The organism is Streptomyces sp. NPDC006335 (genome assembly GCF_040612795.1).
GTDB lineage: Bacteria > Actinomycetota > Actinomycetes > Streptomycetales > Streptomycetaceae > Streptomyces.
Window position 1 is genome coordinate 283074 of the sequence record NZ_JBEXQX010000010.1, and the last position, 57671, is coordinate 340744.

Annotated in this window: 47 protein-coding genes, 1 tRNA gene and 1 pseudogene (2 of these 49 cut by a window edge); 18 read left to right on the forward strand and 31 right to left on the reverse strand. The window is 70.7% G+C overall.

The window, feature by feature from the left end; all coding sequences use genetic code 11:
• The 4 genes from ABZ098_RS27465 to ABZ098_RS27480 all read right to left on the reverse strand — a co-directional run.
• Positions 1-162, reverse strand: partial view of an aldose 1-epimerase gene (locus tag ABZ098_RS27465; protein WP_356595485.1) — the beginning only. It extends 630 nt beyond the left edge of the window; 162 of the gene's 792 nt are visible here — the first part of the coding sequence; its start codon is at positions 160-162; its stop codon lies off the left edge, out of view.
• 24 nt (positions 163-186) lie between these two features.
• Positions 187-957, reverse strand: coding sequence for an SRPBCC domain-containing protein (locus ABZ098_RS27470; RefSeq protein ID WP_356595488.1), 771 nt, complete (start codon positions 955-957; stop codon positions 187-189).
• Positions 958-1040: 83 nt separating this feature from the next.
• Positions 1041-2663, reverse strand: a complete 1623-nt coding sequence (locus ABZ098_RS27475; RefSeq protein WP_356595490.1) for a polyamine aminopropyltransferase — start codon at positions 2661-2663, stop codon at positions 1041-1043.
• Between the two features lie 89 nt (positions 2664-2752).
• Positions 2753-3277: a DUF2617 family protein gene (locus tag ABZ098_RS27480; RefSeq protein ID WP_356595492.1), complete on the reverse strand. Its 525-nt coding sequence runs from the start codon at positions 3275-3277 to the stop codon at positions 2753-2755.
• Between the two features lie 838 nt (positions 3278-4115).
• On the opposite strand from ABZ098_RS27480, the gene ABZ098_RS27485 reads away from it, so the two are divergent.
• On the forward strand, positions 4116-5306 hold the full coding sequence (locus ABZ098_RS27485; RefSeq protein ID WP_356595494.1) for a pyridoxal phosphate-dependent aminotransferase: 1191 nt from the start codon (positions 4116-4118) through the stop codon (positions 5304-5306).
• A gap of 79 nt (positions 5307-5385) precedes the next feature.
• On the opposite strand, the gene ABZ098_RS27490 is transcribed toward ABZ098_RS27485, so the two are convergent.
• From ABZ098_RS27490 to ABZ098_RS27500, 3 genes are all read right to left on the reverse strand, one after another.
• Complete coding sequence (locus ABZ098_RS27490; RefSeq protein WP_356595496.1) at positions 5386-5649, reverse strand: type II toxin-antitoxin system RelE/ParE family toxin; 264 nt, start codon at positions 5647-5649, stop codon at positions 5386-5388.
• Entirely contained in the window at positions 5642-5911 is a 270-nt protein-coding gene (locus ABZ098_RS27495; RefSeq protein WP_005483715.1) for a type II toxin-antitoxin system Phd/YefM family antitoxin, read from the reverse strand. The genes ABZ098_RS27490 and ABZ098_RS27495 overlap by 8 nt, the downstream gene beginning before the upstream one ends.
• Before the next feature lie 234 nt (positions 5912-6145).
• A complete protein-coding gene (locus ABZ098_RS27500; protein WP_356595499.1) occupies positions 6146-6670 on the reverse strand; it encodes a YbjN domain-containing protein in 525 nt (174 codons plus the stop codon).
• 141 nt (positions 6671-6811) lie between these two features.
• On the opposite strand from ABZ098_RS27500, the gene ABZ098_RS27505 reads away from it, so the two are divergent.
• Positions 6812-7300 (forward strand): hypothetical protein, encoded by a 489-nt coding sequence (locus tag ABZ098_RS27505; protein WP_356595501.1) that lies wholly within the window; start codon positions 6812-6814, stop codon positions 7298-7300.
• Positions 7301-7348: 48 nt separating this feature from the next.
• Here the strand turns inward: ABZ098_RS27505 and clpB are convergent, their stop codons facing one another.
• Positions 7349-9946 (reverse strand): ATP-dependent chaperone ClpB, encoded by a 2598-nt coding sequence (gene clpB, locus ABZ098_RS27510; protein WP_356595503.1) that lies wholly within the window; start codon positions 9944-9946, stop codon positions 7349-7351.
• 127 nt (positions 9947-10073) lie between these two features.
• Between clpB and ABZ098_RS27515 the strand changes: the two genes are divergently transcribed.
• Positions 10074-10487, forward strand: coding sequence for a TIGR03618 family F420-dependent PPOX class oxidoreductase (locus ABZ098_RS27515; RefSeq protein ID WP_356595505.1), 414 nt, complete (start codon positions 10074-10076; stop codon positions 10485-10487).
• A 129-nt stretch (positions 10488-10616) separates the two neighbouring features.
• Here the strand turns inward: ABZ098_RS27515 and ABZ098_RS27520 are convergent, their stop codons facing one another.
• Together ABZ098_RS27520 and ABZ098_RS27525 are read right to left on the reverse strand one after the other, a co-directional pair.
• Positions 10617-10952, reverse strand: a complete 336-nt coding sequence (locus tag ABZ098_RS27520) for a hypothetical protein (RefSeq protein ID WP_028809089.1) — start codon at positions 10950-10952, stop codon at positions 10617-10619.
• A 1-nt stretch (position 10953) separates the two neighbouring features.
• A complete protein-coding gene (locus ABZ098_RS27525; RefSeq protein WP_356595507.1) occupies positions 10954-11115 on the reverse strand; it encodes a hypothetical protein in 162 nt (53 codons plus the stop codon).
• A 128-nt stretch (positions 11116-11243) separates the two neighbouring features.
• Between ABZ098_RS27525 and ABZ098_RS27530 the strand changes: the two genes are divergently transcribed.
• From ABZ098_RS27530 to ABZ098_RS27540, 3 genes are all read left to right on the forward strand, one after another.
• Positions 11244-12284 (forward strand): helix-turn-helix transcriptional regulator, encoded by a 1041-nt coding sequence (locus tag ABZ098_RS27530; protein WP_356595509.1) that lies wholly within the window; start codon positions 11244-11246, stop codon positions 12282-12284.
• 172 nt (positions 12285-12456) lie between these two features.
• A complete protein-coding gene (locus tag ABZ098_RS27535; RefSeq protein WP_356595511.1) occupies positions 12457-13455 on the forward strand; it encodes a helix-turn-helix transcriptional regulator in 999 nt (332 codons plus the stop codon).
• Complete coding sequence (locus ABZ098_RS27540; protein WP_356595513.1) at positions 13452-14444, forward strand: helix-turn-helix transcriptional regulator; 993 nt, start codon at positions 13452-13454, stop codon at positions 14442-14444. The genes ABZ098_RS27535 and ABZ098_RS27540 overlap by 4 nt, the downstream gene beginning before the upstream one ends.
• On the opposite strand, the gene ABZ098_RS27545 is transcribed toward ABZ098_RS27540, so the two are convergent.
• Positions 14407-15435 (reverse strand): LuxR C-terminal-related transcriptional regulator, encoded by a 1029-nt coding sequence (locus ABZ098_RS27545; protein WP_356595515.1) that lies wholly within the window; start codon positions 15433-15435, stop codon positions 14407-14409. The genes ABZ098_RS27540 and ABZ098_RS27545 overlap by 38 nt on opposite strands.
• A gap of 322 nt (positions 15436-15757) precedes the next feature.
• On the reverse strand, positions 15758-16861 hold the full coding sequence (locus tag ABZ098_RS27550) for a substrate-binding domain-containing protein (RefSeq protein ID WP_356595517.1): 1104 nt from the start codon (positions 16859-16861) through the stop codon (positions 15758-15760).
• 240 nt (positions 16862-17101) lie between these two features.
• On the opposite strand from ABZ098_RS27550, the gene ABZ098_RS27555 reads away from it, so the two are divergent.
• Positions 17102-19504, forward strand: coding sequence for a PA14 domain-containing protein (locus ABZ098_RS27555; RefSeq protein ID WP_356595519.1), 2403 nt, complete (start codon positions 17102-17104; stop codon positions 19502-19504).
• 58 nt (positions 19505-19562) lie between these two features.
• On the opposite strand, the gene ABZ098_RS27560 is transcribed toward ABZ098_RS27555, so the two are convergent.
• The 5 genes from ABZ098_RS27560 to ABZ098_RS27580 form a co-directional block, all read right to left on the reverse strand.
• The gene (locus tag ABZ098_RS27560) at positions 19563-20009 is read right to left on the reverse strand and encodes a helix-turn-helix domain-containing protein (protein ID WP_037706704.1); all 447 of its coding nucleotides are present in this window, start codon (positions 20007-20009) and stop codon (positions 19563-19565) included.
• 5 nt (positions 20010-20014) lie between these two features.
• Positions 20015-21196, reverse strand: a complete 1182-nt coding sequence (gene dnaJ, locus ABZ098_RS27565) for a molecular chaperone DnaJ (protein WP_356595521.1) — start codon at positions 21194-21196, stop codon at positions 20015-20017.
• 36 nt (positions 21197-21232) lie between these two features.
• Positions 21233-21874 (reverse strand): nucleotide exchange factor GrpE, encoded by a 642-nt coding sequence (gene grpE / locus ABZ098_RS27570; RefSeq protein ID WP_356595523.1) that lies wholly within the window; start codon positions 21872-21874, stop codon positions 21233-21235.
• Positions 21871-23715, reverse strand: coding sequence for a molecular chaperone DnaK (dnaK, locus tag ABZ098_RS27575; protein ID WP_356595525.1), 1845 nt, complete (start codon positions 23713-23715; stop codon positions 21871-21873). Before dnaK ends, grpE begins: the two co-directional genes overlap by 4 nt.
• Before the next feature lie 94 nt (positions 23716-23809).
• Positions 23810-24829, reverse strand: coding sequence for an MraY family glycosyltransferase (locus tag ABZ098_RS27580; protein ID WP_356595527.1), 1020 nt, complete (start codon positions 24827-24829; stop codon positions 23810-23812).
• A 215-nt stretch (positions 24830-25044) separates the two neighbouring features.
• Here ABZ098_RS27580 and ABZ098_RS27585 point away from each other — a divergent pair, with 215 nt between their 5' ends.
• Positions 25045-27327: a (Fe-S)-binding protein gene (locus ABZ098_RS27585; RefSeq protein WP_356595529.1), complete on the forward strand. Its 2283-nt coding sequence runs from the start codon at positions 25045-25047 to the stop codon at positions 27325-27327.
• A 91-nt stretch (positions 27328-27418) separates the two neighbouring features.
• On the opposite strand, the gene ABZ098_RS27590 is transcribed toward ABZ098_RS27585, so the two are convergent.
• Entirely contained in the window at positions 27419-27910 is a 492-nt protein-coding gene (locus ABZ098_RS27590; RefSeq protein ID WP_356595531.1) for an amino acid transporter, read from the reverse strand.
• A gap of 444 nt (positions 27911-28354) precedes the next feature.
• Between ABZ098_RS27590 and ABZ098_RS27595 the strand changes: the two genes are divergently transcribed.
• The 3 genes from ABZ098_RS27595 (at position 28355) to ABZ098_RS27605 (ending at position 32251) form a co-directional block, all read left to right on the forward strand.
• On the forward strand, positions 28355-29689 hold the full coding sequence (locus tag ABZ098_RS27595) for a VCBS repeat-containing protein (RefSeq protein WP_356595533.1): 1335 nt from the start codon (positions 28355-28357) through the stop codon (positions 29687-29689).
• 109 nt (positions 29690-29798) lie between these two features.
• Positions 29799-31214 (forward strand): FG-GAP and VCBS repeat-containing protein, encoded by a 1416-nt coding sequence (locus ABZ098_RS27600; protein WP_356595535.1) that lies wholly within the window; start codon positions 29799-29801, stop codon positions 31212-31214.
• A gap of 161 nt (positions 31215-31375) precedes the next feature.
• On the forward strand, positions 31376-32251 hold the full coding sequence (locus ABZ098_RS27605) for a YIP1 family protein (protein ID WP_356595537.1): 876 nt from the start codon (positions 31376-31378) through the stop codon (positions 32249-32251).
• A gap of 62 nt (positions 32252-32313) precedes the next feature.
• Here the strand turns inward: ABZ098_RS27605 and ABZ098_RS27610 are convergent, their stop codons facing one another.
• Complete coding sequence (locus ABZ098_RS27610) at positions 32314-32790, reverse strand: hypothetical protein (protein ID WP_356595538.1); 477 nt, start codon at positions 32788-32790, stop codon at positions 32314-32316.
• The gene (locus ABZ098_RS27615) at positions 32787-36734 is read right to left on the reverse strand and encodes a polymorphic toxin-type HINT domain-containing protein (RefSeq protein ID WP_356595540.1); all 3948 of its coding nucleotides are present in this window, start codon (positions 36732-36734) and stop codon (positions 32787-32789) included. Before ABZ098_RS27615 ends, ABZ098_RS27610 begins: the two co-directional genes overlap by 4 nt.
• 484 nt (positions 36735-37218) lie before the next feature.
• Between ABZ098_RS27615 and ABZ098_RS27620 the strand changes: the two genes are divergently transcribed.
• Together ABZ098_RS27620 and ABZ098_RS27625 are read left to right on the forward strand one after the other, a co-directional pair.
• Positions 37219-37725 (forward strand): hypothetical protein, encoded by a 507-nt coding sequence (locus ABZ098_RS27620; protein ID WP_356595542.1) that lies wholly within the window; start codon positions 37219-37221, stop codon positions 37723-37725.
• A gap of 57 nt (positions 37726-37782) precedes the next feature.
• Positions 37783-39996: a trypsin-like serine protease gene (locus ABZ098_RS27625; protein ID WP_356595544.1), complete on the forward strand. Its 2214-nt coding sequence runs from the start codon at positions 37783-37785 to the stop codon at positions 39994-39996.
• 73 nt (positions 39997-40069) lie between these two features.
• Here ABZ098_RS27625 and ABZ098_RS27630 read toward each other — a convergent pair whose 3' ends face one another.
• Positions 40070-40573, reverse strand: coding sequence for a phosphoribosyltransferase (locus tag ABZ098_RS27630; RefSeq protein WP_356595546.1), 504 nt, complete (start codon positions 40571-40573; stop codon positions 40070-40072).
• Entirely contained in the window at positions 40570-41145 is a 576-nt protein-coding gene (gene dcd, locus ABZ098_RS27635) for a dCTP deaminase (protein ID WP_053847548.1), read from the reverse strand. The genes ABZ098_RS27630 and dcd overlap by 4 nt, the downstream gene beginning before the upstream one ends.
• A gap of 523 nt (positions 41146-41668) precedes the next feature.
• On the opposite strand from dcd, the gene ABZ098_RS27640 reads away from it, so the two are divergent.
• A tRNA-Gly gene (locus ABZ098_RS27640) sits at positions 41669-41739 on the forward strand.
• Positions 41740-41939: 200 nt separating this feature from the next.
• Here the strand turns inward: ABZ098_RS27640 and ABZ098_RS27645 are convergent.
• From ABZ098_RS27645 to ABZ098_RS27670, 6 genes and pseudogenes are all read right to left on the reverse strand, one after another.
• Positions 41940-42383, reverse strand: coding sequence for a PIN domain-containing protein (locus tag ABZ098_RS27645; RefSeq protein ID WP_356595548.1), 444 nt, complete (start codon positions 42381-42383; stop codon positions 41940-41942).
• Positions 42380-42646 carry a CopG family transcriptional regulator gene (locus ABZ098_RS27650; protein ID WP_356595550.1) on the reverse strand — a complete coding sequence of 89 codons (267 nt, stop codon included), beginning with the start codon at positions 42644-42646 and terminating at the stop codon, positions 42380-42382. Before ABZ098_RS27650 ends, ABZ098_RS27645 begins: the two co-directional genes overlap by 4 nt.
• Before the next feature lie 475 nt (positions 42647-43121).
• A complete protein-coding gene (locus ABZ098_RS27655; protein ID WP_356595552.1) occupies positions 43122-45989 on the reverse strand; it encodes an ABC transporter permease in 2868 nt (955 codons plus the stop codon).
• Positions 45986-46723 (reverse strand): ABC transporter ATP-binding protein, encoded by a 738-nt coding sequence (locus tag ABZ098_RS27660; protein WP_356595554.1) that lies wholly within the window; start codon positions 46721-46723, stop codon positions 45986-45988. Before ABZ098_RS27660 ends, ABZ098_RS27655 begins: the two co-directional genes overlap by 4 nt.
• A 258-nt stretch (positions 46724-46981) precedes the next feature.
• A complete protein-coding gene (locus ABZ098_RS27665) occupies positions 46982-47632 on the reverse strand; it encodes a PadR family transcriptional regulator (RefSeq protein ID WP_356595556.1) in 651 nt (216 codons plus the stop codon).
• Positions 47633-48783: 1151 nt separating this feature from the next.
• Positions 48784-49378: pseudogene (locus ABZ098_RS27670) on the reverse strand (tyrosine-type recombinase/integrase); the annotation flags it as partial.
• Between the two features lie 374 nt (positions 49379-49752).
• Between ABZ098_RS27670 and ABZ098_RS27675 the strand changes: the two are divergent.
• From ABZ098_RS27675 to ABZ098_RS27685, 3 genes are all read left to right on the forward strand, one after another.
• Entirely contained in the window at positions 49753-50913 is a 1161-nt protein-coding gene (locus ABZ098_RS27675; RefSeq protein WP_356595558.1) for an ATP-binding protein, read from the forward strand.
• 322 nt (positions 50914-51235) lie between these two features.
• Complete coding sequence (locus ABZ098_RS27680) at positions 51236-51745, forward strand: hypothetical protein (RefSeq protein ID WP_356595560.1); 510 nt, start codon at positions 51236-51238, stop codon at positions 51743-51745.
• Between the two features lie 104 nt (positions 51746-51849).
• Complete coding sequence (locus ABZ098_RS27685) at positions 51850-52092, forward strand: hypothetical protein (protein ID WP_356595562.1); 243 nt, start codon at positions 51850-51852, stop codon at positions 52090-52092.
• 196 nt (positions 52093-52288) lie between these two features.
• On the opposite strand, the gene ABZ098_RS27690 is transcribed toward ABZ098_RS27685, so the two are convergent.
• The gene (locus tag ABZ098_RS27690; protein ID WP_356595564.1) at positions 52289-52591 is read right to left on the reverse strand and encodes a hypothetical protein; all 303 of its coding nucleotides are present in this window, start codon (positions 52589-52591) and stop codon (positions 52289-52291) included.
• Positions 52592-53261: 670 nt separating this feature from the next.
• On the opposite strand from ABZ098_RS27690, the gene ABZ098_RS27695 reads away from it, so the two are divergent.
• The gene (locus ABZ098_RS27695) at positions 53262-56369 is read left to right on the forward strand and encodes an FG-GAP-like repeat-containing protein (protein ID WP_356595566.1); all 3108 of its coding nucleotides are present in this window, start codon (positions 53262-53264) and stop codon (positions 56367-56369) included.
• A gap of 72 nt (positions 56370-56441) precedes the next feature.
• Here the strand turns inward: ABZ098_RS27695 and ABZ098_RS27700 are convergent, their stop codons facing one another.
• Complete coding sequence (locus ABZ098_RS27700) at positions 56442-57584, reverse strand: histidine kinase (RefSeq protein ID WP_356595567.1); 1143 nt, start codon at positions 57582-57584, stop codon at positions 56442-56444.
• A protein-coding gene (locus ABZ098_RS27705; protein WP_356595569.1) for a response regulator transcription factor crosses the window boundary here: on the reverse strand, positions 57581-57671 show its 3' end. 590 nt of this gene lie beyond the right edge of the window; only the last 91 of its 681 coding nucleotides appear in the window; its start codon lies beyond the right edge, outside the window — the gene reads right to left on this strand; it ends in the stop codon at positions 57581-57583. Before ABZ098_RS27705 ends, ABZ098_RS27700 begins: the two co-directional genes overlap by 4 nt.

Below are 57671 nucleotides of genomic sequence, written 5' to 3' on the forward strand. Positions count from 1 at the left end.
GATGCGGCCGCACCAGGGGACCATCGGGAAGCAGCCGAAGCGCTCGCCCTGGCGCAGCAGTTGGACGCCTCCGACTCGAAGTCCCCCGACCCGTCCGCCGTTTCCCGGCTGCAAGGTCACTTCCGCGTCGCCCGCGGTCAGTGTGATGTCTTCATGGCTCACGGGACGACACTACTGGGCTGCCGCTCAACGGCGTTTCCTCAGTGCCCTTCCCACCACGATCGCCGACGCCAGGACCACGGCCGCGGCCGGCGCCGCCCAGCGCAGGGGCACGCTCGACGCCACCGTCTGGGGAGCCGGGACGGGGGCGTAACGGCCCCTCGGGGGAGCGTGGTCGACCTCCTCCGCGCTGCGGCCGATCATCGTGCGGCGGGCGTGGGCCGCCTCGGCCGGGGGGCCGGTGGGTTCCGTGAAGTCCTCGACGAGGGGGGCGGGGGGCTCCGCCGTGGGCTCGACGCGTAGCTCCGCCGAGGGCTCGCCCGGGGGTTCCGCGGAGGTCTCCGCGTCCTCCGATGCCTCGTCGGCCCCCGGCTCCTCCTTCGCCTCGCCCAGCGCCTCCGCGAAACGGTTCAGCAGGCGTACGATCGCGGCGCCCACCGCGTCCTGGGGGAGTTCCGTGACCCGGCCGTCCGCCGTGGCCGTGCCGTCGAAGGCCAGGGTCGTGCCGCCGTCCGTGTCGCGCAGGCGGACGGTGAGGGCGAGCTTGACCGAGCCGGTGCCGCGGGTCTCGCCCGCCTCGCCCTCGACGGTGTAGGACCCGTCGTCCCCGGCGACGACCCGTGCCGCGCCCCGGTAGGTGATGGAGTGGCTGCCGACCCGCACCTTCAGGCGTCCGGCGACGGGCTCCGCGCCGGCGTCCTGCTGGAGCCCGGGAACCGCCCGGGCCACCCTGACGGGGTCCCCCAGGGTCTCCCGCAGCCGCTCGACCGGAACCGGAACGAACACCTCATGCTCCATGGTTGCCGAGCCTACCCAGGGGCGACGGCCATGCACCCCCGTTGGTGGAAAGTGACAGCGCCCTTACGCCCCGGTGGAGCGGATCAGTAGCGCGGATGCACCAACGTGGACGCCGCGAGGCCTTGGACCCGGGTCGCCTGTGCGGCTCTCCGCGCCGCCCGCAGGGACTCCTCCGTCAGGGTCGCCGGCCGGGGCCCCCGGGGGGCAAGGGCCAGTGCCGGGCGCGGTCCCCGCGAGGCCAGCAGGAAGCCCCAGTCGCGAGGGCCGGAGTGGGGATCGCAGTGGGAACCGGGCCGGAGGCCGCCGACGCGGTAGGGGGTGGTGCGCAGGCCCGCCGCGCGCAGGGTCGCGTCCACCGTCCAGAAGGCCCGGGGATGCGAGGAGACCGGCCCCGCGTGCACGACGAGCCGGCCGTCGGGGGCCAGGGCGCGGCGGACGAGGCCGTAGAACTCCTGCGAGTACAGCTTGGTGCTCGCGGTGATGCCGGGGTCGGGCAGGTCGGCGATCACCACGTCGTACGACGGCTCGGGCGCCGACGTCCGCAGTCGGCGGAACGCGTCCGCGGTGGTGACGTGGAGGCGCGCGTCGCCGTAGACGTGGCCGTTGAGCCGGGAGAGCGCCGGGTCGCGGCGGGCGAGGTCGACCACGGCGGGGTCGAGTGCCACGATGTCGACCCGCCGCACCCCGGGGTACCTGAGCACCTCGCGGGCGGCGAGGCCGTCGCCACCGCCGAGGACGAGCACGCGCGCGTGGGGGCCGTCCATCGCGGGGTGGACGAGGGCCTCGTGGTAACGGTCCTCGTCGCGGCCGCTGACCCTGAGGCGGCCGTCGACGTAGAGGTCGAGGGGGCGGCCGTCGGTGCCGCCGGTGAGGGCGACCTCCCGGACGCCGGTCTGCAGGGTGACCCGTACGTCCTTGCCGTAGACCGCCTCGCGCGCGGCCCGCTCGAAGTCGTCGACGAGGACGGTGGCGGTGGCGAGGACGCCGAGCACGGCGAGGTTGGCGACCAGCAGCAGCCAGCGGGCCCGGCGGGTCAGGTCGCGGCGGAACAGGCCGAGGACCAGCGCGCCGCCCACGACCGCGTTGACCGCGCCGGTGAGCATGGTGCCGGTCAACTGGCCCAGCAGGGGCAGCAGGAGGAACGGGAAGGCCAGGCCGCCGACCAGGGCGCCGACGTAGTCCGCCGCGAACAGGTCGGCCACCGCGCCGCCCGCGTCCTGGCGGCGGATGCGCTGGATCAGCTCCATCAGCAAGGGGACTTCGGCGCCGATGAGCAGGCCGATGGCGAGGGAGAAGGCGACCAGGAGCCAGCGCGGGCCGCTCGCCCACAGACCGCCCCAGTCACCGGTCCACGCGAACACGGCGTACAGCGTCATCGCGCTGCACCCGCCGACCAGCGCGAGCAGTGCCTCCAGGGCGCCGAAGGCCGCGGCCGCGAGCCGGCGGAGCCGCTTGGCGGCCAGCGAGCCGATGCCCATCGCGAAGACCATGACGGACAGCACCACGGAGGCCTGGGTGACCGAGTCGCCGGTCAAGTACGAGGCGAGGGCGACCAGTTCGAGCTCGTACACCAGTCCGCAGGCCGCGCAGACGAAAACGCAGGCCAGCACGAGGAACCGGCCCGTGGCGGGGCGGACCGGCAGCCGCGCGGGCCCGGCCCAGGGCGGCGGGGTGCCGGGCGGGGCGGGGGCGTGCGGCTCGATCACGGTGCGACGTTACGTCACGGCCACGGCACGCTTCGTCACCCACACGTGTGGAACTGGGAGTGAACCGTGGAAACAGGGGTTTGCCCGGCTCAACCCGACGTCCCCACCGGGACCCTGACCCCGACGCGCGTCCGCGTGGCCACCAACTGCCCGTCCTGCGGATACGCGTGCCAGGTGCGCCAGTGCACCTGCCCGTCGTACCGCTGGGCCAGCAGCGCCGTGAACGCGTGCGGGCTGCCGGGGAAGACCCCGGCGAGGCCGTGCGGATGGTCGGACACCAGCGCGAGCAACTCCTGTGCCCGGCCCGCGAACTGACCGGGTGACAGGGCCTCGACGCGCGCGGCGAACTCGTACTCCCAGTCCCCCACCCGCTTGGCCACGCCCAGCGGCAGCGGCGTACTGCTGCCGGCGATGCACGCCACCGTCTCCGAACAGGTACCCCGATCCTCCTCCAGGAGCACTTGGTGGGATGCGCCGAGGAGTCTCAACTGAAGCTTCGCCCCGGCGATGTCGAGGTCGAGCTCGGCGAGGGCGGGCAGCGGCTCACGCCCCAGGGCCCAGGCGAGGTCGGCCGCGCGCGTGTCGGTGTACGAGGTGTTCAGGGTCGTGAGCATGGATCGGCTCCGCTAGCACGCAAAGAAAGGGTGGTGTGGGGTTCCGGCGCACCCGGGCGACTGTGGGGGGATCGGCCCGGTCAGCCCAGTGGGAGGTCAGGACGTGTCCGGAGGACGTCCGAGGGGCTGCGTTGGTGAGGTAGAGGGAATCATGAACGGTGGCGCCGCCACAGCGTTTTTACCCAACTTCGTGGGGTTTCCATCCCTGCGTGGGCTCCCCAGCTCATCTGTTCAACCACGGCGTGCGCCACGGCGGCCGGAGTGTACGCCGGAGCACCGGAGTGAAGAAGTGACAAGCGGGGGCGTGCGGCCCGACCCAGGTCCGGACCCCACGCCCCCGCGTTCCCCGCTCCCCCGTTGTGGATGCGGTTCCCCCTGCCGGAGCTCAGCTGCCCCGTGTCAGCTGCCTCCCCCGCATCCGCCCCCGCCGCCGCAGGACGACCCGCCACCACAGGACGACCCACCGCCACAGGAGTGCCCACCACCGCACGAGTGCCCACCGGAGTGACCGCCCGAGTAACCGCCCGACGCTCCGCACGACGAGCCGGCGCCCCCCGCCCCGCCGGCCCACCAGCTGTCCCCGCGCCCCCGGGACCGCCCGCCGCGGACCGGCTTGACCAGCGTGACGTTCCTCCTCCTGCTCGCGGCGGACGCGAGGGTCCCGATGAACAGGACCGCGAACACCACCAGGATGATGCCGATGACCATGGCGCCACCCTCCTTCCGTTACCCCCCGAAGCGACCCCCCGTGGGCGCCTCGCCGGTTGCGTGAGCTGGAGATGCCCTTCCGCGTGACGCGTCAAAGCAGAGTTGAGGAACTCCAGAGCTTGGGCGCAGGATGAGCCGCATGACCTCCAGCGCGCGCCCCCTGCTCAACCGCCGTCTCGCCGAGTTCGGGACGACGATCTTCGCCGAGATGTCCGCCCTGGCCCTGCGGACCGGCTCGATCAACCTGGGGCAGGGCTTCCCCGACACGGACGGGCCCGAGGAGATCAGGGAGGCGGCCGTGCGGGCGCTGCGCGACGGACGCGGCAACCAGTACCCGCCGGGCCCGGGCGTCCCGGAGCTGCGTACGGCGATCGCCGCGCACCAGGAGCGCCGCTACGGCCTGTCCTACGACCCCGACACCGAGGTCCTGGTCACGGCCGGCGCCACGGAGGCCATCGCCGCCGCCCTGCTCGCCCTGGTGGAGCCGGGTGACGAGGTCGTCGCGTTCGAGCCGTACTACGACTCCTACGCGGCCTGCATCGCGATGGCGGGCGGCACCAGGGTCCCGGTCACCCTGCGCCCGCACGAGACCTCGTTCCGCCTGGACCTCGACGAACTGCGCGCCGCGATCACCGACCGCACCCGCCTCCTGCTCATCAACACCCCTCACAACCCCACCGGCACGGTCCTCACCCGCGAGGAGCTGACGGCGATCGCCGAACTGGCCGTGGAGCGGGACCTGCTGGTGGTCACGGACGAGGTCTACGAGCACCTGGTCTTCGACGAGGCCGAGCACCTGCCCCTCGCGTCCTTCCCCGGGATGCGGGAGCGCACGGTCTCGATCGGCTCCGCCGGCAAGACCTTCTCCTTCACCGGCTGGAAGGTCGGCTGGATCACGGCCACGCCCGCCCTGGTCTCGGCGGTCCGCTCGGCGAAGCAGTACCTGACGTACGTGTCCTCCGGCCCCTTCCAGTACGCGGTCGCCGAGGCGCTCGCCCTCCCGGACAGCTACTTCACCGCCTTCCGCGACGACATGCTCACCAAGCGGGACCTGCTGGCGACCGGCCTGGCGGAGGCCGGTTTCGGGGTCTTCAAGCCCGCCGGCACCTACTTCATCACCACCGACATCCGCCCCCTCGGCGAGAGCGACGGCTTCGCCTTCTGCCGCGCCCTGCCGGAGCGCGCGGGCGTCGTCGCCATCCCGAACGCGGTCTTCTACGACCACCGGGAGGCGGGGGCGCCGTTCGTACGGTTCGCCTTCTGCAAGCGGACGGGGGTCCTGGAGGACGCCGTGCAGCGGTTGAAGACGCTGGCCGCGTAACAGCCGTACGGCCTGGGCTCCTCCGTGGACCGCAGGCCGGCGAGCGCTTCGGCGGCACGGAACACGATGTCAGGAGTGGTCAGGTGTCGTAGACGGTTGAGCGATGCCCGACGTGTACGGCCCACACCACCAGCTCGCCGTTGTCGATCGTGTAGATCACGCGGTAGTCGCCTACCCGTAGGCGGCGCCGGTCAGGCTGGGAGACGAGGGCCGTGGTGTTGAACCCCGTCGGGTCGCTCTCCAGCTCGGTCAGCTTGGCCAGAATGCGGAGGGCCATGTCTCGCGGCACCTTGCGGAGTTCGGCCTGAGCCTCGGCTCGGAAGACGGTGCGGTACTCACTCACTGCGCGCCAGCGTCTCCCTCATGATGTCCTCGATCGGGATGCCGGGTGCCGGGTTGGTCATGCGCTCGTCGATGATCCGGTTGATCTCGCGCTCTTCCCACTCCTGGTATTTGCGCAGAACCTCGATGGACACCACGGCGGCGACCTGCTTGCCGCGCCGGGTGATGACGGTAGGTACGTCGTCCCGGTCGGCCCGCTCCACGACCTCGGCCAAGTGTGCCCGGACATCGCGGATCGACTCTATGGGCATGGGCTGTGTCATGCGCCCAAGGGTACCGAGTGTCCCATGTGTACACAACAGCTCGCTGTCTCGGGGTGTAGCCATGTGGGCTCTCATGCGAGTGCGTGCGCGAACGAGGAGTTACCCACAGCCTGTGGACGGCGAGAGCCCGGCCCCGGCACGCGACCGTGGTGGTCGGTGCCGTGGCCGGGCTCTCGTTCGGCTACGGCGCGTTTCGGGTGGTTGCGGCCGATACGCGCTGGGAGCGCAGGACGCCTACTCGTCGTCCTCGGGCTTCTCCGCGTCGTTGACGTCCTCCTCCAGGCCGAGCTGCTCGATGAGCCACTTGTCGAACTCGATGGCGGCGCGCACCCAGCTCACGGTCGAGGAGACGAAGTGCTCCAGGCTGACGCCGGTACCGATGAGCATCTGCGCCTCACCGATCAGACGGACGGTGCCGTCGTCATGGGTGTGGGTGTAGACCTTGGGCCACAGCGTGCGCCGGTTCCAGTCGTCAATGGACTCCAGCAGCGTGGGCTTCTCGTCGATCTGGTGGGGCCGGTCGTAGAACGTCCGCACCGAGAAGACCTGCTGGTCGCCCTCGCCGCGGAACATGAAATACGTACGGAACTGCTCCCACGGCGCCGCGAGGTCACCCTCGTCGTCGACGACATACTTCAGCTCCATCTGGTCGAGGAGCTGCTTCACAAGATCCTGATCCGGGACGACGGGGCCCGCCGGTCCTTGCTGCGGCTCGGGCTGGCCCCCGAAGTTCGGAATCGAGGACGGGTCGATGGTCACCGTGAATTTCCCTTCGTACGGATCCTGCCATCCTCCCCCATGCGGGGAGGGGGGTGGCAAGCCCCGACAGACCCTGTCCTCCCAGGGCTGACATGATCCGGTCAGCCCGGGTAGAACTGGGTCCGACCATAGGGGGAACACATGACACGGACGGACACCGAAACGGTGACGGAACAGGACGGGCCGGGCAGGACCAGATGGGGGATCTTCCTGACGATCCTGGCCGTGCCGACGCTCGTGGTGGCGGCCCTGATCGCACTGCTGGTCGCCTGGCTGTTCACGGACGACTCGGTCGCCGCGGACGTGAAGAAGACCTCGTGCGCCGAGGCTCTGGCCTTCGGCGGGGCGAAGCTGCCGACCGGGGCGCGCGACGCCTGGTGCGGGATCGAGGCCGGGCCCGAACCCCGCTACGACGCCCGCTTCCGGATGCCGCGCGCCGAGATCGACGCCTGGGTGGCGGCCAGCTTCCCGCAGGGGCCGAAACTGCGGACCACGCAGTGCGGCGACGCCCAGGTCGACCTCTGCCTGAACGCGGGCCCGGTCGCGGGAGAGCGGGCCTCCGTGCAGATCGACATCACCCATGACAGCCGCAAGTGGTCCGAGGTGCGGTTCGTGGCCTTCACGCTGTGACGCGAGGAGGGCGCCCACTTTGCGCCCTCCCCCTCGTCACCGCGCCCCTCAGAGCGTCTTGCCGCTCGCCGGTCCCACGATCAGGCCGTCGCCGAAGGCGTCCACCCGGACCGTGTCGCCGTCCTTGACCTCGCCGGACAGGATCTCCTTGGCGAGCCGGTCGCCGATGGCGGTCTGGACGAGGCGGCGCAGCGGGCGGGCGCCGTAGGCCGGGTCCAGGCCCTCGACGGCGAGCCAGTCCAGGGCCGCGTCGGTGATCTCCAGGGTGAGACGACGCTCGGCGAGCCGCTTGGCCAGGCTGTCGATCTGGAGCCGCGCGATCCGGCCGAGCTCGTCCTTGGTGAGGGCGGAGAAGACCACCAGGTCGTCGAGCCGGTTGAGGAACTCCGGCTTGAAGGAGGCCCGGACCACCTCCAGGACCTGTTCCTTCTTCTCCGTCTCGCTGGTGATCGGGTCGACCAGGAACTGGCTGCCCAGGTTGGACGTCAGCACCAGGATCGTGTTGCGGAAGTCGACGGTACGGCCCTGACCGTCCGTCAGGCGCCCGTCGTCCAGCACCTGGAGCAGGATGTCGAAGACCTCCGGGTGGGCCTTCTCCACCTCGTCGAGGAGCACCACGCTGTACGGCCGCCTGCGCACCGCCTCGGTCAGCTGGCCGCCCTCCTCGTAGCCGATGTAGCCGGGGGGCGCGCCGACGAGCCGGGCGACGGTGTGCTTCTCGCCGTACTCCGACATGTCGATGCGGACCATCGCCCGCTCGTCGTCGAAGAGGAAGTCGGCGAGGGCCTTGGCGAGTTCGGTCTTGCCGACGCCGGTGGGGCCGAGGAAGAGGAAGGAGCCGGTGGGCCGGTCGGGGTCGGCGATGCCGGCCCGGGTGCGCCGTACGGCGTCGGAGACGGCCTGCACGGCCTCGCTCTGGCCGATGAGCCGCTTGCCCAACTCCTCCTCCATGCGCAGGAGTTTCTGCGTCTCGCCCTCCATGAGGCGCCCTGCCGGGATGCCGGTCCAGGCGGCGACGGTGTCGGCGATGTCGTCGGCGCCGACCTCCTCCTTGACCATGGTGTCCTTGGCGGCCTCCTCCTCGGCCTCGGAGGCGGCCTCCAGGTCCCTTTCCAGGGTGGGGATCTCGCCGTAGAGCAGCTTGCTGGCGGTGTCGAAGTCGCCGTCGCGCTGGGCGCGTTCGGCCTGGCCGCGCAGCTCGTCCAGCTTCTCCTTCAGCTCACCGACCCGGTTGAGGGACTGCTTCTCCTTCTCCCAGCGGGCGGTCAGGCCCCGCAGCTCCTCCTCCTTGTCGGCGAGGTCACGGCGCAGCCGCTCCAGGCGTTCGCGGGAGGCCGGGTCGGTCTCCTTGACGAGCGCGAGCTCCTCCATCTTCAACCGGTCGACCCCGCGCTGGAGTTCGTCGATCTCCACGGGCGAGGAGTCGATCTCCATGCGCAGGCGCGAGGCGGCCTCGTCGACGAGGTCGATGGCCTTGTCGGGCAGGAAGCGGGAGGTGATGTACCGGTCGGAGAGGGTCGCGGCGGCCACCAGCGCGCTGTCGGCGATCTGGACCTTGTGGTGGGCCTCGTAGCGCCCCTTGAGGCCGCGCAGGATGGCGATGGTGTCCTCGACGGTGGGCTCGGCGACCAGCACCTGCTGGAAGCGGCGTTCCAGGGCGGGGTCCTTCTCGATCCGCTCCCGGTACTCGTCGAGGGTGGTGGCACCGACCATCCGCAGCTCGCCGCGCGCCAGCATCGGCTTGAGCATGTTGCCGGCGTCCATGGAGGAGTCACCGCCGGCGCCCGCGCCCACGACGGTGTGCAGCTCGTCGATGAAGGTGATGATCTGCCCGTCGGAGTCCTTGATCTCCGCGAGGACGGTCTTGAGCCGCTCCTCGAACTCACCCCGGTACTTGGCACCGGCGACCATCGCCCCCAGGTCGAGCGCGACCAGCCGCTTGTCCTTGAGCGACTCGGGCACGTCCCCCTTGATGATCCGCTGGGCGAGCCCCTCGACGACGGCGGTCTTGCCGACGCCGGGCTCCCCGATGAGGACGGGGTTGTTCTTCGTACGGCGGGACAGCACCTGGACGACCCGGCGGATCTCCTGGTCGCGGCCGATGACGGGGTCGAGCTTGCCGTCCCGTGCGGCGGCGGTGAAGTCGGTCCCGAACTTCTCCAGGGCCTTGTACTGCCCCTCGGGGTCGGCGGTGGTCACCCTGCGCCCTCCTCTGGCCTTCTGGAAGGCGTAGATCAACTTGTCCGGGGTGGCGCCCTGCCGGGTCAGCACCTCGGCGGCCGGTCCGCCCTTGGCGGCGATGCCGATGAGCAGGTGCTCGGTGGAGAGGTACTCGTCGCCGAGGTCCTTGGCGCGGGCCTGCGCGTCGGCGATGACGGTGAGCAGGTCGCGGTTGGGCTGCGGCGGCGCCACGGTGGACCCGGCCACGCTGGGCAGCGAGCCGAGCACCTTCTCGGCACCGGCCCGCACGGCGGCCTGGTCGGCGTCGACGGCGGCGAGCAGATCGACGATGTTCTCGTTGTCCTGCCCCTGGAGCAGAGCGAGGAGCAGGTGGGCGGGGGTGAGGTCCGGGTGTCCCTCGGTCACGGCCCGGTTGCTGGCCGCGTTGATCGCGTCCCGGCTCCGGTTGGTCAGCTCGGCATCCACGTGTCCGCACTCCTCCTGGTGTCGCTCCTGTACCGACTGCTGCACTGACTCAGTCAGCGTACATAAAGTTGAGTCTATTCCACTCAAGGCGGTCCACGGGAGGGATGAGGGGACTAGCTTTCCCGGCATGACCTCCTACGCCCAGGATCCGGGTGCCCCGGACCCGTCGTTCCTCAGCTTCTGGCGCGAACGGCATCTGTGCACACTGACGACCCCGCGCCCGGACGGGAGCCCGCACGTGGTGCCCGTCGGGGTGACCTACGACCCCGGGGCCCGGCTCGCCCGGGTGATCACGAGCCGGACCAGCGCGAAGGCACGGCACGTGCTGGCGGCCGGCGAGGACGGGGCGGCGGTGGCCGTGTGCCAGGTGGCGGGGCGGCGGTGGGCGACGCTGGAAGGGCGGGCACACGTCCGCACGGAGCCGGAGCGGGTGGCGGAGGCGGTGCGGCGGTACGCCGAGCGCTACGAGCGCACTCCGGCGCCGAATCCGCTGCGGGTGGTCATCGAGATCTCCCTCACGGGAGCGATGGGGCATTTTTGAGCCATGGGCTGATCACCCGATACTCCGAAATGTCGCCCGAAAACTGCAGCGGCGTCACCGTGTTCAGGTCACGGTGACGCCGCTGCGGGGGGAAGCACCTGAGCGATCTGTTACGACGGGGGAATCGCGTCAGGCACTGCGGGGGGTGGCTGAGATGGTCCGCGGGGTGGGGGTTTCCGGTTCCACCAGCCGATGGTCTCGTTGGTCCAGGTTCACAAAGATCATTCCGTACCGGATGGCACACCGAACGGGCTGCGGCGCCCCCCGAGGCCGCCGCAGACACCGGTACGCCCGTACGTCCTCGTCCTCGTCCCGCGTGACGACCACCGGTTCGCCGAAGACGGTCACCATCAACGAGTCACCGGGGTGGGGGATCGCGGTGACGAGGTCGATGAAGTGCCAGCCGGAGCGGTAGGCGGTGGCCATTTCCCTGCGGAAGGAGCGGTCGTCGGGTGGAGTAGTCATGTCAGTCCCAGACCGTGTCCGCCGGGAATGCCTGCACCTCGTCACCGACAACCACGGTGTGCGCGGTCTCGTTGGCACCCACTCCATGAACGTCGCTCTTCGCGCCGGAGAGGCCGGCGTACGCGCCGAGCGCCACAACGGTGGAGAAGGCGGCGACAAGCACCGAGCGAAGCATTCTGTTACGCATAGTCGGCTTCGTCCTCACTTGAAGGTCCCCTTTTCCCCCGTCGAGTAAGACGATGGCTCATTCGGGCACGTCATGGCCACACGAACGGTGCATCATGTTCCTGCATGTTCAGGACCCTGGGGGGTGGAAATTTGGTATCGAATGGGACAAAGGTGATACATCCCCATGCGGTGACCGAGTTGTGTGAGGCAGGTGGCCGTCTTTACGCCAACGCACTGCGGACAGGACGCGTCTCCCGCGCGGACGCGGAATCGGTTCCCTGCCTGCTGGAGTTCGCCCTTCTGCACCCCGACCCGGACGACGCGAACTGGATGCTCCCGGTTCCGCCGTCGGTCGCGCTCGCCCAACGGCTCAACCCGCTGGAACACGAGATCACCGAGCGCAGACGGATGTCGATCGAGCTGGCCGACGCCTTCGAGCCGTTCATGGCGCTGAGCGCGCAGCAGGTGGCACCGGCGCACTCGATCACGGTCCTGGAGGGGCTCGACCGGATCAACACGGCACTCGACCTGGCGACGTCCCAGTGCCAGTCCGAGGTGCTCACCGTCCAGCCGAGTCGGGGCCAGCGTCCCGAGAACCGGCTGATCGAAGGGCTGGAGCGGGACCGGACCCTCATCGAACGGGGCGTCCGGATCCGGACCCTCTACCAGCACGTGGCCCGGTACAGCCCCGAGCGGCTGGCCTACATGGAGCAGTTCGCCGACGGGAAGGTGGAGTACCGCACCATCGACGAGCTGGTGGAGCGGCTCATCATCTGCGACGAGACCGTGGCCTTCATCCCGGTCCGGGACGACCGGCAGGTCGCCCTGGAACTCCGGCACCCGGGTCTCGTGGGCTACCTGGTCAAGGTCTTCGAGTTCATGTGGAGCCGGGCGGTTCCCCTGAGCGCCGGCGCTCCTTACGAGACCGCGCCGGACGGCATCACGGACATCCAGCACTCCATCGCCAAGCTCCTCGTCGAGGGACACGTCGACGAGGCGATCGCGCGGCGCCTGGGGATGAACGTACGCACCTGCCGGGCCCACATCGCCAAGCTCGCGACCGCCCTCGGCAGCGGCAGCCGCGCCCAACTCGGCTTCCTCATCGCGCAGTCGGGCATCCTCGACCAGGGCCAGTCGGCATCGGAGGGGGACGGCCGTCCGTGACCGGGGCTCACAGGCACGGCGCGGAAGGCCGGCGCGAAGCGGGCCCGCACCCGTGCACCCGTGCGCCGCGCGAGGACCGGGTCGGCGCCGCGAGACCGACGGCCGCCGCACCCGCCCGACTCGGCAACCCCGTCGCGGAATCAGGAACCCTCGAGCAGGAGGGAGTGACCGAGTGAGCCCGGTGTCCCACCCCGACCACGGCGTGGAGAACCTGTGCGCGGCCGGGACGGAGCTGTACGCCCGTGCCCTGCGCGAGGGACACGTGCTCGGCGTCGACGCCGGGGAAGCGCCCTGTCTGCTCGACTTCGGGCTCCTGCATCCCGCCGTCACCGACGCGGACAGGCTGGAGCCGGTCGCCCCCGCCGTCGCCCTGCACCGCATGCTGCGGATCGCCGAGGAGCGCGTCGCGGACGAACGGCGGCGGGAGGCCAGGCTGACCGAGATGTTCGAGCCCCTGATGCGGATCGACGGCGGCCGCACGGGGACCGACGACTCCTCGATGATCAGTGTGCTCAGCGGGGTCGACCTGATCAGCCGGGTCATCGGGCAGGCCGTGGCCGCCGGTTCAGAGCTGCTGGCCGTGCAGCCGAACACCAGCGACAGACACGCCCAGCCACCCCCGGCCGTGCATGTCGAGGCCTTCGACCGCGACCAGGCGCTGCTCGACCGCGGCGGCCGTATCCGCACCCTCTACCAGCACACCCTCCGCCACGCGCCGAGCGTCGTGGCCCGCTACGAGCGGCTGAACGGCGATGCGGAGGCCCGCAGCCTCGACGAGGTGACGGAGCGTCTGATCATCGTCGACCGGACCGTGGCCTTCATCCCCGCCAACAAGGACCGCACCCTCGCCCTGGAGATCCGCCACCCCGCCCTGATCTCCTTCTTCGTCACCGCCTTCGACCGGCTGTGGCGGCTGGCCACCCCCATGTATCCCGAAGCGGTGCAGCAGCCCACCCGCAACGGCATCACCCCCCGCCAACACGCCATCGCCGCCCTCCTCGTCGAGGGCCACACCGACGCCGTCATCGCCGACCGGCTCGGCATGAACATCCGCACCGCCCGCGTCCACATCGCCAAGCTCGCCGCCACCCTCGGCAGCGAGAGCCGGGCCCAACTCGGCTACCTCATCGGGCAGTCGGGCATCCTCGGCCAGGAGGACACGGGCGAGTGAGCACGCCGGCAGCCCATCCGGAGCACAGCCCGGAAGACCCGTGCCGGGAGGGCATCGAGCTCTACGCACGGGCCCTGCGCGAGGGCGGGATCGACAGCCGGGACGCCGCGCCCGTCCCCTGCCTCCTCGGCACCGGGCTGCTGCGGCCCGACGCCCGGGACGCCGCCCGGCTGGAACCCGTACCGCCCGCCCTCGCCCTGCACCGCATGCTCCGGGCCACCACGGACCGCGTGGCGCACGAGCGGTGGCGTGAGCAGCGGCTCGCCGAGGCGTTCGCGCCGCTCATGCGGACCGCCGGGGGCGCCACGGCGGTCCCGGAGAACCCGGCGATCAGGGTCGTCAGCGGTACCGGCCCCATCAACGAGGCCATCACCGAGGCCATGACCGGTGTCGTGCGCGAACTCCTGTGCGTGCAGCCCAACGTGCACTACAGCGACAGCCGGGGCGCCGCCGCCCAGGTGGTGGCGATGGACCGGGACCAGGCGCTGCTGGAGCGCGGCGCCCGTATCCGCACCCTGTACCAGCACACCCAGCGCCACATGCCGCTGGTCCTCGCCCGCTACGAACAACTGCGCGGCGACGTCGAGGCCCGTTCCCTGGACGAGGTCACCGACCGGCTCATCGTCGCCGACCGGGACGTGGCCTTCATCCCGGCCGGCGGGGACGGCACGGTCGCGCTGGAGGTCCGCCACCCGGCCCTGGTCGAGTTCCTGGCCTCCACCTTCTACCGGCTGTGGTGGCAGGCCACGCCCATGTATCCGCAGACCGTCCACCGACCCAGCCTGAACGGCGTCAGCCCCCGCCAACGGGCCATCGCCGGCCTGCTCGTGGAGGGGCACACCGACGCCGTGATCGCCGACCGGCTCGGCATGAACATCCGCACCGTCCGCGTCCACATCGCCAAGCTCGCCGCCACCCTCGGCAGCGAGAGCCGCGCCCAGCTCGGCTACCTCATCGGACGGTCCGGGATTCTTGACCGGGGAGCGTGATCGAGGAGACCGCCGTCGGACCGTCCAGGCCCACCTGCGCGATACGGACGCCCAGTTGCGTACGACTGGCCGCGCCGAGCGTCTCCGACAGCCGCGCGATATGGGCCCGGCAGGTGCGCACGCTGATCCCCAGCCGTTCCGCGATCACCGCGTCCTGGTGCCCCTCGGCCAGCAGCGCGGCGATGGACTGCTCGCGATGGGAGATGCCCTCGATGCCGGTGTCGGGCAGCGGGGCGGTGAGCGGGATCGCCAGGCGCCACAGCCGCTCGAAGACCGTCACCAGGTACTCCACCAGCGCGGGATGCCGTAGCTCCAGGGCGAGGGTGCGGTCGGCGTTGGCGGGGATGAAGGCCACCGTGCGGTCGAAGAGGATGAGCCGGTCGATGACCTCGTCCAGGGTCCGCGCCTGGACCGAACCGCCCATCAACTCCAGGTAGTTCAGGAGCCCTTGGCCGTGCCGGGCGACATGGGTGTACAGGTCCCGCATCCGCACGCCCCGGCCGCGCAGCGCCAGCGCCCGGTGCAGACCCTCCGTCAGCTCGTGCTCGGGGCGGATGCCGCCGGGCTGGACCGTGAGGACCTCCGTCGTGCACGCCTCGGTCGCCTCGTCCATCGCGGCCTGGATCCGGGAGAGACCGTCGAGGACCCGGATCGCGGTCCCCTCACCGGCGCCCGGCACGACACTGGGCCCGAGGCCCGCGTACCGTTCCACCGCCGCGACCGCCGCGCCCACCCGCCGCTGGCTCTCGCTGACCTCGTCGTGGACTCCGCGCAGCAGCCGGGTCATGACCTCCTGCGGTGCCGTGGGCACCAGCCAGTCCATGTCGTCGGGGTCCGGGTGCAGCAGGGCCAGTTCGAGCAGACAGGGCACCGGCTCGGCGTCGGCGCGCGGCACACGGCCGCGCCGTACGGCCCGGGAGTACACCCGGTCCCCTGCCTCGCACAGCCGGTCAGCGCCGTGTGGATGGTCGTTCGCCCCGAGCCCGGCCATTGCCCATCCCACCCCCGGTTCCCGCGTCCGCCGCCCTCTTGTCCTGTTTCCCCGTGGGAGCCTCGAAGCCTCCCAGGCTCCGCAACTATGCGCGGCCCGGACCGGCTCCGCAACACGGCTCCTCGGGCCACGGCCGTGGAAACAGGACGGTATGCGCCGGTATGCGCGGGCCTCCGCCCGTCCCCTTGCACCAAGCTGCGGTGCCGGTGCCCGGCGACGCGCCCCGGGCCGCCGTCAACCGCGGCGGACGCGTGTGACGCGCAAGCGTGACCGGGACAGCACGAAGGGCCGGAGGGAAGCCCCTCCGGCCCTGTGTGCGCGCCTACTTCAGGCCCGCCGCCTGGCAGGCGCTCTCGAACTGCGAGGTGCAGATGTCCTTGACGGTGTAGATGCCGTCCTTGACGACCGTGCTCTTGATGTTGTCCTTCGTCAGGGCGACGACCTGGACGAGCTGGGCCGGGATGTCCTTGGTGGTCGGGCTGTCGACGCTGTCCGTGGCGAGGGCGTCGAACTGGATGCCCTTGCCCTGGATCTTCGTCACGGCCATCTCGGCGGCGGCCTCGGCCTCGTCCGGGTACGGCTTGTAGACGCTCATGTACTGGTCGCCCGAGACGATCCGCTGCACCGCGGACAGCTCCGCGTCCTGGCCCGTGATCGGCGGGATCTTGCTCATGCCCGCGTCCTCCATCGCCTGGATGGCGGCGCCGGCCATGGCGTCGTTGGCGGAGTACACGGCCTTGATGTTGCCCTTGCCGATGGCGCTGATCGCCTCGGCCATGTCCTTCTGCGCGGTCTCCGGCTTCCAGCCGTCGACGTCGTAGGTCTTGGCGATCGTCACCTTGCCGTTGAGCTCGGACATGGCGCCCGCCTTGAACTGCCCGGCGTTCGGGTCGGACGGCGAGCCGTTGATCATCACGATCTTGTCGGAGGTGTCGATGCCCGAGCCGAGCGCCTCCAGGAGGGAGCGGCCCTGCACCTCGCCGACGAGCTCGTTGTCGAAGGAGACGTACGCGTCGATCGGGCCCTCGGCGAGCCGGTCGTAGGCGATGACCGGGATGCCCGCCTCCTTGGCCTTCTCCACCATGCCCGCGATGGCGTGCGAGTCCACGGCGTCCAGCAGGATGACGTCGACCTTCTCGTCGATCATCTGCTGCATCTGCGTGGCCTGCTTCTTGGCGTTGGCCTCGCCGTTGGCGTAGACGGTCTTGCCCTGCTTGTCGGTGAGCTCGGCGACCTTCTTCTTGATGATCGGGTAGTCGAACTCCTCGTAGCGGGTGTTCGTCTTCTCCGGCATCAGCACGCCCACGGTGATGTCGTTGCCCTTGGTCGGACTCGCCTCGCTCCCGCTCGCGGCGCCGAGCGCGCCACAGGCGGCCAGCGAGAGGGTCATCGTGGACGCGGCCACGGCTATGGCGATACGACGCATGGGGCTGCTCACTTCTGGTGCTTTCCGGACGCGGGCGCGGCATTGCGGCCCATGTGTCTGAAAAGCCAACGCGGGGCCGCCCATCGACGTCAAGCGGAATCACTTAACGAGTGCGCAACGCCACTCTCCGCCGACGGTGTGAAGACTTGGCGCGAACACTAGTACAACCAACTTCACACCTCGTGAGTCGTGATCACAGCAGCCCCACAACTGCTGTTCCGTATCCGACCAGAGGATCGAATGAAGTCAGCCAGACGGACGACCGCGACCGCCGTCGTTCTCGCCACCGCCGGCACCCTCTTCACCGTGGGCACGGCTCCCGCCTCGGCGGCCGTGTCGTGCGCCTCCCCCGTGTTCACGCGCCAGTTCTACGCGAACACGAGCCTGTCCGGCACCCCGAAGAAGACCGACTGCGACGACGCTATCGACCAGAGCTGGAGCGGCGCCCCGCTCTCCGGTCTCCCGAAGGACAACTTCGGCGTCCGCTGGACCGTGACCCGCGACTTCGGCTCCGGCGGGCCGTTCGCGCTCAACGCCACCGGCCTGGACGGCATCCGCGTCTACGTCGACGGCGTCCGCAGGATCGACCTCTGGAAGAACGTCTCCACGACGGTGACCAAGACCGCCAACGTCACCATCCCGTCCGGCAAGCACACCCTGCGCATCGACCACGCCAACTGGACCGGCCCCGCCAAGATCAAGGTCAGCTACGCGCCCCGCACCTCCGCCGACGTCGACAAGGTCAAGCCCCTCGTCCCGACCGGCACTTCGGTGAAGTACGACAAGACCACCGGCAAGGCCAAGGTCACCTGGGCGAAGAACAAAGAGATGGACCTCGCGGGCTACCAGGTCTATCGGCGGCTGAAGGGCACGTCGTACGGCACCAAGCCGCTCACGACGACCACCTCGACCTCGTACACGGACGGCCCGCCGCCCACCGGCGCCACGTACTACTACGAGGTCCGCGCCCGCGACAAGGCCGGCAACACCTCGGGCGGCACCGCGGACCAGCCCGTGACGACCGTGGACACCACTCCGCCCGCGGCGCCGTTCCTGGAGATGGACGCGTGCCCGGACGACCAGCCCTACGCGGCACCGGAGCTCGTCACCACCGCCGCGAACGCGGCCGACATCGCCCTGTACGAGATGCAGCGGCTCAACCCCGCGACCAACACCTGGGTCACCGTGTACAGCGGCGCCAAGGGCGCGATCTGCGACACCGGTCAGCCCGCCGACGGCAGCAAGGTCACCTACCGGGGCCGGGCGCGGGACGCCGTCGGGAACTGGTCCGTGTACTCGGCGGCCACCACGTTCACCACGTTCGACATGACCCCGCCGTCGACCGCCGCGGACGCCCGGGTCGAGTACCGCTCCGGCGTCCCGCACCTGGTGTGGTCGCCCGTCGACGGGGCCGCGCGGTACGAGCTCCTCCAGTACGACCCGGCGACCGGCGGCTGGCTCGACGCGCTGCCCGGCGCCGCCGGCACCACCACGCGGACCGACGTCGTACCGCGCCAACTGGTCGCCGTCGCCGACTCCTACCGGTACGCGGTGCGCACCCAGGACACCAAGGGCAACGCCTCCGCGCCCACCGAGATCACCCTCGCGATGGCGGACCGCCCGGAGGCCATCGCGCCGTACGAGACCACCGCGACCCGCTCCGGTGCGGGTGTGTACGTCTCCTGGGCGAGCGCCGACCCGTGGGCCCACGACAGCGCCCCGCTGCTCACGTACCGCATCCAGCGGACCGACCCGGCGACCGGCGAGACCGTCCTCGTGGACAAGTGCGGGCCGACCAGCACCTCCGGCGGGTCGCCGACGGATCCCTCGGTGGACTGGTGGTGGGCGGGCGACGACGCCCCGTCCTACGCCGGCCGCAAGGTGCTGCGCGGCACCTGCCAGGACGTCTCCGGTGCCTCCGAGACGACGTACGAGTACCGGGTCGTCACCGTCGACCCGTACGGGCACACCTCGCAGCCCGGCCCGGCGGTCACCGAGACCACCCCGGACACCAAGCGCCCGGACCCGGTCCGGGACCTGACGGCCGAGCAGGTCCCGCTCGGCGTGCGCCTGTCCTGGACGCCGCCCGCCGACGACGACGTCTTCACGTACTACGTCTGGCAGGGCGTCACCGACCCGGACACCGGCGAGACGGTGTGGGAGCGCAACTGCTGGAGGGGGGACTCGCTCGCCGAGACCGAGATCCTCTGCCCGACCGTCCCCGACGGCGCGACCCACGTCTACCGGGTGGCCGGCGTCGACGCCCTCTGGGACGAGGGGCCGGCCTTCTGGCACACGGCCGACATCTCCGTCGCCCTGCCCGACACCCGTCCGCCGGGCTGGACGGGGACCGACGTCCGTGAGGACAGCTACCCGGAGCTGTACGTCGGCTGCTCGGAGAGCTCCGGCCTCGGCGACTGCTCCCGGTTCACGGGCTACCGCGTGGAGCGCTGGGACCCGGCGGCGAACGCCTACGCCACCCTGACCGAGGGTGCGACGGGCGGCCCCACCTCCTACATGGACAAGACGGTCAACGGGGACCGGCTGAACCTCTACTACTACCGTGTCGTCCTCGTGGACTCCGCGGGCGCCGAGACCGTGGCCCGCTCGGCGGCGTACGGCATCTGGGAGTCCTGGTTCTGATCCCGTCCGCGCAGGGGAAAGGGCCCGGAGATCCCTCCGGGCCCTTTCTCGCACCTGCCTAGTCCTTCGCCTTCTTCGGCCGCCACACCACCAGCGCGCTGGTCTGCTGGACCTCCTGGTACGGGACCAGGTCACGGCGGTACGACGCGTGCACCGCCGCCTCGCGCTGCTGCATGGCCGCCGCGGCTCCCTCGACGGCCGCCTGGAGTTCGGCGACCCTCGACTGGAGTGCTGCGACCTGGTTCTCCAGCTCGATGATGCGCTTGATGCCGGCGAGGTTGATGCCCTCGTCCTGCGACAACTGCTGGACGGTGCGCAGCAGTTCGATGTCGCGGGCCGAGTAGCGCCGACCCCGGCCGGCCGTACGGTCCGGGGAGACCAGGCCGAGGCGGTCGTACTGCCTAAGGGTCTGCGGGTGCAGGCCGGAGAGCTGGGCCGCCACCGAGATGACGTAGACCGGGGTCTCCTCGGTCAGTTCATACGGGTTGCGTCGACGACCGTCCACTCGAATCATGCTCCCTTCGCGGCCTGGAACAGCTCCGCCCGTGGATCCTCACCCACGGTCGCCTCGCGATACGCCTCGAGCGCGTCACGAGCCTTCCCCGACAGCTCGGTCGGGACACTCACCTCGACGGTGACCAGCAGATCGCCCCGGGTGCCGTCCTTGCGGACCGCGCCCTTGCCCCGCGCCCGCATGGTGCGGCCGTTGGGCGTGCCCGGGGGCAGTTTCAGCGTCACGGCGGGCCCGTTCAGCGTCGGCACCCTGACCTCGCCGCCGAGCGCCGCCTCCGAGAAGGTCACCGGGACCGTCACCGTGAGGTTGTCGCCCTTGCGGCCGAAGACGGGGTGCGCGTCGACGTGCACGGTGACGTACAGGTCGCCCGCGGGGCCGCCGCGTTCACCGGGCGCCCCCTTCCCGCGCAGCCGGATCCGCTGCCCGTCGGAGACGCCCGCCGGGATGCGGACCTGCATGGTGCGGGAGGACTTGGCCCGCCCGGAGCCCTTGCAGATCTCGCAGGGGTTCTCCGCGATCAGGCCGCGGCCCTTGCAGTCCGGGCAGGGGTCCGTGAGCGAGAACCCGCCGCCGGAACCCCTGGCCACCTGTCCGGTGCCGACACAGGTCGGGCACACGCGCGGGTTGCCGTTGGCGTCCCCGGTGCCCGAACAGGCCTTGCAGGGGGCCTGGGAGGACATCCTGAGCGGGACGGTCGCCCCCTCGATCGCCTCGGTGAAGCTGAGGGTGACCTCGGTGTCGATGTCCTGCCCGCGCCGCGGCTGGACGCGCGTAGTTCCGGAGCTGCCCCGGTTGAACAGGCCTCCGAAGACGTCTCCGAGTCCACCGCCGAAGCCGCCGGCCCCCTGGCCCCCGCCCTGGGCGCCGCCTCCGAAGAGGTCGCCCAGGTCGAAGTTGAAGGAGCCGCCCGCGCCGGCCGGCCCCGGGCGGAAGCCGCCGTTGCCGAAGAGGGCGCGGGCCTCGTCGTACTCCTTGCGCTTCTTGGGGTCACCGAGGACGTCGTTCGCCTCGGAGATCTCCTTGAAGCGCTCCTCGGCCTTGGTGTTGCCCTTGTTGGCGTCCGGGTGGAACTCGCGGGCGAGCTTGCGGTACGCCTTCTTGATCTCGGCCTCGGTGGCGTCCTTGGGGACGCCGAGGACCTTGTAGTAGTCCTTCTCGATGAAGTCCTTGGTGCTCATCCTCAGCGTCCCTCCTTCCGCTCATGCCCTGCGATCTCAGCCCTCCTCAGGGCCGTTGTCCTTCTCCTCGCCGGCCTCGGACTCGTCCTTGACCGTCTGCGCGCCCGGCTGCGGCTCGGCCACGGCCACCCGCGCGGGGCGGATGGTGCGCTCGCCGATGCGATACCCCGGCTGCAGAATCGCCACGCACGTCGTCTCGGTGACGTCCGGCGCGTAACTGTGCATCAGGGCCTCGTGGATCGTCGGGTCGAAGGGCTCGCCCTCCTTGCCGAACTGCTGGAGGCCCATCTTCGCCGCGACGGTCTCCAGGGACTCCGCGACGGACTTGAACCCGCCCAGAAGCTCCCCGTGTTCGCGTGCGCGGCCGATGTCGTCGAGCGTGGGCAGGAGTTCGGTCAGGAGGTTCGCGATGGCGATCTCCTTGACCGTGATCCGGTCCCGCTCCACCCGGCGGCGGTAGTTCTGGAACTCGGCCTGGAGCCGCTGGAGGTCGGCGGTGCGCTCGTCGAGTGCCTTGCGCGACTGGTCCAGCTGGGCCGTCAGACCGGCGATCTGCGCTGTTGCGTCCCCGGCCGGGGCCGCCCCTTCCTGGGGGGCGGCCTTCGGCTCGGCGTCGTCGGGGGTGGCGCCGGAGGGGACGTCGGGCTTCTCGTCGAAACCCGGGGTCTCCTCCGTCACGCGGCACCGTCCTTGCGCTCGTCGTCCACGATCTCGGCGTCCACGACGTCGTCGTCCGCCTTGGCCTGGGAGGCACCGGCGTCCTCGCCGCCGGCGGCCTGCGCGGCCTGGGCGTCGGCGTACATGGCCTGGCCGACCTTCTGGGAGACCGCGGCGACCTTCTCGGTCGCGGTGCGGATCTCCGCGGTGTCCTCGCCCTTGAGCGCGGCCTTCAGCTCCTCGACGGCGGACTCGACCTCGGTCTTGACCTCGGCGGGGACCTTCTCCTCGTTGTCCTTGAGGAACTTCTCCGTCTGGTAGACGAGCTGCTCGCCCTGGTTGCGGGTCTCGGCGGCCTCGCGGCGGCGGTGGTCCTCCTCCGCGTACTGCTCGGCCTCCTGGCGCATCCGGTCGACCTCGTCCTTCGGCAGCGAGGAGCCGCCGGTGACGGTCATCTTCTGCTCCTTGCCCGTGCCCAGGTCCTTGGCGGTCACGTGCATGATGCCGTTGGCGTCGATGTCGAAGGCGACCTCGATCTGCGGGACACCGCGCGGGGCCGGCGGCAGACCGGTCAGCTCGAACATCCCGAGCTTCTTGTTGTACGCCGCGATCTCGCGCTCGCCCTGGTAGACCTGGATCTGCACGGACGGCTGGTTGTCCTCGGCCGTGGTGAAGATCTCGGACCGCTTGGTCGGGATCGTGGTGTTGCGCTCGATGAGCTTGGTCATGATGCCGCCCTTGGTCTCGATGCCGAGGGACAGCGGGGTCACGTCGAGGAGCAGGACGTCCTTGACCTCACCCTTGAGGACACCGGCCTGGAGGGCGGCGCCGATGGCGACGACCTCGTCCGGGTTGACGCCCTTGTTGGCGTCCTTGCCGCCGGTGAGCTCCTTGACGAGCTCGGCGACGGCGGGCATGCGGGTGGAGCCACCGACGAGGACGACGTGGTCGATCTCGTTGATGGAGACGCCGGCGTCCTTCATGACGTTGAAGAACGGGGTCTTGCAGCGCTCCAGGAGGTCCGCGGTCAGCTGCTGGAACTGAGCCCGGGTGAGCTTCTCGTCCAGGTGCAGCGGGCCCTCGGCGGAGGCGGTGATGTAGGGCAGGTTGATCGAGGTCTCGGTGGAGGAGGACAGCTCGATCTTGGCCTTCTCGGCGGCCTCGCGGAGGCGCTGGAGGGCCATCTTGTCCTTGGCGAGGTCCACGCCGTGGCCGGACTTGAACTGCTGCACCAGGTAGTCGACGACACGCTGGTCCCAGTCGTCACCACCGAGGTGGTTGTCACCGTTGGTGGCCTTCACCTCGACGACGCCGTCGCCGATCTCCAGGAGGGACACGTCGAAGGTGCCGCCACCGAGGTCGAAGACGAGGATCGTCTGGTCGTCCTTGTCGAGGCCGTACGCGAGCGCGGCCGCGGTGGGCTCGTTGACGATGCGCAGGACGTTCAGGCCCGCGATCTCGCCGGCCTCCTTCGTCGCCTGGCGCTCGGAGTCGTTGAAGTACGCCGGGACGGTGATGACCGCGTCGGTCACCTTCTCGCCCAGGTAGGACTCGGCGTCCCGCTTCAGCTTCTGGAGGATGAAGGCGGAGATCTGCTGCGGGTTGAAGGGCTTCCCGTCCAGCTCCATCTTCCAGTCGGTGCCCATGTGGCGCTTCACGGACCGGATGGTCCGGTCCACGTTGGTGACTGCCTGGCGCTTGGCCACCTCGCCGACCAGCACTTCGCCGTTCTTCGCGAAGGCGACGACGGACGGCGTGGTCCTGGCACCCTCGGCGTTGGTGATGACGGTGGGCTCGCCGCCTTCGAGAACGCTGACGACGGAGTTAGTCGTGCCCAGGTCGATGCCGACCGCACGTGCCATGGTTGATTCCTCCAGCTGACTTGAGTGGAACAGGCTCAAGTGTGCACGACGCCTCCGGCTCGGTCAACAGACCTGAGTCGTCCTGGCTCAACTCTTATCCGTTCCTTACACGCAACTGGGCTCTGACCTGCGTCGATACCGGACGCGGGGTGCTGGCGGGCTTCACACGAAGGAGTGCGAGCACGACGAACAGGGCGCCCCCGGCGACCCAGAGGGCCCCGGTCGCGGCGATGCACCCGAGGTGCACCAGGACCGCGACGAGTACCCCGCCGAACGCCGCGACACCGAGGACGACGGACACCCCCTGCGGAGTGAGACCGAGCCGCCGCAGCCGGTGCGCGAGATGGTCGGGGGCGGCACGCAGCAGCGGCCGCCCGGACAGCCCCCGGGCCAGGACGACGAGCAGGACGTCGGCACCCACCACCGCCGTCAGCGCGGACAACACCCCCGCACCGGAGCCGAGTTCCTGCCCCGCGCGGGTCGTCACGGCCGCGGCCGCGAGCACGAACCCGGTGAACAGCGCCCCGCACGCGCCGAGTCCCGCGCGCGCGGGATGCCAGTTGTGCATCAGGAAGCCGGTCAGCGCGGCGGCCAGCACGCTGAGCAGCACGGCGAGCCCGTCCATCACCTCGGCCGCAGCACAGGCCCCCGCCCCGAAGGCGGTGACGACCCCGACGGTCCCGGCGAGCCCGTCGGCGTGGTCCAGCGCCTTGAACCCGAGCGCGACGAAGACGATCCAGCCGACCGCGAGGATCCCGGCGAGCACCCCCGTCTGCTCGTACGGCACCACACACGCCGCCGCCACGGCCGTACCGCCCACCAGGAACCGCGCCTTGACCCGCCGCACGTCGGCGACGAGCCCGAGGAGGGCCACGCCGGCCCCCGCGACGAGCAGCCGTCCGACGTCGGGCCCGAGCGGGGTGACGCCCCGCCAGTCCCCGACGGCGGCCACACCACAGGTGGCGGCCACCATCGCCACCCCGCCGGACAAGGGCAGGGGCCGCCGCCATCGCCGGTCGACGATCCCGAGGCGCAGGGCGGGCACCCGCAGCACGGCGGTGAGCACGGCGGCGAGGAGCAGGGCGGAGGTGGCGGCGAGGATCCCGTAGAGCACGAGCCTAAATTAGCGCCGTATGTACCAATTCATCACGAATAACACGATCGGGTTTTAAGGTAACCCTCAGCGATTCAGATCACCCCGTGCCCGGCTACAGTGCGGCGGAGGATGGGGGTAGTCTCAGACGGACTGCATAAGTTACCGCTTAGTAATGGCGAGATCCCTTCTCACGGATCTCTCGTAGACCCCTCGCAGGCCCGAGGAGCCCCGAAATGCAACTCGCCGCGATCATCGTGTCGCTGGTACTGACCGTGGTCGGCGTGGCACTGCTCGCGCGTGCCATCGGCCAGTTCGTCCGGTACTTCAAGCTGGGCCAGCCGGTGCCCGCCGGAAGCAGGACCGACAACCCCTACGCGCGCAGCGTGACGCTGGTGAAGGAGTTCCTCGGCCACACGCGGATGAACCGGTGGGGCATCGTCGGCTTCGCCCACTGGTTCGTGGCCGTCGGCTTCCTGACCCTGCCGCCGACCCTCGCGCAGGCGTTCGGCCAGCTCTTCAAGGCCGACTGGGTGCTGCCGGTGGTCGGCGACTTCCTGCCGTTCGAGCTGTACATCGAGTTCATCGGTGTGATGACGATCCTCGGCATCCTCGCGCTGATCGTCATCCGCCTGCTGAGCCTGCCCTCCCGCCCCGGCCGCAAGTCCCGCTTCGCCGGCTCCAAGGCGGGCCAGGCGTACTTCGTCGAGTACGTCATCCTCACCATCGGCCTCGCCATCTACGTGCTGCGCGGTCTCGAGGGCGCGCTGCACCACGTGGACGGCTACGAGGCCGGGTACTTCGCCTCGTACCCGCTGGTCCTGGCCTTCAAGGGTCTGAGCGTCGCCACGCTCCAGAACCTCGTCTACCTGGTCGCGATGATCAAGATCGGCACGTCCTTCGTGTGGATGATCGTCGTCTCGCTCAACACCAACATGGGTGTGGCCTGGCACCGCTTCCTGGCCTTCCCCAACATCTGGTTCAAGCGCGAGGCGACCGGCGGCACGGCCCTCGGCGGTCTCCAGCCGATGACCTCCGGCGGCAAGCCGATCGACTTCACCGACCCCGGTGACGACGACGTCTTCGGCGTCTCCCAGGTCGAGCAGTTCTCCTGGAAGGGCCTGCTGGACTTCTCCACCTGCACCGAGTGCGGCCGCTGCCAGTCGCAGTGCCCCGCGTGGAACACCGGCAAGCCGCTCTCCCCCAAGCTCCTGATCATGTCCCTGCGCGACCACGCGCACGCCAAGGCGCCGTATTTGCTGGCCGGGGGCGGCAAGACGATGGAGGGCGAGGAGAAGGCATCTCCCGAGGCCCTCAAGGATGTCCCCGCCGCCGCTCTCGCCGAGGCCGAGCGCCCGCTGATCGGCACCGCCGAGGAGAACGGCGTCATCGACCCGGACGTCCTGTGGTCCTGCACCACCTGCGGCGCCTGTGTCGAGCAGTGCCCGGTGGACATCGAGCACGTCGACCACATCGTCGACATGCGCCGCTACCAGGTGATGATCGAGAGCGCGTTCCCGTCCGAGGCGGGCACGATGCTCAAGAACCTGGAGAAGAAGGGCAACCCCTGGGGCCTGGCGAAGAAGCAGCGCCTGGAGTGGCTCAAGGAGGTCGAGTTCGAGGTCCCGGTCGTCGGCCAGGACATCGAGGACCTCACCGAGGTCGAGTACCTGTACTGGGTCGGCTGCGCGGGCGCCCTGGAGGACCGGGCCAAGAAGACCACCAAGGCCTTCGCCGAGCTGCTGCACATCGCGGGCGTCAAGTTCGCGATCATGGGCGGCGACGAGAAGTGCACCGGTGACTCCGCCCGGCGTCTGGGCAACGAGCCCCTGTTCCAGGAGCTCGGCATGGAGAACGTCATGGCGCTGAACATGGCGTTCGGCGAGGAGCTGGACGACGACGGCAAGGTGGTCCCCGAGTCCGCCAAGCCCAAGTCCGCGAAGAAGATCGTCGCGACCTGCCCGCACTGCCTCAACACGATCGGCAACGAGTACCCGCAGCTCGGCGGCGACTACGAGGTCATCCACCACACCCAGCTGCTCCAGCACCTCGTCGACGAGGGCAAGCTGATCCCGGTGACCCCGGTCGAGGGCATCATCACGTACCACGACCCGTGCTACCTGGGCCGCCACAACAAGATCTACACGCCCCCGCGCGAGATCATCGCGGGCGTCCCGGGTCTGCGGAACGAGGAGATGCACCGCCACAAGGAGCGCGGCTTCTGCTGCGGTGCCGGTGGCGCGCGGATGTGGATGGAGGAGCGGATCGGCAAGCGCATCAACAACGAGCGCGTCGACGAGGCCCTTTCCCTCAACCCCGACATCGTCTCGACGGCCTGCCCGTTCTGCCTCGTCATGCTGACCGACTCGGTCAACGGCAAGAAGAACGACGGCAAGGCCAAGGAGTCCATCCAGGTCGTCGACGTCGCCCAGCTGCTGCTCCAGTCCGTGAAGACCCCGGTCGACCCGGAGGACGCGGCGGAGACGGAGAGCGAGCCGGAGCCGGAGCCGGTGAAGTGACGCCGGTGACGTAACGGTTGCGACGGTGCTGTTCGGCGCCCCCGGGTCTGATCGGACCCGGGGGCGCCGTCGTCCTTCCGGCCCCGCTCGCTCAGAAGTGGGTGGCGATCCCGAACACGCGCCGCAGCACCGCCATGTCGTGCCGGTCGCGCTGCGTCGGCTCGTACCCCTGGTGGAAGTAGACCTGCTGGGCAGCCGAGAGACACGGGACGGTGGTGCCGCCGATGGTCCCGGTCACGAAGCAGGAGGCCGGGTAGCGGAAGGGCCGCTCCGGCTCGCCGGACGCCTGCACGGCGGAACCGTCCCCGGTGAAGACCAGCGGGTGCAGATCGATCTCCCGTCCGCCGGGAGCGGTGACCACGAACCGTACCGGCCGCAGGTCGAGGCTCTCCACGAAGCCCGCGCCGGCCAGGGCAGCCAGCACGGCGGGCTCCTGCTCCCGCCGGTGCATCAGGTCCAGGTCACGATGGTCCCGGGTCTGCTCACCGGCCAGCGCGTCGATCCCCCACCCGCCCCCGACCCAGACCTCCGCCCCGGCCCGCCGCAACAACTCCAGGACGTCCAACACATCGCCCGCGTCCACCACTTGCCTCCCTGCTCGGCTGAACTCGACGGCCCGCGAGGGCTTTCGCGCCCGCCCACACCCACCACCTGATCCGCACCGCCACCCGCGAAACGCCGCTCGGCGCGAACGGATCGCACGGCGTGCCGGGTGCCTTCGGCGCCCACACGCGAACCGCGCCCCCGACGGGACGGCCCTCAGCCCGATGCCCCCGGCCACGCGAACGGCATCCCGCGACACACCTCCGGGGACCGGACCCGTGCCGACCGACGACAAGCGGCACACAGTCACCGGACGCCCAGCAGTCACCAGCACGCCACGGGCAAGGCACCGGCACCTCACCGCCGCCCACACACCCGGGCCGACGTACCCGGGGCTGTCACTCGGTGTCGAACAAGTGCATCATTGCCGGGGTCGTTATCGATGATGCTGACGAGGTGAGCGGTGCGTGTGCGGAGAGACGTGATGTGTACGACGCCCCCGGGCGGCACCTTGCTCACCGTCCTCGCCGCCGGCACCGCCGCTCTTCTCCTCGCCGCCTGCGGCCCCACCCAGCCCACCGGGTCCGCGGACCGCACCCCGGCACGGATCGCCGACGCCCCGGCCCGACTCCCGGTGCCCGAGGGCGAGGGCAGCAGGACCCCGGACGACTTCAACGGGGACGGCCACCGCGACCTCGTCCTGGGCGACCTGGTCAAGGAGCAGGCCCACGCCGACGACCCCGGCATCGGCATCGTGTACGGCAGTGAGCGCGGACTCGTCCCCGGCGCACGGCAGTTGATCACCCCGGGCCGGCAGGGCGCGGCCACCGACGGCCAACTCCCCGCCCTGTTCGACGCGGAGGCCACCTGCGACCTGGACAAGGACGGCTTCACCGACCTCGTCGTCTCCACCGACCCGCCCTACGACGGCCAGGGCCGGCCCCCGGTCCCCCTCCAGATCCTCTTCGGCTCGCCGGGCGGCCTGACCGGCAAGGCCGTTCAGCTCACCGTCCCGCCCGTCGCCCGCGTCGGCAACGACTGGCCGGACCAGCCGGTCTGCGGCGACTTCGACGGCGACGGCGCCGAGGACCTCGTCCTGCACGCCACCGGCGGTCATCTCACCTACCTGCGCGGCCCGTTCACCCGTGCGGGCGCCCCGAGCAGGGCGGGCGCCCCGGTCCGATCACCGGGCGAGGTGCCCACGGGCCCGGCCGCAGACGTCGACCGCGACGGCTACGACGACCTGATCGTCCGTACGACTCAGGGCACCGGCCCCTCCGCCGTGGTCCTCGGCGGTCCGGCGGGCCCGACCCGCACCGGAGCCGTCCTGCCGTCCGGCATCGACGTGGTCCTCGGCTCCTTCGGCCGCGGCAAGGCCCTGGACGGGGCGGTCGGCGGTGGGGGTCCCCCCGCGCGAGCGGATTCGAGCGTGGGGGAGGGCGGAACGTCTCTGCGCTACGACCTCCCCATCGCGGCGAAGGGCTCCCTGGCCTCCCCCGGCTCGGTCCTGGACGCCGCCGACTTCGACGGTGACGGCCTGAGCGAACTGGTCTCCAGCGGCTCGCGCCTGCGCGTCTTCCAGGGCCGTCCGACAGGTCCGTCCACCGAGGCGACGGTCACCGTCGAACCGCCCGCCACCGGCACAACCCGGGTCGTCGCGGCCGCCGACTTCGACGGCGACGGCCGGGCGGACCTCGCGGTGCGGACGTACCGGAGCGAGACGAAGGACACCGTCGCCGTCTACCTGGGCGCGAAGAAGGGCCTCGTGAGCCCCGAACCAGCGGTCACCTTCTCCACGTCCGCGTTCCTCGGTTCCTGACGCTCCCACGGGCGGGGCCCAATTCCCGTACAACCCAAGCCCCTTGCCGGAGGTCTCCTGATCGCGACACCGCGCGATCCCAGGATCACCGAACGCCCATGGAGCCCCCTTGACCACCCGCACCCGCCCCGCCCTCCTGGCCGCCGCCCTCCTCGCCGCGGGCCTGAGTCCGCTCGCCCTCACCGCCCCGGCGGGCGCGGCGGCCGCGAAGTACGCCGACGACTTCAACGGGGACGGCTACCGCGATCTCGCCGTCGGCGACCGCACCGCCACGGCCGGCGGGAAGAAGGAGGCCGGCGCGGTGGTGGTGGTGTGGGGCACGTCGAAGGGGCTGGACTTCACCAAGCGCACGGTCGTCACCCAGAACAGCCCGGGCGTCGAGGGCGCGGCGGAGGCCAAGGACTTCTTCGGCACCAAGGTCACCACCTCCGACGTGAACAAGGACGGCTACGCCGACGTCATCGCCACCGCCCCCAACGAGGCCGTGGGCTCCTCCCACCGCGGCACCTTCACGATCCTGTGGGGGTCGAGGACCGGACTGAGCGGCGGCAGCGACTACGCGATCCCGGGCGGCACGGACAGCTTCGCCAAGGACGTGGCCGTGGGCGACTTCAACGCGGACGGCAAGGTCGACGTGGTCTCGGTGGGCGACAACTACGTCTGGTTCCTGCGCGGCCCGTTCACCAAGGCCGGCTCCCGCGGCAAGGCCACCAACCTCGACCCGGTCGACGGCGAGGACATCAGGCCCGCACTGGTCGTCTCGGGCAAGGTCACCAAGGACGGCACCGCCGACTTCGCGGTGATCGGCGACGACCGGAGCGACCACCAGCGCGTCTGGTTCTACCGCGGCGGCACAAACGGCCCTGTCGCACCGCCCAAGAAGTACAACCTGCCGCTCCCGGGCCAGGCCGATCTGTCCTACGCCGCGTCCGCCACCATCGCCGACTTCGACAAGAACGGATACGGCGACCTGGCCGTCGGAGCGGCCCGCGCGGGCAATGGCGAGGCGGTCCACCTCCTCAACGGCACCGCCACCGGTTTCAGCGGCACGGTCAGGTCCATCACCCAGAACACCGCGGGTGTGCCGGGCGGGCGCGAGACCGGCGACGACTTCGGCTTCGACGTCTCGGCCGGGGACACCAACGGCGACGGCTACCCGGACCTCGCGGTGGGGGCCCCGAACGAGACGCTCGGCAGCGAGTTCTGGCGCGCGGGCGCGGTCACCGTCCTGCGCGGCGGGAGGTCCGGGATCACCGGCACGAACGCCCGCCAGATCGACTACACCACGCCCGGCTTCCGGCGCCCGGCCGACGAGAGCGACTCCTGGTTCGGCACCTCGGTCCTGCTGCGCGACCACAACCGCGACGGCCGCGCCGAACTGCTCGTCTCCGCACCGGACATCGGCCGCCTCCACCTCTTCCCCGGCACCGCCGCCGGCCCGACGGGCACGGGCTCGACCACGCTGACCGTGAGCGGCCTGGGCCTGGGCGACCGTGCGTACTTCGGCGCGACGCTGGCCGACTGACGGGCCCGGCCCAGGGGTGCGGAAGCCCCGTTGGGGACGGATGAGAAGCCCGTAGGGGACGGTAGCGAGCTCCCTTAGGGGATGTCACAGCTCGGCAGCAAAGCCGTCCCCGAAACCCCGGGCGCACACGTCGTTCCCCGGGACCAGGTACGTTCGAAGACGTGGCTGGATTCAGGATCGGACGCGGCCGGGACAACGGCGCTCCTCACACGCGACCGCAACAACCTCCGTACGGGCAGCAGGCGCCCCAGGGACAGCCGTACGGCTATCCCCCCGCGCCGCAGCCCCACCCGGGCCAGTGGACCCAGGGCGGCGGCGGGGGTTACGAGGAGCCGGAGTACTTCGGCGACGGCAGCGGCGCCCCGCACCCGCAGGGCGGCCATGACCCGTACGCGGCGAACAACCCGGGCCACACCCAGGCGTTCTCGGTCGGTGAGGACCCCTACAGCCAGGGCGGCACCTACCGCGCGGGCTCGGCCCCGGCGGGTCCCGTGGGCCCCCGCCTGCACTGGAAGGAACTCCTGAAGGGCATCCTGCTCTCGCCCAAGCAGACCTTCCTCCAGATGCGGGACTACACGATGTGGGGCCCGGCCCTCGTCGTGACCTTCCTCTACGGCCTGCTCGCGGTGTTCGGCTTCGAGGAGGCCCGCAAGGACGCGATCAACGCCACCCTGTCGAACGCGGTCCCCATCGTCCTGACCACGGCCGTCGCCATGGTCCTGTCGGCGTTCGTCCTGGGCGTCGTCACCCACGCCCTGGCCCGCCAGCTCGGCGGTGACGGCGCGTGGCAGCCCACGGTCGGCCTCTCCATGCTGATCATGTCCCTGACCGACGCCCCCCGCCTGATCGTGGCCATGTTCTTCGGCGGCGACGCGTCCTTCGTCCAGCTCCTGGGCTGGGCGACCTGGGTGGCGGCCGGCGCCCTGCTCACCCTGATGGTCTCCAGGTCCCACGACCTGCCCTGGCCGAAGGCCCTCGGCGCGTCGGCGATCCAGCTCATCGCGCTGCTGTCGATCGTGAAGCTGGGCACGTTCTAGGTTCCCGCGGCGCTACGACGACGAAGGGCTCCCGGTGATCACCGGGAGCCCTTCGCCTTCGCTCACGCGGGGAAGGCGCGGTCCAGAGCCGACCGCACGTCCCCGATCTCGCGTTTCCACCGATCGCTCTTCAGCGTCCCGTCGTCCCAGACGACCACGGGCTCACCGCCGACCACGCAGTAGCCGTAGACCTGATCGGCGATGTCGTCCGTGAAGAGGTGGTCGAAGTGGAACGCCCCCTCGAACGTCAGCCAGGCGATGCCCTCCGCGTGCGCGGCGGCCTTCCGCAGGCACTCCCGGAGATGGCCGGGCAGTCCCGGATCGTCCAGGCGCCCCTCCTCGAAGGTGAGGTCGTACGCCAGCACGACCGCGTCCCGGTCCCAGGCCTCGGTGGAGACCGGGAACACGGCGACCTCGTCCGGACGCGTACCGAGGACGTCGAACGCGTCCTCCTCCAGGGCGGATGCGGCCCGCCCCACGGTGAACAGGACGACCACCGCGGGGCCGCTCCAGGTCAGGGCCTCCTTGAGGGAACTCACCACAGGCCCCACTTCGTCATGTTCTTGGCGGGCGGCACCATCGCGCTCAGGATCTTGCCCTGATAGTTCCCCTCCTTCGCCACGAAAATCACCACCACCTTGCCGTTGACCTTCTTGGCGAAGCCCTTGGCCTGGGTGCCGCCGATCTTCCAGTCGAACGTCTTGTCCGGCGACGTCAGGACGTGCCCGAAGTTGTCCTGGAAGTACTTCACCTGCGAGGCGACACTGCCCTTGTTGGGAATCAGACCGTCCGAGATCAGGTGCCGGATGGCATGCCCGCCCCCCTTGTTCATCCCGGTGAACGCGTCCGCGACGGTGTCCGCGGTGAAACCGATCGGACAGCTCGCGTTGTGCACCAGGACCGGGGTGCGGCCCGCCAGGACGTAGTACGTGTTGAAGTCCGCGACCGTCAGGTTGTGGACCCGCTGCTCCGGCACGGCCCACGCCCGCGTCCCGCCCACCGTCGCGGCGCCACCGGTATCGGTGCGCAGCGCGGTGCCGGTCCGGAGGCCCCCGGCGTCGACCCAGGTGCGCTGGTCGCCGCCCGCCCAGAACGGGTGGTTGTAGGTGGCGACCACCGTGCCCGTGGACCGTCCGCGGGAGCCGGTGACCGAGACGCCGACGAGGTTCTTGGGCCCGGTGCTCTCGATGGTCGCCCGGACCCGCTTCGCCTCGGTGCGGCCCGTCTCCGGGTCGGTCGAGACGATCCGGTCGCCGACCCGGATGTCCTCGATCTCCTCGGTCCGGCCGCCGGCCAGCAGCACCCGGGTGCCCGGCACGAAGCTGCTCGTCCCGCAGTGCATCTTCTTCAGGAACTTGAGCTTGAGGGCGCTGAGGGCGAGACCCGACAGGCACGAGGGCTTCTTGTCCCGCAGGCACTCCTCGATCTCGTCGGCACCGATGTACCAGGCGATCAGACGGTCGAGCGTGGTGCTGGTGATGCAGCCCATGCCGCCGGCGCCGTCACCGCCGCAGACCAGCATCGTCTCGCCCGGCTTCAGATCGCCGTTCTGCAGGACGATGGACCGGTAGTCGACCAGCCGCCGTTCGAGGGCGGCGCGCAGCTCGTTGTCGCTGAGCGGCTTGCTGGTCTCCAGCGCCGCCTCTTCCTGGATCTGCTTCTTCAGCTCCGCGACGAGCAGGTCGGCCGCCGTCTTCATGGCCTCACCGGCCGCCTTGGCCGCGGCGGCGGAGTCCGCCTCGGCCGCCAGCTTGGACAGACCGGCCTGGTAGGCGGAGTTGTTGGCCTCCAGGGAGTAGCCGTAGGCGACGGCGGCGGAGTGCTGCGCGCGTTCCGCCGAGCGGGCCGCCGACCGTGCGTCCGCCTGCGCCGAAGCGGCCGCGTTGCGGGCCGTCCTCGCGGACTCGGCCGCCTGCGCGGCGGATGCCTCGGCCTGGTCGGCGGACTTGTCGGCCTGTTCGGCGTACGTGTTCGCCCGCTGGGCCGAGTCGTTGGCCGCGTTGGCCCACTCGGTGGCCTTGGCGGCGTCCTTACGGGCCTCCGCGGCGACCTTCTGCGCGTCGGCGGCGTCCTTCTGCGCGAGCGCCGCCGACTTGTAGGCGGCCTGGAGCAGGATGCTGACCTCGGCGAGGTGGGCGGCCGCGTTGGCGTCCCGCTGCCGCGCCTGGTGGAGGCCGACCTCCAGGAAGGGCCGCAGTCCGGACGCGGGGCCCGACAGCACGGCCTGCGCCGCGGCGCGCACCTCGGGGCCGCCGGTGGCGAGGGCCTCGCTGACCGCCACCCGGTCGTCGTCCTCCCGCGCCGTGTACTGCCCGGTCTCCAGGAACGCCGCCAGGTCGGCGGCCGTACCGTCCAGTGCCTTGCTCGCCGCGGCCTTCACGCCCGGACCGCCCTCGGCGGCGATCTTGGCCACCGCGACCCGGTCGTCGTCCTCCTTGCCCGGATAGGCGCGGGTGCGCAGCCAGGCCCGTACCTCGTCGATCGGCTTGTCCAGCACGGCCAGCGCGGCCTGCCGCTGCGCGGGGATCTCGCTGGTGGTGGCGATGTGGCCGACGCTCGCGCGGTCGTCCTGTTCCATCGCGACGGCCAGCCTGACGCGGACGAAGTCGGCCACGTCGTCGTCGCTGCCCGCGAGCGCGTCCGCGGCGGCGTCCTTCACCCAGGTGCCGCCGCTGCTCAGCAGGTTGACCGCGGCCTGGCGGCCCTTGGCGGCCGTGACCGTCAGATCGGTGGAGGCGGCCGCCTCCGTGACCAACTGCCTGGTCTGCGCGCCGAGTTCCTGGGCCCTGCCGATCTCCCACTGGGCGGCGGCGACCTTCTCGTCGTGCGCTTCGGCGGCCTCCTCGGCCGCCAGGACCGCCTCGTCCTGCTGCTGTGCCAGCCGCTCGGTGTCGGCCTTGCGGGCCAACTCCACCACGGTCGAGGCCTGTTCGGCCGCCGACATCGCCCGGTTCGCGGCCGCGCTGGCCGCTTTGGCCGCGTCGGTGGACGCCTTGGCCGCGTCCACCGCCTGCCCCGCGGCGTCGGCGGCCTTGTTCGCCGCGATCGCCGCGGCCTCGGCGTGCGCCGCGGTCTCGTTGGCCGCGTCGCGCGACTGCCGGGCGGCCGTGGCGGCCTGCCGGGCGTTGGACTGCGCGGAGTCGGCCGCGCGCGTGGCCTGGTCGGCGAGCCGCTTGGCCTTGGCCGCCGCGGCGGCGGCCTCCTCGCCCTTGGCGCCCGCCTCACCGGCCCACCGGCCCGCGTCCGCGGCGGCGGCAGCGGCGGCCGCCGCGTTCGCCCCCGCGCTGGCCGCGGCACCGGCCGCGGTGGCCGCCTGCTCGGCGGCGATACCGGCCTGGTCGGCGGCGTCGGCCGCCTTCCGCGCGCCCGCGGCGGCGGCGTTCGCCTTGTCCGCCGCCTTGCGGGCCGCCGCGGCCCGTCCCGCGTCACTGGCCGCGGCACCGGCTGCGGCCCTCGCCACGGCCGCCGCGCCACCGGCCTGGCCGGCCGCGTAGGCCGCCTGCGCGGCCGCCGAGGCCGCCATGCGTGCCGTGGCGTTCGCCGCCGCCGCCGCGGAGACCGCCGTTCGCGCCGCCTGTGCGGCCCGGTCGGCGGCGGCCGCCGCGCGGGACGCGGCCGCGGCCGCCCGGCCCGCCGACTCCTTGGACTCCTGCGCCTCCGCGGCCGCTTCCAGCGCCGCGGCCTTCGCGGCCTGGGTGGCCTTCGCCGCCTTGGCCGCCTCCTCCTTGGCGGTCTCGGTCAGCTCCTTGGCCCGCTTCTGCGCCGTGTCGGCGAGCTCGGCGAGCTGTGCGACGGTGATCGTCTCCTGGTCGCGCGCGGCGGCGACCGCCCAGCCGTCGTCCAGGAACTGCTGGACGTCCGCGTCCGTGCCGTCCAGGGCCTGGCCCGCCAGCAGCCGCACGTTCGGGCCGCCGGTGTACAGCAACCTGCCGACCTTGACCCGGTTGTCGTCGGCCCGCGCCTTGTACTGCCCGGTCTTCAGGAAGGCGCTCACGTCGTCGGCCGTGCCGTTCAGCGCCGTGTTGGCCGCCTTCTTCACGCCCGGACCGCCGAAGGCCATGATCTGCGCCGCCTGGACGCGCTGGTCCTCCTCGTAGGCCCCGACGTAGCCGTCGTCCAGGAACGCCTGGAGCTCCGCCTCACCGCCGCCCAGCGCGATGTTGGCCTTCTCGCGCACGGAGGGACCGCCGATGGCCATGATCTGCGCCACCTCGACCCGCAGGTCCTCCGTCTGGGCGGCCGGCAGGTCCTGGTCCATGAACGTCTGGACGTCGTCCGTCGAGCCCAGCAGGGCCGCCTCGGCCTCACGCCGGACGCCCTCGCCGCCGTACTCCCACTCCATGAGGACGTCGGCCCGGGTGAACTCCGGTGCCGCGTCCTCCGCCGCGGCGGGGCGCGGATCGATGCCCAGGATCATCCCCAGGGCCATCAGCGCCGCCACGGAGCCGCGCCATACCGGCGCGGTCCGCAATCTGACACTCAACGTGTTTCTCCCTCGCAGAGCACAGGGAGCGAGAACAGCGAGAACAGCGACAAATTTGCGTACGCCATCACATGACCCCCCGTGCGGACTCCTCAATCTTTAACCGCACCTTACATTTCCCCTACCGAATTCATGCCTCGCATACGCGCCTACGGACCCTTATGCCCGACTTATTGCGCATCCTCCGGACATTTTCGTTACCTTTTCTCAATAAGGGCCCGTACAACCGTTTGCGAACGTGTCGGAGGTCACCTCACCCCGTCAACGCTCGCCCCATTTGGGAGAGTTCACGAGGTGGACAGGTTCGCGGACGCGGGGTTGCATAGCCGCTCAAGCAGTTTTCCGGCAGGTGGCCGCGGGGGCTATTTCATCGCCGGGAGTGGGGGACTGCGTCTGTATTCCTCGTGCCTTCACACCCGTGCGCGCATTGCGTTCCCGCCATTCCTCGTCCGGATCGACGAATGTGATGAAGGGACGATTTCCCATGCCGTCGAGGCCGTATCGCAAAAGACTCCTGGGCACAGCCGTGGGCGCTCTGGCCGCCGGGGCCCTGGCCTGGACCGCCATGACAGCGGGCGGCACTCCCGCCGGGACGGTGCCGGTGGCCGGCGAGGCCCCCGGTTACGCCGTCGAGGACTTCGACTACCCGCAGGCCGACAAGATCCTGGCCGAGAAGAGCATCCTGCTCAAGCGCGGCGACGGCCACATCACGCTGGCGGACTGCGCGACCGGCACCGGTCAGCTCGAGGTCCAGGCGCGCGACAAGAGCAAGGTCTGCTTCGACGTCAAGGGCGCCTCCGGCTGGCTCACCCTGGAGCTGCCGTCGGTCTACCTGATCCGCGGCAACGACTACACCACCGAGGCGGACATGACGGTGGGCAGCGAGCAGCAGTCGTACGACATCGCCAAGAACACCTGGACCCCGGTGGGCGAGAGCGCTGACGAACAGGCCCGCGAGTGGACCCTCCTGGAGCTCCGCACCTCCAAGTAGCGCCCCGCCGAGCTCCTCCGCACCCGATCCGTCACCACCCACCAGGGGACCGACTTCATGACCCACGCCAGACCTGTGCGCCTCGCCGCACTGGCCGCCACCCTGACCCTCGGCTCCGCCGTGCTCGCGGCAGGCCCCGCCGCCGCCGTCACCGGCCCCGCCGTCAGCGCCGCCGACACCACCTACGCCTACACGGCCCAGATCACCGTCGGCGACCACGACCGCGGCTGCTCCGGCGTCCTCGTCGACCGCGAGTGGCTGCTGACCGCGGCCAGTTGCTTCGCCGCCGACCCGGCCACCAGCCTCACGGTGCCCGCCGGCAAGCCGGCCACCAAGACCACCGCGGTCATCGGCCGCTCCGACCTGACCGGCACCGCGGGCGCCGCCCGCCAGATCGTCCAACTGGTCCCGCGCACCGACCGCGACGCAGTCCTGGCCCGCCTCAACCGCCCGGTCACCAACGTCACCCCCCTCGCCCTGGCCACCGCCGCGCCCACCGCCGGCGAGACCCTCACCCTGGCCGGCTACGGCCGCACCGCCACCGAGTGGGCCCCGCTCAGCCTGCACACCGGCGCCTTCTCGGTGAACTCAGCCGCCGCCACGAGCGCCGCGGTCACCGGCACGGGCGGCACGGCCGCGTGCATGGGCGACACCGGCGGCCCCCTGGTCCGCGGGACGGGCGGCACCGCCCAACTCGCCGCCCTGGCCAGCCAGTCGTACCAGGGCGGCTGCTACGGCATCGACACCACCGAGACCCGGACCGGCGGCGTCGTCACGCGCGTGGACGACCTCGCCTCCTGGGTGAGCTCCACCACCGGCGCGGTCCGCGTCACCGACTTCAACTGCGACGGCGTCGAGGACATCGCGATCGCCGACCCGCGGGCCACCGTCGGCGGCGTCACCGCGGCCGGCCTGGTACGGATCGTCTACGGCGGCGGCAAGGGCACCGCCGAGATCAACCAGAACCTCGACTGGGTGCCCGGCGCCGCCGAGGCCAGCGACTGGTTCGGCGAGGCCCTGAGCACCGTCGACTGGGACGAGGACGGCTGCACCGACCTGGTCGTGGGCACCCCGGCCGAGGACATCGGCAACGTCGCCGACTCCGGCATGGTCGACGTCCTGCACGGCGCGCCCGGCGGCCTCGGCACCGGCTCGGTGAAGAACACCCACTTCGAGGAGGGCTCCGGCAACGGCTCCCTGGCCACCGCCGTCGCCCAGGCCGGCGACCGGTTCGGCGACTCCATCGCGGCCGGCGTGACCGCCTCCGGTGCGCCGTTCGTGGTCAGCGGCGCCCCGGGCGAGAGCGTCAGCGGCCTGGCGAAGGCCGGCGCGGCCTTCTACCTCTACCGCGGCAACAACATCATCTTCCACCAGGACAGCACCGACGTGCCCGGTGCGGCGGAGGCGAACGACGGCTTCGGCGGCTCGGTCGCGGCCGACTCCAACTTCTTCGCGGTCGGCGCGCCCGGCGAGGCCATCGGCGCCGACGAGGGCGCGGGCAACCTGGCGGTCTTCAGCCACACCCTGACCTCGGCGGGCCTGCCCACCCCGAAGTTCGGGCTCGACCAGGACCTCGACACCGTCGCCGGCGGCGCCGAGGCGGGCGACCAGTTCGGCTTCGCCCTGGCCCTCGCCCCGTACCGCCCCTCGGGCGCCGCGGCCGCCACCGACTCGATCCTCTCGGTCGGCGCCCCCGGTGAGGACCTCGACATCGACGGCGTCGCCAAGGCCGACGCGGGCAACGTGATGACCTTCCGCATCACCGCCGCGGGCGCCGTCAGCCCGATCAACTACTTCTCCCAGGGCACCGCCGACGACGACGTGACCGGTACCGCGGAGGCCGGCGACCGCATGGGCTCGACCCTGACCGCCATCAACACCGCACCGCGCGCGCTGAGCACCACGGCGACGATGAAGCTGGCCGTGGGCGTCCCCAACGAGGTCATCGGCACGGCTGACAACGCGGGCGCGGTGCACACGTTCTCGCTCCTGGGCGCCCCCGGCGCGAACGACCGCTGGCTGGAGGCGGGTGACGGCGACGGCATCCCCACGGCCCCCGGCGCCGGCCAGCTGCTCGGCTCGAGCATCCACTACACGGGCACCAAGCTGTACGTCGGCCTGCCCCTGGGCCCGTCGACCTACGGCACCCTGTACGCCCTGCCCCTGTCCAACGTCACCGCCGGCGGCGCGGTCGCCCCGGTGACCACGTACCAGCCCGGCACGGGCGGCCTCCCGGCAGCGGGCGACCGCTTCGGCTACGCGGCCCGCTGACCCCGCACCGCACACCACGCCAGAGGGCCCTCGACCACAGGTCGAGGGCCCTCCGCCGTACGCCTCCCACCGCTCAGGCGTCGAGAACCTGGCCCCGGCGCTTGACGACGGGGGGTTCGACCGACCACGGGAAGTTGATCCAGTCGTCCGTCCGCTTCCAGACGTACTCGCACTTCACCAGGGACTGCGACTTCTCGTAGATGACCGCGGAGCGGACCTCGGCGACGGCGTCGAGGCAGAAGTCACGCACCAGCTTGAGCGTCTTGCCGGTGTCGGCGACGTCGTCGGTGATGAGGACCTTCTTGTCGGAGAAGTCGATGGTGTTGGGCACCGGAGCCAGCATGACCGGCATCTCCAGCGTGGTCCCCACACCGGTGTAGAACTCGACGTTCACCAGGTGGATGTTCTTGCAGTCGAGGGCGTACGCGAGGCCACCGGCGACGAAGACGCCGCCGCGGGCGATCGAGAGCACGACGTCGGGCTCGTAGCCGTCGTCGGCGATGGTCTGCGCGAGCTCGCGGACCGCGGTGCCGAAGGCTTCGTAGGTGAGGTTCTCCCGCACACCTGCCCCGCTCATACCTGGGTCCGGTGGAAGTTCAGGAAGGAACGGGAGGCGGTGGGGCCGCGCTGGCCCTGGTAGCGGGAGCCGTAACGCTCGCTGCCGTAGGGGAAGTCGGCCGGCGAGGAGAGCCGGAACATGCAGAGCTGGCCGATCTTCATGCCGGGCCAGAGCTTGATGGGCAGCGTGGCCAGGTTCGACAGTTCGAGGGTCACGTGTCCGCTGAAGCCGGGGTCGATGAAGCCGGCGGTGGAATGGGTGACGAGTCCGAGCCGCCCCAGCGAGGACTTGCCCTCCAGGCGGGAGGCGAGGTCGTCGGGGAGCGTGATGACCTCGTAGGTGGAGGCGAGGACGAACTCCCCGGGGTGCAGGATGAACGGCTCGTCGCCCTCCGGCTCCACGAGCCGCGTCAGGTCGGCCTGCTCCACGGAGGGGTCGATGTGGGGGTAGCGGTGGTTCTCGAACACCCGGAAGAAGCGATCGAGGCGCACGTCGATGCTGGACGGCTGCACCATGGATTCGTCGTAGGGATCGATCCGTACCCGCCCGGCGTCGATCTCGGCCCGGATGTCCTTGTCTGAGAGAAGCACGCCCCGAGGATACGCAAGGCGCGCGGACCGGCCACCATCGGACGGACCCGCGCGCCTGGTACTGCTCTCCAGCGCTTCTCTATCGCTTGCCTTTAGTGCTTCTCCAAGGTCACCTGAACGACGCTGCGAAGCCGGGCACAGCGAGGGCACCGGACGAGCCGTCCGGGACCGAGGCGCTCGGCCTGCTGCATCGGGAACGAAGCGGTGCTGAACACGTGCCCATCGGCACAACGGACGACGGTGCGCTCCATCAAGTCCTAGAGTCCCTTCCCCAAGAGCCGCGTCGGGCTGCTGCTCACCTGACGACAAAAGCCACATTACGGGATGGGTGGGACGCCCCTCCAGGCGGCACTCCGATCCCGCCCGGACCCTCTCCCCCGCCTCCACCGTACGCCCCAACTCCCGCGCCCCGCAGCCCCGTCCCACCCCACGAACGCACTCAGGCCCCACGGCTTCAGCGCCGGGGGCCTGGCATGAGGTAAGGTAACGTTGCGTTCGACACCGGTTCCGTCCGGCGTCTCACGCGGGTGTAGTTTAATGGTAGAACATCAGCTTCCCAAGCTGAGAGCGCGAGTTCGATTCTCGTCACCCGCTCTTCTTGAAGCCCCAGGTCAGCGGCCTGGGGCTTGTTTCATAGGGGTGTCGTTGCTGCGGTTTGCGAGTGGGCGCCTCCATCACGTCGTGGCGGCCCGCTGTTCCCGGGCGATGGCGGACGCCCGTCCTGCACCTGCTTCGTCATGGGCGGCGCACAAGCCCCTTGCGAGAACAGGTACTTGACCGCCAAGGGTCCTGCGTCAGAGGGGAAGGTCGTCGGGGATCACCCGGAACGCCTTATGGCGGCCCAACGGGCGTACGGCCCGGAAGTCTCGTCGGTCGAGGGCCAGGATCGCGTCCGTGTCGTAGTCGGCGGCGAGGGCCACGTTCACCGCGTCGGCGAGGTCGAGGTCCAGCGCGCGGTAGCGGACACGGACGGACTGGGCGGCGCCCAGGTGGTCCTCCGTGATCTCCGGCATGACGACACGACCCCGGCTCATCCAGCGCCGCAGGTCGTCGACCGCGCTGAGGGCAGCCTCCCTGCCGAGCTCACGCGTCGCAACGTGGTCCAGTTCGGCCAGCAGGAGCGGGGACATGACCAGCAGGCCCGCCGCCATGATCGCCTCGTTCGCCGCCCGGTGTTCCGGATGAGCCGAGTCCAGGGCCGCCAGCAGGCCGGACGTATCGGCGATGACAATGATCACGCGGCGGATCCGGAACCCGAGCCGGTCTCACGCCGGACGGCCTCGGCAACCGTGTCGCGGACCTCCGACTTGGACAGCGTATGCCCCGGCCCCTCGAAGGTGCGTGAGAACAGCGGCTCGTCCCAGACCCGGTTCGCCATGGCCGCGAGGTGGATGCCCTGGCGGATGATCTCGGCCTCGCTTATACCCCGGCGCTTGGCGGCCTCCTTGATGATGGCCAGGTCCTCGGGGTCGGCGTAGACGTTGGTGCGCTTCATGGACATGTACCAAGAGTAGTCCATGTACCGGATTGATGTATCAGCGGCGGTTGCCAGGGTGTCCACCGGGCTCGGCCCCTTCAACGCGTCGGTTCTCGCGGCGCGATCGACGGCGCACCAGTACGCGGCGTACGACACGACCTCGTACGGTCGCCCCCTCAGCCGCGTAACCGGACCGGGGGCCGACACCTTGAGCGTCGTCCGGGACATGAATGTCCTCCGCAGGTCGCTGGGCGAGAAGAAGGTCACATGGTCGAAGACTGGACCAGTGCGCCGACGGCAGTCCTCTCGTAACGTGCGGTTGTACTCGGCGAGTTGAACCGAACTCCGCGACAGCGTGCAGACCGACCAAGGAGTACGGCCGGGACGGAAGGTGAGCCCTGGTCAGTGCCGCCGAGCGCCATCCGGTCCTGGCCCACGATGCTGCCCCTGGACGAGGGTGATCCACCCTCGACCAGGGGCACGGTCCGGCAACGGAGGCTCAGTGCGCGGCGCGGCGGGCCAGCGCCCCGCGCGAGCGGGTCACCAGCGCGGCCAGCAGGGCGGCGCCGAGGGGCACGGCCACCAGGAGGGCGGCGAGCGTCTCCCAGGGGACGACGATCGGCACGTACGGCGGGGCATCACCGCCGCCGCCCCAGCCATTGTCGAGAGCCTCCTGGTAGAAGCGCGTCTGCTCACGCTCCTCGGTGAGTCGCAGCCCGACCGCGGGCAGGACACCGGCCGCCGAGCCGAGGACCACACCCATCGCGGCGACCACACCGCACTGGAAGCCGCTGAGCGTGCGGCGCACCCGGGGCGGGGCGCCGACCGCGGCGAGCGTCTTGAGATCGGCCTCCGCGTCGGCCTGGGCGAGACCGGTGGCGATGCCGGCCGCACCGATGGTGACCAGGCCGGCGAAGACGGTCAGCGCGAGCAGGACGAGCCCGTTCTCGTCGACCCAGCCCTGCTCCACGGTCAGCTCGACGTTGCTGCCGAGCTTGGCGATCTCGGCGTCGAGCTTCTGCCGTTCCTCGGTGCTGGGCATCCGGTCGGTGCTGAAATAGGCGCCGAGGGGGACGGTGGTCAGCCCGGCGGCCTTGGCGGCGGCGGGGCTGAGCACGCTCTGCAGTCCGTAGGAGTCGGGCGAGCCGGCCACCTGGTAGGCGGGGAAGGACTTCAGCTCGCCCGGGATCGGCTTGTTCTGCTCGGCGGCGCGGTCGGCGGCCTTCGGGTCGGTGATCAGCTTGATGCCGACGGTGCCGTTCCTGTCCACCTGGGGCTTGTGGAAGCTGAGGAGCTTTCCGTCTGCGAGGGCCTTGGCCGCGCCCGGGTCGTCGATGCCGAGGACCTTCAGGAGCGGGGCGTCGGCGACGAGGAGCCCGCCCTCGACGTAGATGCCGTTGCCGTCGCGCGAGAGGCAGCGCCAGTCCTTGGCGAGCGCGCGCCGCTGCTCCTTGGTGTACTTCTCCGCCGGGTCGGAGCCGTCTGGGGTGCTGACCCACAGCGGGCACTCGTTGGCCGGCGGGGTGACGACCTCGAAGCGGCCACAGCCCTCGCCCTCGCCATACGGGGCGCAGCCGGGCTTGCCGACGGCGATACGGAACACGTCGGCGCGGACGTCGACGGGCAGCGTCCGCTGCACGGCGTCGCGGACCTCGGGGACGTCCCGGCCGCCCTCCTCGGTGACGAGCGCGGCGACGGCCCCGTGCGGCAGGCTGGCCCGGTACTCGGCCAGACTCTGGGCGTCGCTGCTCGCGGCGTACGTCGAGACGGCGACGGTGCCCGCGACGGCAGCCAGGACGGCGGCGACAGCGGGTGCCGTACGGCCCCGGTTGCGGACGGCGTCCCGCAGGGCGAGGCGCGGCGAGAGCGGCAGCCAGCGGCCGGCCCGGCCGAACAGGCCGACCAGGGCGGGCGTCATGGCGACCACGCCCAGCTCGGCGATGGCCGAGCCACCCGCGACCAGGACGAACTGGTCGGAGATGACCGAGCCGTACAGGGCGATGGCCGCGCCGAGCAGGACGGCGCCGAGGCCGATCAGCGGCAGGACGCGGTTGCTGCGGCGCACGCCGCGACGGCCGGTGAGGGAGGCCAGGACGGTCTGCCGGGAGGCGGTGACGGCCGGGACGATCGCGGAGAGCAGGCCGGTGAGGACGGCGAGCGCGGCGATGGCGAGCAGTTCCAGCGGCTTGACGGTGAAACCGCCGAACCGCTGCCCCATGTAGTCCTCGAGGAGCGGCCGGAGGGCGAAGGTCAGGATGAGGGCGAGAACTGTGCCGACCAGGGCCGCCGCGACGCCGATGACGAGGCCGCCGCTCAGCATGATGGCCCGGATGTGGCTGCGGGCACCGCCGTTGGCGCCGACCAGGCCCAGCTGGCGGCGGGAACGACGGGCACCGACGGCGAAGGCGGGGCCGGCGAGCAGGCAGATCTCCAGCATCGCGAGGCCGACGACCGTACCCACGGCGGCGAGCGCGGTGGCGTCGGCGGCCCCGCTGCTCTCGTAGTTGGCCCAGCCTTCCTTCTGGTAGAGCGGCACCTCGGAGTCGGCGGGCGGGTCGAGGGCCACGGCGCGCGAGGTGACCAGGACGCCCTTGGCGTTGAGCGCCTGGACCGTGTTCCACGTGAAACCACCGGACTTCTTCACCAGGTAGGTGGTGGAGACGTCGGGCTTGGGCAGTCCGGCCTTCTCGACCGCCTTGGCGTACGGCGCGAGGAAGGCCCCCGGCAGGGCGTTGACCTGCTGTGCTGTGAGGTCGTTGGGCAGCTCGTACGAGCCGCTGATCACATAGGTGCGGTCGAAGCCGCGGGCGGTGAGGGTGGATCCGACGGACAGCCCGCTGCTCTCCAGGAACCGGGTGGTCGCGGCGATCTCGTCGTTCTTCTCGGGGAAGCGGCCCTCCTGCAGCCGCATGATGCCCCGGGCGACGGGATCGGCGGCGGCCAGCTCACGTACCTCGGACCGGAGCAGACCGTGCCTGGTGGTCAGCTTGGCGCTGCCGCTGCTGTCGGTCAGCACCGTCGAACCGGCCGGGATGGTCTTGGTGACATCGGTCGGGCCGTCGGGCCAGGACTTGCCCGGCGCGTCGTAGTCCCCGGCCGGGGTGTTCTGCTCACCGCTGGGGTCCTGCAGGACGGCCACGCCGGCCGTCCCGGCGTCGGAGAAGCGAGCGTCGGCGGCACCCAGGGTGCGCTCCATCCGCTGCGCGGGGGTGAGTTCGGCGCTGCGCACGGTCAGGTCCAGGGCGCTCACGCCCAGGATCGGCAGCGCGATCATGGCGAGGACGAGGAAGCTGCGGCCCTTGGAGCGCCAGGCGTCACGGCGGGCGATGCGGACCGCGGCCCGCCAGGAGTGGAACCAGGTCGTCACCGCTGGGCCGCCCGGCCGGTCAGGAGCGACTCGGCGTCGCTGCGCAGGGTCTGGTCGACGACGGCGCCGTCCCGCAGGAAGACAACCCGGTCGGCCCAGGCGGCGAACCGCGGCTCGTGGGTGACCATGATGCCGGCGGCTCCGGCGTCGCAGCGGGAGCGCAGCAGGGCCAGCACGGACTCGCCGGTCTCGGAGTCGAGGGCGCCGGTGGGCTCGTCGGCGAGGACGAGCCGGCGGTCGCCGATGAGGGCGCGGGCGATGGCCACGCGCTGCTGCTGGCCGCCGGACATCTCGTCGGGGAACCGGTCGGCGAGATGGCCGAGGTCCATCTCGGCAAGGGCGGCGAGGGCCTCGGTGCGGGCCTTGCGGGCCGATATGCCGTCCAGTTCGCGGGGCAGGGCCACGTTCTCGGCGGCGGTGAGGGCCGGGATGAGGTTGTAGTCCTGGAAGACGTAGCCGATGCTGCGGCGGCGCAGGGCGGCGAGCCCCTTGATGCCGAGGGCGGTGACGTCGGTGCCCTCGACGAAGACCTGCCCGGAGGTGGGGGTGTCGAGGCCGCCGGCAATGGTGAGCAGGGTGGACTTGCCGGAGCCCGACGGGCCCATGACGGCGACGAGTTCACCGGGGTGGACGTCGAGGTCGATGCCGCGCAGGGCGTGCACCTCGGTGGCGCCGGAGCCATGGACGCGGGTCAGGTTCTGCAGACGCAGCACCGGCTGCTGCTGTATGGACATGGTTCCCCCTCGGGCGTACGCCGACGAACGGCCGGACGTCGGTGCGACGGACGGTCGTCGGCGGCGCCGTGCGTACGGTATGGGTCTGGTCGGGTGGTTCGGAGTTTTCAGGTGGTACCGGTGGATCCGGTGGGTCGGGTGGATCCGGTGGGTCTGGTGGATCCGGTGGGTCTGGTGGATCCGGTGGGTCGGGTGGACTCGGTCGGCCCTGTGGATCCGGTCGTTCGGGTGCTCAGGGCCGGTCGTGGGGGGCGGACATCACGGGCGGTGGCGTACGGCCTCCTCTGCCCCCGCCCGCGCCCCCATCCCCGCCGCTCCCGCTGCCGCCCCCGGCGAGGCCGGCTCCGGCCCCGCCGCCGGGGCGGTCGACGAGAGACGGATCAGCCGGGACTCGCAGTGGTCGAGCCAGCGCGCCTCGGCCTCGGTCTGGAAGATCAGCTGCTCCAGGACGAGGAGCCAGGCGATGTCGTCCCGCTCCCGGGCCCCGTTCTTCTCCACGGCGGTGAGGGCCTGCGCCTTCAGCCGGGTGTAGTCCTGCATGGCCTTCACGGTGTGCCGGCGCTGGGACTGGATGACGTCACGGATGTCGACCCCGGGCGCCCCGACGGCCATGGCCAGCTTGATGGCCAGCTCGTCACGGGCCGGGCTGGTGCGGTCAACGGGGTTCTCGAACCAACTGCGCAGTTCGACGCGACCGCTGTCGGTGATCGCGTAGAGCGGGTGGCCGGCCTCGTCCTCGCCGTCCTGCACGACCATGCCGTCGCGTTCAAGCCGGCTGAGCGTCGTGTAGACCTGCCCCACGTTGAGCGGCCAGGTGGAGCCGGTGCGGGACTCGAACTCCGTACGGAGCTGTGAGCCGTAGCGCGGGCCGCGTTCAAGGAGGGCGAGAAGCCCGTGGCGGATGGACATACCGAGTATGTATACCGAGTAAGTCCGCCTGGACAAGCGTCCTGAGACGGACGCCGGAGGTCCGACTCAAGGGGGACCCGGACCGTCGCGAGCCGCTCAGCGGCGGCGCATCGGCACCCCGAGGAAGCCGATGCCGAGGCCCACCAGAGCGAGCCCCACCCCCAGTGTGAGCACGGGAATCCGCCGGTCGGAGAGGTCGAGGGGGCCTCGGTGCCGGTCCGGTGAGCAGCCGCCGGCAGCTCCGCGGGCGAGCTCTCGGCGGCCGGGGCGTCCGTCTCGGGTACCGCCTCGACCCCCTCATCCGGCTCCTCGGCGGGCTCCTCCTCTGTTGCCGTTTTGGTACGAGCGGGCTTCACCGGGCTCGTGGAGGACAGCGAGCCGGAGGGGTCGGCCGGTCGGCCGGGCCGCTCCCGCTCCTCCCCCGTCGGCCGCTCCGCTAGGGAGGCGGAGTCGCCGGGCGCGGGCGCGTCGGGCGGCCCCGACGGCTCGGGGGCCGCCGGACGGGGGGTCCGGGGGAAGGCGACGCCGACGGGGCGGACGGGCGATCGGGCGGGGTGGGTGCGGCGGTCGTGGCCGCGGAACCGTTCGGAGCGGGGGCGTGAGCGGGCGGTGTGGGAGAGGCCGTCGCCGTGGCCGGGCGCGGGGGCCGGCGGACGCGGGACGGACGGGATGGTGGGCGGCCCGGAGGGGTGCCTCACGGCGGCGGCCTCCGGCCCGAAGGCGCCGGCGCTCCGCACGGCGCGGGCGCGCCCTCGCCCACGTGCGCATCGGCCTCGTGCGCATCGAGGCCCAGGAGTCCTCAACCCGCAACAGGATGCTTGGTCCGAAAGACGCCATGTGTGCAGTCGCGACGGCCTCACCCGGCTGCCGTTCGAGTCGGAGCCACTCCCCGTCTCTGGCAGCCAACCGGAGGCCCTGATCTCCCCCACTCCCTGCGTCGTGCCCATAGCGTGCCCTTCAGAGCGGACAACCACGGTCAACAGCGGTGCGACCAGTCCCTCACACGTGCCGCCTGACAACGAATCTGCCCTGGCCAGCTGCCCTATGGCCGCGCGAGCGCCGTCGCTTCCCAAGCTGTGAGCGCGAGTTCGATTCTCGTCACCCGCTCCATGTGAAACCCCCAGGCCAGAGGCCCGGGGGTTCTTTGTTGTCTAGATCGGTGGTTCCTTGTGGTGCACGGGGCGGTCGCTCTGCTGCCTGTGGTGCTTGGCACGCTCGGCACGGACCATCTCGTCGAGGCCGGAGGCAAGGTCTCGCTGCCGCTCCTCGTCGGAGTGCTGATAGATCAGCGCAGCCTTCTCGGAGGACTGGCCCGCGCGGAGCATCGTGTCCTTGAGCGTGGCTCCCGAGCGGGTCGAGAGCGTGTGTCCGGTGTGACGAAGGTCGTAGAAGCGGAACCCGTCCGGGAGACCGGCAGCGGCGCGGGCCCCACGCCACTTCCGGCCGAAGGAAGTGCGCCGGAACGGAGCCCCCTTCTCCCCGACGAACACCAACCCGTCGTCTCCCTTTCTCGGCGAACCAGGCGAGGTGCTGCTTCACCTCCTCGTGGAGGAAGGCCGGGAGGGCGACGGCACGGACACCCGCGTCGGACTTGGTCTCACCAGGAGCCCGCTTGCCGTTCGTGCGCTCGGGTTCGGCGACACGGACGCGGATCAAGAGGTTGTCGACGTCTACGTCCCTGCGGCGGAGGCCGGCCAGTTCCTCGGGTCGCATCGGGCCATACGCGCCGAGGTAGACCATTCTACGGACCATCAGCCCAGGTGAGGACCCCTCCAGCACAGGGCACCGCCCCCACCTAAGTTGCTTCGAGACGAAGAGGTCCTGGCTCACATCGTCCCCCGACGCTGGTCGGAGGCTCCTGTAGACGTCGTCGGCGGAATGTGCTGATACCCCGTTAGAGTCTGACCATCACCTGCGGCCTTGGAATCCTGGGGCGGTGAGAGAGGGCGGGCATGGGTGTACTCAGCGTAGAACTCTGCGAGGTAGCCAAGACGCTCACACGTGAGAACAGGAACGCTTGCGTCCGCGTGATGGCCCTGCGGCGAGGGTCGCGGTGGGTACTCCAAAACTGTTGGGCTTTGGTCGGCGCTGAACCACCAGACTGGGCCGAGATCGTATGGATGTATGAGGAATACGCCTTCGTTGCCGCCCGCATGACCGCCGCCGACCTGGCGGTGATGTTCTCAAGCGAGGCCTGTACGAGCAAGGCTGTTGGCCCGCTGACGATCTGGGGGCCGGGAGCCGCCAGTATGGTCAACGCGAGACGACAACCGGGGTACGCCCTTCATGACCGACCGCAGCTGAACTTCCCTGTCACCGAGTACGTGGTCGCCCCAATCGACCGAACGGACCGTCAGTTGCCCCATGGGTTGCTCGTAGGTGAGGGGGATGCTCCTTCGTTCCCAGAGCCGAACAGCGCCTGGCGGGCATTCTTCGAAGGCGACTTTGCGCTTGCCGGAGCGCGAAGTCCCTCAAGCGACCTGGCTACGGTGCGCGTAGCCGAGCAGGGCGCCTGGATCGGCAGCGTGCACATCACCGCGACCGAGCTCAAAGTCACCGTTGAGGGCGACGATGTGCACGGCGTCAACCTCGAGCTCTACGGGGTAACCGGACGCAGGGTCCAGCGCGCCGACACCCCCGGGCACATCGTCATTCCATTGCCCCATGGTCTCCCCGCACACGCATGGCTCTGGCTGAAGCGGGGGACGAACTGGCTCGACTACCGCTCCATCGATCCTGCCTCCGCTTGGACAGGCGACCTGCGGCGGGCCGGCGTGGAGATTGACCTACCAGTCGACCCCGTAGCGACGATGGAGGCACTTATTGCTTCGGGAGAAGGGCCGCGCCTGGAGTTCAAGCAGATGCTGCCTACCAGGGACGACCGCCGCACCCTCAAGACAGTGGCTGCGTTCGCCAATGGTGACGGCGGTGCGATCGTCTTCGGCATCCACCGTGACGAGGTCACAATCACGGGCATCGCCGAAGAAAAGCCCAGCACCAGAATGCGCGACGAGTTCGGAAACCTGGTACGGGCGACGGTCCAGCCGACCCCCGATTTCGAGATCAAGGAGTACCGGCTCGACGGCAAACTGATCTTCATCCTAGAGGTAGAGCCAGGGCAAAGCCCGCCCTACGGCCTGGTCACACCCAGCACCCGCGACAAACAGCCTGAGTATTTCGTCCGACGCGGTGCCAATACATATGGTGCACAACCAGACGAATTGCGCACAATTGTGCTTCTGAAGAATGGGCAACAGGGCAGTTCCGCGGGCTGGAAGTAGCCAGAGGCCGAGACAGAGGCGCCTACGAACCAGAATGGGCCCTGACGACCAGACAGGAACTGAAAACTCAGCCGATCGTCACTCCCCATTGATGGCCAGCTCATCAGCATTCAATGGCTTCCGAGCCAGGCCCGTGCCAGGTACTGCTGGGGATCACGGAGAACAGTGGTCACCCACCCAGAGACGTCCTTAGGCATAACGCTTCCCAAGCTAAGGGTCACGACACGCGTTGACGGGGTCGCTCGTGGGAACAGCCCTGCCCCCGTTACGAATAGGTCACGGCACTGCGGCTGAGGCCCACTGCCCACCACAATTTCTGATCATGGAATGGCTCTCGCTCACAATCGCACTCCTGACAGCATCGGTAGCTTCGGGCATCGCAATCTGGCAGGTGCGCACACAGCGAGTCCGACAGGTCGAGGACTTCTACGTTGCTCGTTACTGGTCGCTGCTCGACCGCCTGTCGAATCGCACTCTTCGCGGCATGGACGCCGACAGCCTGAGCGAGCCCGAAGAGGCCGCGGTTCGGCTGTACTTCCGCCTCAGCGAGGACGAGGCTGACCTGCGGGCTCAGGGCTGGGTCTCTGATGACACGTGGCGTGACTGGGGCGGCGCCATCCACTCGCAGATGCATCGCCCGCCGTTCGACCGTCTCTGGGCGGAGACCACCCAGGACTCGGACGCCGGGCGCGACTACGCGTTCAGGCACCTGCGCCAACTCTGGCGCGACGCTGCCTACGATCCCGCGCCGAGTCGAACCTTCCGTAGGTGGTTCCGCCGGACTCCATGGCGTAGATCTGCGACGACAGCACCACGCTCCCCCGCTCGATAACCGCACGAGGTGGGTGACTGCCATCGGCCGAGGCCCACGGAAGTGCGGTTCTCGACCAGGGCACGAGGGTAGGAACCACGAGGGTAGGGACGTCGACGTGAGCGATGACCACAGGGAAGCTACGCAATCTCGTCAGCCACTTGGGCGCCGGCATCCGCGACACGCACTACCAACCTGCGTACGACGCAGCCGCGAACATCTGCTCCGGCGTCTTCGCGATGATTCCCGTAGACCTGCACGATGTCATGCACGAGGCGGGCATGGCCGGATACGCAGCCGCGCTAAGCGACCTGGAGGAAGGCAAGTTCGACGACCAGGTTCGAGAACGGTCCGAGATCATCGACTGAGACTCCGTACTGCGGGCCGTCTCAGTTTCCGTCTCATTCAGCCCCGTTCACGGTCGTTCAGATGAGACTCGGAGTCGTCCCCACGCCTGGCCATCCCCCCATGAACCCCGGTGAACGGCCCCGAACGACGCTCAAGGCCCCACCACCACAGTTGGAAAGCGTGTGGGCGCGGGAGCGCGGCATGTCAGGTGGGCCGCTACCCCTGGACGGGAAGGTCCGGATGGTTGGCCAGAAAGATCATGTAGGTGATCGCCGCCATTGCCCCCAGGAGGGACAACGCGGCACCCACCACGGCTCGCGGCCTGCTCGCTCGCCCCGACTTCGATGCGCGGTACTCGACGCGGGCCCGCACGAGCCCGACGAGGCCCAGGGGCAGCGCGATGAAGCAGACAAGCGTCCAGAACGGGCAACAGAGCCAGCAAGCCAGGGACGCCCCGCCGAACCAGACGGCGAGCTCTGCCCTCTCTCGCGTTTCGTCCGATGCCCCGACAGAAGTCATGGACTGATCCAAGCAGAACACTTGTTGGAGTGACGCAGCAGGAGGAGTCATCACCCCGCTGGCGACACACCACAACCGCACCAGATCCAACGGGGAACAGCGGGGAACAGCGGGGAACCACGGTGAAAGCAACCGAGCCCAACGAGGCCGCACCCCATGGTGAGGACACGAGTGTCAGGTGTCCGTTGTCCTCCGCCACCGCCCCACCGCTGGACGGCCCCGAGCGATTGGGTCTCACGAGGGGGCCGGTCCGTGCGCCCCTGGCCGATGGCGTGTAGTGAGCGCGGATGCGGTAGTGGTCGTTGCGCCGTGGAGGTCGGTGACGCGAAATGCCGTCAGTCCAGGCCGGCTTCATCCCGACGGTCGGTCATGGACATGCTGTTAGGCTCCCGTCACGCGCATGGGGGAGCGGCCGGGGGGCCGGGGGAAGTGCCAAGGCGTTGCCGTACGTCCCGTCATGCCTTCTTCTTGCCTTTCAGGAGGAACGGTGGCTCGACTCGGCCAACGCCGATACAGACAGGCTCATGGTTCACGCTCAGCACGCCTCGGCACATCGGCGACACGTACCGCCGCCGTCCTGGCGACGGCACTGAGTCTCGGGCTTCCGCTCGCCGCCGTACCGTCCCCGGCGCAAGCCGCTCCGCTGTCGGCAGCCGCGGCCGACGAGGTCGTGCTGCCTGCCGCCCCGCGCGCCGTCCCCAGGGCCACGCAAATCCTCAACGCGGGGACCAGCGGATTCCTTTGGGCCCAGGAGGGCGACGACCGGCTCCTGTGGACGGACTACGCCACCGGCACCACCACCGCACTGGAGAAGCGGCTGGACGCACCGGTGCGGTACGACATCGACAGCGGCTACTTCCAGCAGGCCGCGTCCTTCCAGCCCGGCTACTACGGGGACGGGTCGGACACCGTCGCCCTCTACTCGGAGGAGGACTCCCACGTCACCCTCCTCCAGGGCGCGGGCACCTCGGGCAGCACGGCCGTGGTACCCGTGCCCGACTACCACACCTACCGGGGCACCTTCGGCAGCACCGTCCTCACCAGCACCAGCGGCATAAGCGGAAACCCGGACGCCTACCACCTGTGGCGTCTCAAGGACGGGGGCGGGATCGCCGAGACGCCCGTGACCGGGCTGCCGGAGGGCGCGTCCAACGTGGTGGTCGAGGACGGCGACGCCCGGTCCGTCATCCTCCGCTACACCACCGGCGACAGCGCGGAAGGCTGGGGCCACTGGGGCATGATCAACCTCGCCACCGGCGCGCTCAGCGCGCTGCCCGACCGGGTCAACCCGGAGGAGGGCTGGGAGGTGACCGGCTTCCGGCTGGGTGCCGACTCGGTGGTACGCCTGCGCAGTGGGCGCGGCAAGGCGGACGTGTACGACCGCGACGACCTGTCCGCCGCGCCCCGCACCTTCGACACAGGCGCCCTGACCTACCAGGCCGCCTACGGGATCGTCGGCGACAAGCTGCTCGGTGTCGAACCGGTGTCGCCCGGCGACAACAAGTACCGGGGCCAGCCGCTGGTGGCCCTCACCTCCGACGGCACGAACACCGACCTGACCAAGGTCATGGACCCGGCCGCCCATCGGATCGTCCAGGCGCCGGACGGCTCCGTCCTCGTGGCGGGCGCCGCGCAGTACGTCGAACAGGGCGACCTCGACTGGGGCGTGTACCGGATCGCCCCCACCGCCGACGGCTCGGTCACCCGCAGCCGCCTGACCGCCGTGCAGCCGATGCCCGCGCAGATCAACGGCCTCTCGCTCGGCAGTGGCATCCTCACCACGGCCGACAACAGCACGTTGTACGAGCCCAACACGATTCTCGGCGCCTATCGCAGCACCTGGCTCACCACGAGCGGCACCCCGAGCGTCACCAGAACTACCCTGGACGGGCTGGTCAGCGGATGGGACGGCGACTGCTCCGGCGGCGCCACCCGCTGCATCCCGATGTTCGCCGACGGGACCGGCCACCACGGCCGCCGCGACGCCACCGAGTCCGGCCTGACCATGCTGCGCACCAACGGTGCCACCACCTGGGGCCCCACCCTCGACACGGGGGACGACAGCCCGCGGCTCAAGGACCTCTCCGGACGGTACGCGGTCGTCAACGGCGCCTCCTCCGGCACCCAGTACATCGGCGAGTTCGCCGACGGCTCGGCGGGCAAGGTCGTGCAGAAGCGCGACCGGGTCGCCGCGGCCGTCTGGGGCAACACCCTGTGGAGCGGCGCGGCCGCGGGAGGCAAGGTCACGGCCACCCGGCTCCCGTCCGGCAGCGCCGTGGAGTCCTTCACCACCCGCAACGGCTGCACCCCGTCGGTCCTCCAGGCCGTGGGCCGCTGGGTGTACTGGACCTGCGAGGACGCCTGGGGCGACGACCAGGGCTCGGGTGTCTACGACCGTACGACCAAGCTCACCGCCACCGCCCCGGCCGGCAGGGTCCTCCTCGGTGACGGCTATCTCGTCGAGCGCGTCGGCGGCATCCAGTCGGGCAGCGGGCTGAAGCTCATCGATCTGCACAACGGGCTTCCGGCCAGCGGCAATTACACGGATCTGGCGAGCCGCAAGCTCGCCGACTGGACCGACCTCGGCAAGGACAACGACGGGGTGGGCACGACCTGGACCGTCGACCGCTTCGGCGGGGCTGTCGCCTATGCCGACGACGAGCAGCGCGTCCACCTCGTGCAGACCGGCGTCCCGGCGTCCGCACTGTCCGCCATCGACTCCACGGTCACCCCCGGGGCCGCGAGCTGGTCCGGCACCTGGTGGCTGTCGAAGCCCGCCGCCTCCTGGAAGGTGACCGTCCGCCACAAGGCGTCCGGCGCCGTCGTGCGTACCGTGTCCGGCTCCGCCGCCCGTGGTCTGCTGACGGCCGCCTGGGACGGCAAGGACTCCGCGGGCCGCCTCGTCCTCAACGGCACCTACACCTGGACGCTCACCGCCCAACCCGCCGACGGCCAGGGCGCCGCCCTCAGCCTCTCCGGGAACCTCGCGGTGACGGCCGGAGCGGCGGCACCGCGCGACTACGCGGGCAGCGACGGCGTCGGCGACGTCCTCACCCTCAACTCCTCCGGCACCCTCACGATCCAGCGCGGCACCGGCACGGGCACGCTGGGCAGCCAGGTCTCCGGTGCCGGCTGGCCGACCACCGCGAAGTTCGTGCCGTTCGGCGACCTCGGCGGCGACCGGTGCAACGACGTCCTGGTCCGGCTGAGCAGCGGCGCCCTCCGCGCCTACCGCCCCTCGTGCGGCAAGGCGGCGACGCCCTCGACGCCGTACACCTCACTCGGCACCTCCGGCTGGAACCAGTACGACGTGCTGGCCGCGCCCGGTGACGTGACCAAGGACGGCCGACCGGACCTGATCGCCCGGAACGCCTCGACCGGCACGGTCTACCTGTACAAGGGCACCAGTACGGGCACGCTGTCGGCGCGCGTGAAGCTGTACGACAACTGGAAGACGTACAAGAAGGTCGTCGGGGCCGGTGACCTGAACGGCGACGGCATCGGCGACCTCCTCGCCCAGGACACGTCGAACAACCTGTACCGGTACGACGGCACCGGCAGCGGCACTTTCAAGGCCCGCGTGAAGGTGTTCTCGAACTGGGGCGCTTCGTACAGTGCGGTCGTCGGAGTCGGGGACATCACCGGCGACGGCAGGACGGACCTCGTCTCACGCGACACCAGCGGCAACCTGTACCGCAACAGTGGTGACGGCAAGGGGTCGTTCGGCGGCCGTACGAAGATCGCGACGGGCTGGCAGGGGTACAAGGCCGTCGTATGAGCACCAGCGAAGTGGTGTCGCCCGCCTGTCGCACCTCCGGTCAGCAGCGGTGTGGACCGCCCACACGACTGTCTAGTCCAACGCGGGACCCGTGGGGGCCCGTAGTTCCGTCTTGTAGCCGCCCTGGGGGGTGGGTTCGGCGGTGAGGGTGCCGCCCAGCAGTTCGGCGCGTTCTCTCAGGCCGATCAGGCCGTGCCGGGCGCTGGGCAGGGCGACGGAGGGGCGGGAGGGGGCGGTGTTGGTGACGGTGACGCCGAAGTGGTGTGTGTCGTGCCACAGGTGGACGTCGGCGCGGGCTCCGGGGGCGTGTTTGCGCACGTTGGTGAGGGCTTCCTGGACCGTGCGGTAGACGGTGCGTTGGGCGGTTGTGCTGATGCCGGGCGGGAGCTCGCCGGTCAGGGTGGTCTCGATGCCGCTGCCCGCGATCAGCTGCTGGAGGTCGGCGAGGGTGGGCTGGGGGGTGAGTTCGGTTTCCTTGCCGCCGGAGGCGCGCAGCAGGGTGACCATGTGGCGGAGTTCGTCGAGGGTGTTCACGCTCAGGGTGCGGATGGTGCGGGCGGCGTCCCGGGCGGCGGGGTCCTTGGCGGCGACCTGCAGGGCTCCGGCCTGTACGGCGATGAGGCTGACCTGGTGGGAGACGACGTCGTGCATCTCGCGGGCCAGTTGGGCGCGTTCGCGGGCGAGGACGGTCTGGGCGTACAGGGCGCGTTCGTGCTCGCGGGCCACTTCGACCTCGACGAGCTGGCGGGCCACGTCGTGTCCGGCCTGTACGAGCTGGCCGAACAGGATGGGGGCGAAGGCCGTGGCCAGCGTGTAGACGAAATCGATGAGCGTCCAGGTCCGGTCGCCGGGAAACGTGTCGCCGGAGAACGTGTCGGACAGGGGCCAGGCGAGGGTGCCCGCAGCCGCGTTCAGCAGGGCGCAGCCGGCCAGCAGCGGGCGGTTTCGGGTGCGCGTGGCCAGTGTGTACAGGGCGGCGATCGGCGCGACCGCCACGTCCATGAACAGGGTCATGGGCAGGGTCAGCAGGAACACGGCCAGGGGAAAGCGCCGGCGCAGGAACAGTGCGGCGCAGCCGAGGGCGGCGCAGGCCCACATGAACGGTGTCGCCTCGCCGTAGAGGTTGATCCAGGCGTCGAGCGCGGCGAGCGCGACGAGGCCCGCGTCGACTCCCCAGGGCGGCACCCGCCGCCACAGTGCCTGGCCCGTGCTCATCGCCCGTTGTCCCGTGCCGTGTCGGCGCCGTCGCTGAGCAGTCCGGCCCGCTCCGCGAGGAGCGCCGCCTGGACGCGGCCGGCGACC

What these genes read in the sequence shown, in the direction of transcription:
- ABZ098_RS27630 (WP_356595546.1), bottom strand. Translation starts at nt 40,573, where the DNA reads ATGAGCGGGGCAGGTGTGCGGGAGAACCTCACCTACGAAGCCTTCGGC.
- ABZ098_RS27550 (WP_356595517.1), bottom strand. Translation starts at nt 16,861, where the DNA reads ATGCGTCGTATCGCCATAGCCGTGGCCGCGTCCACGATGACCCTCTCG.
- ABZ098_RS27700 (WP_356595567.1), bottom strand. Translation starts at nt 57,584, where the DNA reads ATGAGCACGGGCCAGGCACTGTGGCGGCGGGTGCCGCCCTGGGGAGTC.
- ABZ098_RS27595 (WP_356595533.1), top strand. Translation starts at nt 28,355, where the DNA reads ATGTGTACGACGCCCCCGGGCGGCACCTTGCTCACCGTCCTCGCCGCC.
- ABZ098_RS27625 (WP_356595544.1), top strand. Translation starts at nt 37,783, where the DNA reads ATGACCCACGCCAGACCTGTGCGCCTCGCCGCACTGGCCGCCACCCTG.
- ABZ098_RS27675 (WP_356595558.1), top strand. Translation starts at nt 49,753, where the DNA reads ATGTATGAGGAATACGCCTTCGTTGCCGCCCGCATGACCGCCGCCGAC.
- ABZ098_RS27650 (WP_356595550.1), bottom strand. Translation starts at nt 42,646, where the DNA reads ATGTCCATGAAGCGCACCAACGTCTACGCCGACCCCGAGGACCTGGCC.
- ABZ098_RS27690 (WP_356595564.1), bottom strand. Translation starts at nt 52,591, where the DNA reads ATGACTTCTGTCGGGGCATCGGACGAAACGCGAGAGAGGGCAGAGCTC.
- ABZ098_RS27495 (WP_005483715.1), bottom strand. Translation starts at nt 5,911, where the DNA reads ATGACACAGCCCATGCCCATAGAGTCGATCCGCGATGTCCGGGCACAC.
- ABZ098_RS27480 (WP_356595492.1), bottom strand. Translation starts at nt 3,277, where the DNA reads ATGCTCACGACCCTGAACACCTCGTACACCGACACGCGCGCGGCCGAC.
- ABZ098_RS27515 (WP_356595505.1), top strand. Translation starts at nt 10,074, where the DNA reads ATGACCTCCTACGCCCAGGATCCGGGTGCCCCGGACCCGTCGTTCCTC.
- ABZ098_RS27555 (WP_356595519.1), top strand. Translation starts at nt 17,102, where the DNA reads ATGAAGTCAGCCAGACGGACGACCGCGACCGCCGTCGTTCTCGCCACC.
- ABZ098_RS27660 (WP_356595554.1), bottom strand. Translation starts at nt 46,723, where the DNA reads ATGTCCATACAGCAGCAGCCGGTGCTGCGTCTGCAGAACCTGACCCGC.
- ABZ098_RS27545 (WP_356595515.1), bottom strand. Translation starts at nt 15,435, where the DNA reads ATGGCCGGGCTCGGGGCGAACGACCATCCACACGGCGCTGACCGGCTG.
- ABZ098_RS27530 (WP_356595509.1), top strand. Translation starts at nt 11,244, where the DNA reads ATGTTCAGGACCCTGGGGGGTGGAAATTTGGTATCGAATGGGACAAAG.
- dnaK (WP_356595525.1), bottom strand. Translation starts at nt 23,715, where the DNA reads ATGGCACGTGCGGTCGGCATCGACCTGGGCACGACTAACTCCGTCGTC.
- ABZ098_RS27520 (WP_028809089.1), bottom strand. Translation starts at nt 10,952, where the DNA reads ATGACTACTCCACCCGACGACCGCTCCTTCCGCAGGGAAATGGCCACC.
- ABZ098_RS27485 (WP_356595494.1), top strand. Translation starts at nt 4,116, where the DNA reads ATGAGCCGCATGACCTCCAGCGCGCGCCCCCTGCTCAACCGCCGTCTC.
- ABZ098_RS27685 (WP_356595562.1), top strand. Translation starts at nt 51,850, where the DNA reads ATGACCACAGGGAAGCTACGCAATCTCGTCAGCCACTTGGGCGCCGGC.
- ABZ098_RS27620 (WP_356595542.1), top strand. Translation starts at nt 37,219, where the DNA reads ATGCCGTCGAGGCCGTATCGCAAAAGACTCCTGGGCACAGCCGTGGGC.
- ABZ098_RS27470 (WP_356595488.1), bottom strand. Translation starts at nt 957, where the DNA reads ATGGAGCATGAGGTGTTCGTTCCGGTTCCGGTCGAGCGGCTGCGGGAG.
- dnaJ (WP_356595521.1), bottom strand. Translation starts at nt 21,196, where the DNA reads ATGAGCACCAAGGACTTCATCGAGAAGGACTACTACAAGGTCCTCGGC.
- ABZ098_RS27505 (WP_356595501.1), top strand. Translation starts at nt 6,812, where the DNA reads ATGACACGGACGGACACCGAAACGGTGACGGAACAGGACGGGCCGGGC.
- ABZ098_RS27665 (WP_356595556.1), bottom strand. Translation starts at nt 47,632, where the DNA reads ATGTCCATCCGCCACGGGCTTCTCGCCCTCCTTGAACGCGGCCCGCGC.
- ABZ098_RS27680 (WP_356595560.1), top strand. Translation starts at nt 51,236, where the DNA reads ATGGAATGGCTCTCGCTCACAATCGCACTCCTGACAGCATCGGTAGCT.
- ABZ098_RS27585 (WP_356595529.1), top strand. Translation starts at nt 25,045, where the DNA reads ATGCAACTCGCCGCGATCATCGTGTCGCTGGTACTGACCGTGGTCGGC.